This is a genomic window from Enterococcus rotai (assembly GCF_001465345.1).
Lineage (GTDB): Bacteria > Bacillota > Bacilli > Lactobacillales > Enterococcaceae > Enterococcus_L > Enterococcus_L rotai.
Genome location: NZ_CP013655.1, coordinates 3,235,106 through 3,287,079, shown reverse-complemented (window position 1 = coordinate 3,287,079; position 51,974 = coordinate 3,235,106). Strand labels below are relative to the sequence as shown.

The 51,974-nt window shown below is 37.2% G+C and carries 53 protein-coding genes, 1 other RNA gene, 1 riboswitch and 1 other annotated feature; of the genes, 41 read left to right on the top strand and 13 right to left on the bottom strand.

What is annotated here, in order from left to right; genetic code table 11:
• Positions 1 to 232: 232 nt before the first annotated feature.
• The 8 genes from argF (at position 233) to ATZ35_RS14650 (ending at position 6,491) form a co-directional block, all read left to right on the top strand.
• On the top strand, positions 233 to 1,255 hold the full coding sequence (gene argF, locus ATZ35_RS14685; protein WP_208927888.1) for an ornithine carbamoyltransferase: 1,023 nt from the start codon (positions 233 to 235) through the stop codon (positions 1,253 to 1,255).
• 37 nt (positions 1,256 to 1,292) lie between these two features.
• Positions 1,293 to 2,231 carry a carbamate kinase gene (gene arcC, locus ATZ35_RS14680; protein ID WP_208927887.1) on the top strand — a complete coding sequence of 313 codons (939 nt, stop codon included), beginning with the start codon at positions 1,293 to 1,295 and terminating at the stop codon, positions 2,229 to 2,231.
• A gap of 66 nt (positions 2,232 to 2,297) precedes the next feature.
• On the top strand, positions 2,298 to 2,990 hold the full coding sequence (locus ATZ35_RS14675; RefSeq protein ID WP_208927886.1) for a Crp/Fnr family transcriptional regulator: 693 nt from the start codon (positions 2,298 to 2,300) through the stop codon (positions 2,988 to 2,990).
• A gap of 83 nt (positions 2,991 to 3,073) precedes the next feature.
• Positions 3,074 to 4,531: a YfcC family protein gene (locus ATZ35_RS14670; RefSeq protein ID WP_208930507.1), complete on the top strand. Its 1,458-nt coding sequence runs from the start codon at positions 3,074 to 3,076 to the stop codon at positions 4,529 to 4,531.
• Between the two features lie 22 nt (positions 4,532 to 4,553).
• Positions 4,554 to 5,018, top strand: a complete 465-nt coding sequence (argR, locus tag ATZ35_RS14665; RefSeq protein WP_208927885.1) for an arginine repressor — start codon at positions 4,554 to 4,556, stop codon at positions 5,016 to 5,018.
• A 328-nt stretch (positions 5,019 to 5,346) separates the two neighbouring features.
• Complete coding sequence (locus ATZ35_RS14660; RefSeq protein ID WP_208927884.1) at positions 5,347 to 5,553, top strand: hypothetical protein; 207 nt, start codon at positions 5,347 to 5,349, stop codon at positions 5,551 to 5,553.
• Positions 5,550 to 6,011, top strand: a complete 462-nt coding sequence (locus ATZ35_RS14655) for an LURP-one-related family protein (protein ID WP_208927883.1) — start codon at positions 5,550 to 5,552, stop codon at positions 6,009 to 6,011. The genes ATZ35_RS14660 and ATZ35_RS14655 overlap by 4 nt, the downstream gene beginning before the upstream one ends.
• 279 nt (positions 6,012 to 6,290) lie before the next feature.
• Complete coding sequence (locus ATZ35_RS14650; RefSeq protein WP_010772775.1) at positions 6,291 to 6,491, top strand: cold-shock protein; 201 nt, start codon at positions 6,291 to 6,293, stop codon at positions 6,489 to 6,491.
• A 610-nt stretch (positions 6,492 to 7,101) separates the two neighbouring features.
• Here the strand turns inward: ATZ35_RS14650 and ATZ35_RS14645 are convergent.
• Entirely contained in the window at positions 7,102 to 8,466 is a 1,365-nt protein-coding gene (locus ATZ35_RS14645) for a TrkH family potassium uptake protein (protein ID WP_208927882.1), read from the bottom strand.
• 262 nt (positions 8,467 to 8,728) lie between these two features.
• Here ATZ35_RS14645 and treP point away from each other — a divergent pair, with 262 nt between their 5' ends.
• Both treP and ATZ35_RS14635 read left to right on the top strand, forming a co-directional pair.
• The gene (gene treP, locus ATZ35_RS14640; protein WP_208927881.1) at positions 8,729 to 10,195 is read left to right on the top strand and encodes a PTS system trehalose-specific EIIBC component; all 1,467 of its coding nucleotides are present in this window, start codon (positions 8,729 to 8,731) and stop codon (positions 10,193 to 10,195) included.
• A gap of 721 nt (positions 10,196 to 10,916) precedes the next feature.
• Positions 10,917 to 11,921 carry a nucleoid-associated protein gene (locus ATZ35_RS14635; protein WP_208927880.1) on the top strand — a complete coding sequence of 335 codons (1,005 nt, stop codon included), beginning with the start codon at positions 10,917 to 10,919 and terminating at the stop codon, positions 11,919 to 11,921.
• Positions 11,922 to 11,963: 42 nt separating this feature from the next.
• Here the strand turns inward: ATZ35_RS14635 and ATZ35_RS14630 are convergent, their stop codons facing one another.
• Entirely contained in the window at positions 11,964 to 12,320 is a 357-nt protein-coding gene (locus ATZ35_RS14630; protein ID WP_208927879.1) for a YxeA family protein, read from the bottom strand.
• Positions 12,321 to 12,500: 180 nt separating this feature from the next.
• Here ATZ35_RS14630 and ATZ35_RS14625 point away from each other — a divergent pair, with 180 nt between their 5' ends.
• Both ATZ35_RS14625 and ATZ35_RS14620 read left to right on the top strand, forming a co-directional pair.
• The gene (locus ATZ35_RS14625) at positions 12,501 to 13,205 is read left to right on the top strand and encodes a zinc metallopeptidase (protein ID WP_086279211.1); all 705 of its coding nucleotides are present in this window, start codon (positions 12,501 to 12,503) and stop codon (positions 13,203 to 13,205) included.
• Between the two features lie 86 nt (positions 13,206 to 13,291).
• Complete coding sequence (locus ATZ35_RS14620) at positions 13,292 to 13,627, top strand: hypothetical protein (RefSeq protein ID WP_208927878.1); 336 nt, start codon at positions 13,292 to 13,294, stop codon at positions 13,625 to 13,627.
• An 83-nt stretch (positions 13,628 to 13,710) separates the two neighbouring features.
• Here the strand turns inward: ATZ35_RS14620 and ATZ35_RS14615 are convergent, their stop codons facing one another.
• Entirely contained in the window at positions 13,711 to 14,574 is an 864-nt protein-coding gene (locus ATZ35_RS14615) for a helix-turn-helix domain-containing protein (RefSeq protein ID WP_208927877.1), read from the bottom strand.
• A gap of 69 nt (positions 14,575 to 14,643) precedes the next feature.
• Here ATZ35_RS14615 and tadA point away from each other — a divergent pair, with 69 nt between their 5' ends.
• From tadA to ATZ35_RS14595, 4 genes are all read left to right on the top strand, one after another.
• The gene (gene tadA / locus ATZ35_RS14610; RefSeq protein ID WP_208927876.1) at positions 14,644 to 15,156 is read left to right on the top strand and encodes a tRNA adenosine(34) deaminase TadA; all 513 of its coding nucleotides are present in this window, start codon (positions 14,644 to 14,646) and stop codon (positions 15,154 to 15,156) included.
• Between the two features lie 40 nt (positions 15,157 to 15,196).
• Positions 15,197 to 15,281: signal recognition particle sRNA small type (gene ffs / locus ATZ35_RS14605), an RNA gene on the top strand.
• Positions 15,282 to 15,451: 170 nt separating this feature from the next.
• Positions 15,452 to 15,721, top strand: a complete 270-nt coding sequence (locus tag ATZ35_RS14600; protein ID WP_025868712.1) for a hypothetical protein — start codon at positions 15,452 to 15,454, stop codon at positions 15,719 to 15,721.
• A 71-nt stretch (positions 15,722 to 15,792) separates the two neighbouring features.
• Positions 15,793 to 16,077 carry a putative quinol monooxygenase gene (locus ATZ35_RS14595; protein ID WP_208927875.1) on the top strand — a complete coding sequence of 95 codons (285 nt, stop codon included), beginning with the start codon at positions 15,793 to 15,795 and terminating at the stop codon, positions 16,075 to 16,077.
• A gap of 98 nt (positions 16,078 to 16,175) precedes the next feature.
• On the opposite strand, the gene ATZ35_RS14590 is transcribed toward ATZ35_RS14595, so the two are convergent.
• From ATZ35_RS14590 to ATZ35_RS14575, 4 genes are all read right to left on the bottom strand, one after another.
• Positions 16,176 to 16,721, bottom strand: coding sequence for a DUF5067 domain-containing protein (locus ATZ35_RS14590; protein WP_208927874.1), 546 nt, complete (start codon positions 16,719 to 16,721; stop codon positions 16,176 to 16,178).
• A gap of 288 nt (positions 16,722 to 17,009) precedes the next feature.
• The gene (locus ATZ35_RS14585; protein ID WP_208927873.1) at positions 17,010 to 17,813 is read right to left on the bottom strand and encodes a TPM domain-containing protein; all 804 of its coding nucleotides are present in this window, start codon (positions 17,811 to 17,813) and stop codon (positions 17,010 to 17,012) included.
• Positions 17,810 to 18,982 carry a TFIIB-type zinc ribbon-containing protein gene (locus ATZ35_RS14580; protein ID WP_208927872.1) on the bottom strand — a complete coding sequence of 391 codons (1,173 nt, stop codon included), beginning with the start codon at positions 18,980 to 18,982 and terminating at the stop codon, positions 17,810 to 17,812. Before ATZ35_RS14580 ends, ATZ35_RS14585 begins: the two co-directional genes overlap by 4 nt.
• Before the next feature lie 105 nt (positions 18,983 to 19,087).
• Positions 19,088 to 20,320 (bottom strand): SPFH domain-containing protein, encoded by a 1,233-nt coding sequence (locus ATZ35_RS14575; RefSeq protein WP_208927871.1) that lies wholly within the window; start codon positions 20,318 to 20,320, stop codon positions 19,088 to 19,090.
• 457 nt (positions 20,321 to 20,777) lie between these two features.
• Here ATZ35_RS14575 and pbp4 point away from each other — a divergent pair, with 457 nt between their 5' ends.
• From pbp4 to argS, 6 genes are all read left to right on the top strand, one after another.
• Complete coding sequence (gene pbp4 / locus ATZ35_RS14570) at positions 20,778 to 22,829, top strand: penicillin-binding protein PBP4(5) (protein WP_208930506.1); 2,052 nt, start codon at positions 20,778 to 20,780, stop codon at positions 22,827 to 22,829.
• A 129-nt stretch (positions 22,830 to 22,958) separates the two neighbouring features.
• Positions 22,959 to 23,678: a tRNA (adenosine(37)-N6)-threonylcarbamoyltransferase complex dimerization subunit type 1 TsaB gene (gene tsaB, locus ATZ35_RS14565; protein ID WP_208927870.1), complete on the top strand. Its 720-nt coding sequence runs from the start codon at positions 22,959 to 22,961 to the stop codon at positions 23,676 to 23,678.
• On the top strand, positions 23,662 to 24,210 hold the full coding sequence (rimI, locus tag ATZ35_RS14560) for a ribosomal protein S18-alanine N-acetyltransferase (protein WP_208927869.1): 549 nt from the start codon (positions 23,662 to 23,664) through the stop codon (positions 24,208 to 24,210). The genes tsaB and rimI (ATZ35_RS14560) overlap by 17 nt, the downstream gene beginning before the upstream one ends.
• A 4-nt stretch (positions 24,211 to 24,214) precedes the next feature.
• Positions 24,215 to 24,679, top strand: coding sequence for a ribosomal protein S18-alanine N-acetyltransferase (gene rimI, locus ATZ35_RS14555; protein ID WP_208927868.1), 465 nt, complete (start codon positions 24,215 to 24,217; stop codon positions 24,677 to 24,679).
• Entirely contained in the window at positions 24,676 to 25,710 is a 1,035-nt protein-coding gene (gene tsaD, locus ATZ35_RS14550; protein WP_208927867.1) for a tRNA (adenosine(37)-N6)-threonylcarbamoyltransferase complex transferase subunit TsaD, read from the top strand. Before rimI (ATZ35_RS14555) ends, tsaD begins: the two co-directional genes overlap by 4 nt.
• A gap of 66 nt (positions 25,711 to 25,776) precedes the next feature.
• Positions 25,777 to 25,981: a binding site (T-box leader), on the top strand.
• A gap of 389 nt (positions 25,982 to 26,370) precedes the next feature.
• A complete protein-coding gene (gene argS, locus ATZ35_RS14545; protein ID WP_208927866.1) occupies positions 26,371 to 28,062 on the top strand; it encodes an arginine--tRNA ligase in 1,692 nt (563 codons plus the stop codon).
• Between the two features lie 114 nt (positions 28,063 to 28,176).
• On the opposite strand, the gene ATZ35_RS14540 is transcribed toward argS, so the two are convergent.
• Positions 28,177 to 29,130 (bottom strand): Gfo/Idh/MocA family protein, encoded by a 954-nt coding sequence (locus tag ATZ35_RS14540; protein WP_208927865.1) that lies wholly within the window; start codon positions 29,128 to 29,130, stop codon positions 28,177 to 28,179.
• 591 nt (positions 29,131 to 29,721) lie between these two features.
• On the opposite strand from ATZ35_RS14540, the gene ATZ35_RS14535 reads away from it, so the two are divergent.
• The 9 genes from ATZ35_RS14535 (at position 29,722) to purB (ending at position 37,170) form a co-directional block, all read left to right on the top strand.
• A complete protein-coding gene (locus tag ATZ35_RS14535; RefSeq protein WP_208927864.1) occupies positions 29,722 to 30,243 on the top strand; it encodes a hypothetical protein in 522 nt (173 codons plus the stop codon).
• Between the two features lie 20 nt (positions 30,244 to 30,263).
• Entirely contained in the window at positions 30,264 to 30,464 is a 201-nt protein-coding gene (locus ATZ35_RS14530) for a hypothetical protein (RefSeq protein WP_086279228.1), read from the top strand.
• Positions 30,465 to 30,557: 93 nt separating this feature from the next.
• Positions 30,558 to 31,181 carry a glycoside hydrolase family 73 protein gene (locus ATZ35_RS14525; RefSeq protein WP_086279229.1) on the top strand — a complete coding sequence of 208 codons (624 nt, stop codon included), beginning with the start codon at positions 30,558 to 30,560 and terminating at the stop codon, positions 31,179 to 31,181.
• Positions 31,182 to 31,207: 26 nt separating this feature from the next.
• Positions 31,208 to 31,891, top strand: a complete 684-nt coding sequence (locus ATZ35_RS14520; RefSeq protein WP_086279230.1) for a beta/alpha barrel domain-containing protein — start codon at positions 31,208 to 31,210, stop codon at positions 31,889 to 31,891.
• A 112-nt stretch (positions 31,892 to 32,003) separates the two neighbouring features.
• A riboswitch (purine riboswitch) is annotated at positions 32,004 to 32,101 on the top strand.
• Between the two features lie 82 nt (positions 32,102 to 32,183).
• Entirely contained in the window at positions 32,184 to 32,765 is a 582-nt protein-coding gene (locus ATZ35_RS14515; protein ID WP_208927863.1) for a xanthine phosphoribosyltransferase, read from the top strand.
• Positions 32,766 to 32,767: 2 nt separating this feature from the next.
• Positions 32,768 to 34,084 carry a nucleobase:cation symporter-2 family protein gene (locus ATZ35_RS14510; protein WP_279614911.1) on the top strand — a complete coding sequence of 439 codons (1,317 nt, stop codon included), beginning with the start codon at positions 32,768 to 32,770 and terminating at the stop codon, positions 34,082 to 34,084.
• A gap of 169 nt (positions 34,085 to 34,253) precedes the next feature.
• Positions 34,254 to 34,742 carry a 5-(carboxyamino)imidazole ribonucleotide mutase gene (gene purE, locus ATZ35_RS14505; RefSeq protein WP_208927862.1) on the top strand — a complete coding sequence of 163 codons (489 nt, stop codon included), beginning with the start codon at positions 34,254 to 34,256 and terminating at the stop codon, positions 34,740 to 34,742.
• Positions 34,726 to 35,856: a 5-(carboxyamino)imidazole ribonucleotide synthase gene (gene purK, locus ATZ35_RS14500; RefSeq protein ID WP_208927861.1), complete on the top strand. Its 1,131-nt coding sequence runs from the start codon at positions 34,726 to 34,728 to the stop codon at positions 35,854 to 35,856. The genes purE and purK overlap by 17 nt, the downstream gene beginning before the upstream one ends.
• An 18-nt stretch (positions 35,857 to 35,874) precedes the next feature.
• Complete coding sequence (gene purB, locus ATZ35_RS14495) at positions 35,875 to 37,170, top strand: adenylosuccinate lyase (RefSeq protein WP_208927860.1); 1,296 nt, start codon at positions 35,875 to 35,877, stop codon at positions 37,168 to 37,170.
• A 54-nt stretch (positions 37,171 to 37,224) separates the two neighbouring features.
• Here purB and ATZ35_RS14490 read toward each other — a convergent pair whose 3' ends face one another.
• Together ATZ35_RS14490 and ATZ35_RS14485 are read right to left on the bottom strand one after the other, a co-directional pair.
• Positions 37,225 to 37,548 (bottom strand): inorganic pyrophosphatase, encoded by a 324-nt coding sequence (locus ATZ35_RS14490; RefSeq protein ID WP_208927859.1) that lies wholly within the window; start codon positions 37,546 to 37,548, stop codon positions 37,225 to 37,227.
• A gap of 130 nt (positions 37,549 to 37,678) precedes the next feature.
• Complete coding sequence (locus tag ATZ35_RS14485; RefSeq protein ID WP_208927858.1) at positions 37,679 to 38,065, bottom strand: hypothetical protein; 387 nt, start codon at positions 38,063 to 38,065, stop codon at positions 37,679 to 37,681.
• Positions 38,066 to 38,363: 298 nt separating this feature from the next.
• Here ATZ35_RS14485 and purC point away from each other — a divergent pair, with 298 nt between their 5' ends.
• From purC to ATZ35_RS14435, 10 genes are all read left to right on the top strand, one after another.
• Positions 38,364 to 39,080: a phosphoribosylaminoimidazolesuccinocarboxamide synthase gene (purC, locus tag ATZ35_RS14480; RefSeq protein WP_279614910.1), complete on the top strand. Its 717-nt coding sequence runs from the start codon at positions 38,364 to 38,366 to the stop codon at positions 39,078 to 39,080.
• Between the two features lie 22 nt (positions 39,081 to 39,102).
• Complete coding sequence (gene purS / locus ATZ35_RS14475; RefSeq protein WP_208927857.1) at positions 39,103 to 39,351, top strand: phosphoribosylformylglycinamidine synthase subunit PurS; 249 nt, start codon at positions 39,103 to 39,105, stop codon at positions 39,349 to 39,351.
• Position 39,352: 1 nt separating this feature from the next.
• Entirely contained in the window at positions 39,353 to 40,036 is a 684-nt protein-coding gene (gene purQ, locus ATZ35_RS14470) for a phosphoribosylformylglycinamidine synthase subunit PurQ (protein WP_208927856.1), read from the top strand.
• Positions 40,033 to 42,255 (top strand): phosphoribosylformylglycinamidine synthase subunit PurL, encoded by a 2,223-nt coding sequence (gene purL / locus ATZ35_RS14465; protein WP_208927855.1) that lies wholly within the window; start codon positions 40,033 to 40,035, stop codon positions 42,253 to 42,255. Before purQ ends, purL begins: the two co-directional genes overlap by 4 nt.
• Complete coding sequence (gene purF / locus ATZ35_RS14460) at positions 42,240 to 43,688, top strand: amidophosphoribosyltransferase (RefSeq protein ID WP_208927854.1); 1,449 nt, start codon at positions 42,240 to 42,242, stop codon at positions 43,686 to 43,688. The genes purL and purF overlap by 16 nt, the downstream gene beginning before the upstream one ends.
• A 32-nt stretch (positions 43,689 to 43,720) precedes the next feature.
• Positions 43,721 to 44,761: a phosphoribosylformylglycinamidine cyclo-ligase gene (gene purM, locus ATZ35_RS14455; RefSeq protein WP_208927853.1), complete on the top strand. Its 1,041-nt coding sequence runs from the start codon at positions 43,721 to 43,723 to the stop codon at positions 44,759 to 44,761.
• A 2-nt stretch (positions 44,762 to 44,763) separates the two neighbouring features.
• Positions 44,764 to 45,345, top strand: a complete 582-nt coding sequence (gene purN, locus ATZ35_RS14450; RefSeq protein WP_208927852.1) for a phosphoribosylglycinamide formyltransferase — start codon at positions 44,764 to 44,766, stop codon at positions 45,343 to 45,345.
• On the top strand, positions 45,345 to 46,886 hold the full coding sequence (gene purH / locus ATZ35_RS14445) for a bifunctional phosphoribosylaminoimidazolecarboxamide formyltransferase/IMP cyclohydrolase (RefSeq protein ID WP_208927851.1): 1,542 nt from the start codon (positions 45,345 to 45,347) through the stop codon (positions 46,884 to 46,886). Before purN ends, purH begins: the two co-directional genes overlap by 1 nt.
• 12 nt (positions 46,887 to 46,898) lie before the next feature.
• The gene (purD, locus tag ATZ35_RS14440; protein WP_208927850.1) at positions 46,899 to 48,173 is read left to right on the top strand and encodes a phosphoribosylamine--glycine ligase; all 1,275 of its coding nucleotides are present in this window, start codon (positions 46,899 to 46,901) and stop codon (positions 48,171 to 48,173) included.
• A 197-nt stretch (positions 48,174 to 48,370) separates the two neighbouring features.
• Positions 48,371 to 48,865 carry a type II toxin-antitoxin system Phd/YefM family antitoxin gene (locus tag ATZ35_RS14435; protein WP_208927849.1) on the top strand — a complete coding sequence of 165 codons (495 nt, stop codon included), beginning with the start codon at positions 48,371 to 48,373 and terminating at the stop codon, positions 48,863 to 48,865.
• A gap of 90 nt (positions 48,866 to 48,955) precedes the next feature.
• Here ATZ35_RS14435 and ATZ35_RS14430 read toward each other — a convergent pair whose 3' ends face one another.
• The 3 genes from ATZ35_RS14430 to ATZ35_RS14420 form a co-directional block, all read right to left on the bottom strand.
• The gene (locus ATZ35_RS14430) at positions 48,956 to 49,705 is read right to left on the bottom strand and encodes a TIGR03915 family putative DNA repair protein (protein WP_208927848.1); all 750 of its coding nucleotides are present in this window, start codon (positions 49,703 to 49,705) and stop codon (positions 48,956 to 48,958) included.
• The gene (locus tag ATZ35_RS14425; protein ID WP_208927847.1) at positions 49,695 to 51,008 is read right to left on the bottom strand and encodes a putative DNA modification/repair radical SAM protein; all 1,314 of its coding nucleotides are present in this window, start codon (positions 51,006 to 51,008) and stop codon (positions 49,695 to 49,697) included. The genes ATZ35_RS14430 and ATZ35_RS14425 overlap by 11 nt, the downstream gene beginning before the upstream one ends.
• Positions 51,009 to 51,153: 145 nt before the next feature.
• On the bottom strand, positions 51,154 to 51,963 hold the full coding sequence (locus ATZ35_RS14420; protein ID WP_208927846.1) for a Cof-type HAD-IIB family hydrolase: 810 nt from the start codon (positions 51,961 to 51,963) through the stop codon (positions 51,154 to 51,156).
• Positions 51,964 to 51,974: the final 11 nt, after the last annotated feature.

The window sequence follows — 51,974 nt, the reverse complement described above, 5'->3', positions numbered from 1 at the left end:
GNNNAGACAAAATCCGATTCTGGCNANAAAAACGCCNNCCTCTGATTTTTCTATTTTCCTGTCAAGGCTGATCAAGCTCTTTCAGCTTTTAAAACTATCTAGCTACGCGGGCTAACTCTTCGGGAAAAAGATAAAAATAGTTTGTGGTAAAGAGCACCACAATCGATTCTTTCTATTTTCCTGTCAGAGTTGAACGAGCCTACTACGCTTTTAAAATTAGGAGGAAACTATTATGACAGATTCAGTATTTCAAGGACGTAGTTTATTAGCAGAAAAAGATTTTACAAAAGAAGAGTTAAACTATTTGATCGATTTTTCTATTCATTTAAAAAAATTGAAAAAACAAGGTATTCCGCATCATTATCTTGAAGGGAAAAATATCGCCTTACTATTTGAAAAAACATCTACTAGAACTCGTTCAGCGTTTACAACAGCTTCAATAGATTTAGGCGCACATCCTGAATTTTTAGGGAAAAATGATATTCAATTAGGAAAGAAAGAATCAGTAGAAGATACAGCGAAAGTTTTAGGTAGTATGTTTGATGGGATTGAATTTAGAGGATTCAGTCAACAAGTTGTGGAAGATTTGGCAAAATATTCTGGTGTTCCAGTTTGGAATGGTTTGACAGATGAATGGCATCCTACTCAAATGATTGCCGATTATATGACCATTAAAGAAAATTTTGGGTCACTTGAAGATGTTACACTGGTTTATGTTGGAGATGGACGGAATAATATGGCCAATAGTTTATTAGTAACTGGGGCTATTTTAGGGGTTAACGTTAGAATCTGTGCGCCTGAATCCCTATTTCCAGAGGAGTCTGTCGTAGCCTATGCGAAAAAATTTGCAGCCGAATCAGGTAGTGAGATCATGATTACTGATGATGTGGCAAAAGGTGTCAAAGGGGCTAATGTTCTTTATACGGATGTCTGGGTTTCAATGGGCGAAGAAGATAAATTTGAAGAACGGGTTCGTTTATTAAAAGATTATCAAATCAATATGGAAATGGTTAATAAAACAGGTAACGCGCAAGGAAAACTAATCGTTCTTCACTGCTTGCCAGCTTTCCATGATGCGACGACGGAATACGGTCAAATGGTCAAGGAAAAATTTGGTATCAGCGAAATGGAAATTACCGATGAAGTGTTTAGAAGTCAATACGGCAGACAATTTGAAGAAGCTGAAAATAGGATGCATTCAATCAAAGCAATCATGGCAGCAACGCTGGGAAATCTTTTTATTCCTAAAGTTTAAGGAAGAAGAGACTGATTAAACAGGAAGAAGGGGTTTTATGAAAAAGCCGACAATTGTTATTGCATTAGGGGGCAATGCGATTTTATCGACAGATGCAAGTTCCACAGCACAACAAAAAGCGCTGCTTTATACAGCGAAACAGCTAGTAAAATTAATTCAAAAAGGCTATCAAATCGTGATTTCTCACGGAAACGGTCCTCAAGTGGGGAACTTATTGATTCAACAACAGGTAGCTGATTCAAAAGAAAACCCAGCAATGCCTTTAGATACCTGTGTTGCTATGACACAGGGAAGCATTGGGTATTGGTTAGAAAATGCCTTATTAAAAGAGTTGGAAGCAGCTGGCCTAAAAAAAGAAGTAGCAACCTTGATCACACAAGCTGTTGTTTCAGAAAATGATCCAGCATTCCAAAATTCAACTAAACCAATTGGTCCATTTTTAACGGAAGAGGCAGCACAAAAAATAATGAATGAAACCAATACGTTATATAAAGAAGATGCTGGTCGTGGTTGGCGCAAAGTGGTGCCTAGTCCAAAACCTTTATCCATCCAAGAACATCAAATCATCAAAACCTTGATTGCAAATGAGATCATTACGATTTGTGGTGGAGGCGGCGGAATTCCTGTTGTCGGCAAAGAATTAACGGGAGTGGAAGCCGTCATCGATAAAGATTTTTCTTCAGAAAAAATAGCCGAGCTAACCGATGCAGATTTATTTGTTATTCTAACTGGGGTTGAAAATGTTGCGATTAATTTTGGCAAAAAAGATGAGCAACAACTAAAAAAAGTAACGGTCAAAGAATTAGAAAACTATATCAAACAAGGACAATTTGAACCTGGAAGTATGCTTCCTAAAGTAGAAGCGGCTATTCAATATGTCAAAGCAAAACCGCTGAATAAAGCGGTGATCACATCGCTAGAAAAACTAAGTGAATTTGGCGAGCAAGAGGTGGGGACAGAAATCGTTTTTGAATAATTAAAACCACACTTCATTGAAGAGCATGAGTAGAAAAAATTATTGACTAAGTTGGAGTTGAAAAAAATGACAGTAATACAAGAGAATCAAGCACTTAAAGGATGCCAATATTTTGCCCTACTAAATGAAGAGGAAGCAGCCGTCATCCAAGAAAATTCATATTGTAGAGCCTACAAAAAAGGGCAAGTTCTTTTTGATGCTGGTGATGAGCGAAACCGTATGTTTATTTTGAAAAAGGGGTTTGTGAAATTTGAAAAAATCGATCAATCAGGTACACTTTTTTATTTAAACTTTGTGAAAGACAAAGCGGTTTTCCCATTGACTGGACTTTTTACAGATGAAAACTATCATTTCTCTGCTATTGCCATGACGGATATTGAAGTGTGTTATATCTCGAGGAAAATTTTTGAAAAAGTGATACAGGGGAATAATCAGCAGTTGCTGTTTTATTTTAATCAAATCTCTTTGACATTAAAAAAGCATGTCCTTAAAATCGAAAGCTGTGTGACTTCTAGTGCATCTCAGCGTGTTAAAAATACATTGGCGATTTTGATGCATGATTTAGGCGAAAAAAACTATTTTAATCAGGTTGTGATCCCCTATCCGATTTTAATGAATGATATTTCTCATAGCAGTGGCACAACCAGAGAAACAGCTAGCCTTGTAATAAAGAAATTGGTTAAAAAAAAGAAAATCCAGTATCTGCATAAAGAATTGATCTTTTTTGATCCAGCTTATTTTTCTTTGGATTATGACTAGTATTTCCCTGTATTTTTCCTCTTATGTTGAAAAGAATGGAAAAAACAGGAAAGGAAAAGTATGGTTCTCATACAGAAAAAAGAATGGAAAAAACAAAAAAGCAAAAACAGAAAAAATCCTTATCCTCCTTTAGTATTTTGTTTATTATAATCATTGCCTTGACCATTGTTTCTTGGTTTCTAGCGGGACAACGTTTTACACCAACCATTCCCTCTGGAGGAACAAAAGCTGTTGACCATGTGGTGGGGGCAAAAATCTCTGATCTAGTGATGTCACCGTTTAATGGTTTTAAAGATGCGATCGAGATTTGTGTCTTTATCTTAGTTTTAGGTGGGTTTCTAAATATTGTTACTAAAACAGGCGCTTTAGAAGCGGGCATCCAACATGTAGTTCGTAAATTGAAAGGCAATGAGTTGATCATTATTCCGATTTTGATGGTGTTATTTTCGATCGGTGGCTCTACTTACGGGATGGCCGAAGAAACTTTACCCTTTTATGCACTGATCACCGCTACGATGGTTGCTGCAGGCTTTGATACATTGGTAGCAGTGGGAACGGTTCTTTTAGGAGCAGGTTCTGGTGTGATTGGCTCAACGGTTAATCCATTTGCAACTGGGGTTGCAATGGATGCACTAAAAAGCATCAATATCCAGCCTAACACTGGCGTGATTTTAATAATAGGCTTGATCTTATGGTTTACAACCACCTTATTTTCTATTTTTTATATGATGAAATACGCTAAAAAAGTCAAAGCAGATAAAGGTTCTACCTTGCTTTCTTTACAAGAACAAAAAGATATGGAAACGTATTTTGGACAAGATGAAAATAAAGAGTTGCCGTTTACCCAGAAGCATAAGCTAATACTAAGTATTTTCTCTTTTGGTTTTCTTGTGATGGTGGTCTCGTTGATTCCATGGGAGTCATTTGGTGTTCATATCTTTAATGGCTGGACAGCTTTTCTGACTGGAACTAGTTTTGGTCATTGGTATTTCGGTGATCTTGCTATGTGGTTTTTCTTGATGAGTTTAGTTATTGCAGTTGTCTATGGGCTATCAGAAAAACAAACGATCACAACCTTTATTGATGGAGTCAAAGATATTTTGTCCGTTGTGTTGATTATTGTAGTGGCTAGAGGTGCATCGATCTTGATGGCGACAACCCACTTAGATTTATTTATCTTAGATAAATCTGCTTCTGCACTTCAAGGACTGTCTCCGATTTTATTTGTGATCGGTGCGTATATTTTGTATCTGCTGCTTTCATTTTTAATTCCATCAACTTCTGGATTAGCCTACGTTTCGATCCCAGTTATGGGAGGACTTGCGCATAATATCGGATTGAGTCCTGATGTGATGGTAATGATTTTTACCGCTGGTTGCGGATTGATCAATTTAATTACACCTACTTCAGGTGTGGTCATGGGCGGTTTGGAAATTTCTAAAATCGATTATTCGACATGGACTAAATTTATGCTAAAACCAATTATTATTATCAGTCTTATGAATTTATTGGTATTGATTGGTGCGATGTTGATGTTATAGAGAGCAAACTAGGAAGTGAAAAATGAATAAAGAGGAACGGCAAAAAATTATTAGACAACTGATCAGCCAAAATACGATTGAAACCCAAGAGGAGTTACTGGCTTTACTTAGCCGAAATGGTGTAAATGCCACGCAGTCGACGATCTCTAGAGATGCTAGGGAATTATCAATTGTAAAAACCTATCAAGAAGATGGCAAAATCAAATATACAATTGTCGATCAAGCCTCAGAAAAAGATAGTGAGAAGAAACTACGTGAAGCATTGCAAGGTTCATTAAAAAGGATCGAGCAAGTAGCGTTTATTGTATTGATTCATACTGAGAATGGCTTGGCAGATGTCATTACGAATTATATTGATGAAGTAAAATACGAAGAGATTGCGGGAACGATTGCTGGAAGTGATACGATCATCGTTATAACGCACTCAGATAAAATGGCCCAAAGCTTTGTGAATAAAATTGAACTTCTTTTTAAGAGTAGAGAGTAATAGAATCAACTTTTTTCTCAATAGTTACTCAGATTTAGAGTGCGGAGCAAGGCGAAATCTCGTTTGCCCGCACTCATTTTTATTATGATTTAGTGATTCAGTGTAGATGTTCAGATATACCTAAGAAATAGGTCTACCTAAAGGTTTAGTATCTGAAGAATTTTCTGTCTCACTGTCAGTGACGGGGCTATTATCAGTTGGGGTAACATCAGATGTTGTGGTTGCTGTCCCTAAAATAAAAGCCGTCAAGATCATCCCAGTAACGGATAAAAGAGTTGTGAAGCGTTTTGGCTTTTTGATTTTTTGATAAAGTAAAATAGCTTCTAATTTGAGTAGTGGTAATGAACAATTAGATTCTAAAGTGCTTAATAGAGGAGCTCTTGAAGCAGGCGAAGAAATGCTCTATTATGAAGTCTTTAAATTAGTAGACACAACTACACCTGTCAATTTATCCGTCTATGATGATGAATACAATCGATTAAATTGTGTAGAGATTTCAGTGAAAAGGGAAGAAAAAAAAGGAGATTCGATATGAAATATATTATTAAACAAAAATTGGTCGCTTTGAAGCCGACATACGAAGTTTTGGATGCAGCAGGTAATGCACTATATAAAGTAAAAGGAAGTTTTTTAGGGAGAGAAAAATTTGAAATTACGGACCTAGAAGATCAAACCTTAGCTAAATGTGAGACGAATATGAACTTTTTAAGTATCATTGGCTCATTTTTACGATATAATTTAAAAAAATATCATATTTCAGTACAGGAGCAAAAGGCCATTTCAATGTCACGTTCATTGAATATCTTTAGTTATCAAATGAATGTCGATTCACCAATATTGAGATCGATGATACACAAGATCAGCACGCTTTTTTACTCACAACTATTGCTTTGGATCGTATTTATTATACGAAAAAATAAGTTTTATAAAATATGTTTGCATGAATCGACTTTATATAGTAGACTGATTAAGTCTGAAAAATCAATACCTTAACAAATAACTATCCTTATCCCACTTCATTCGAAGTGGGATTTTAAGTTGATCCTAAGGTGATGAGCGAAACAAGTCCTTAAACATAAAATGAGTATTCTCTCATAAATGGATAAAAATGTATACATTCATTCCATTCCGTTGTATAATAACAAATGTAGTATAATTGTAATTTAAATTAATAGGTCATTTCATTCGTAAGGGTGTTTTAATTCCTCTTTTTTTTATCACAAAGGTATTGCAAAAATTAATCGTGCTAAAAGCACTAGGAGGAACACATTTATGAATACAGGTACAGTGAAATGGTTTAACGCAGACAAAGGTTTTGGTTTTATTACTCAAGATAACGGAACTGATTTATTTGCTCATTTTTCAGCAATCCAAGGTGACGGATTTAAATCTTTAGACGAAGGCCAAAGCGTATCATTTGATATCGAAGAAGGTCAACGTGGACCACAAGCAACAAACATCGTTAAAAACTAATTGAAGACTTTCAGAACGATCCAATCATATTGGATCGTTTTTTTTTTATTGTGATTATTTCATATTGATTAGAATTTAATAAAATAATAAAAATAAATTGATATTTAAAAATAATATTTTTTTTAAGTTGTTTATGTGATAAATCTACTTAATTTAAATTTCCCGAGGGTTATTAGTTGAAATTTTAGTTAATTGAAGTTATTATACATTCATACCAACAACAACCCTTTTTATTTTTTCATTTTACTCTTTTAGAGTAAAACTCCTTTTCCCACTTTCAATAGAAAGTGGGATTTTTATTATTCTAGAAGATTATTTAAATGATATTTCATTTGTATTGTAAATAAAGGAAACGTTTTAATCGTTTTTTTTGAAATAATAGTGATTATCCGAGGGTTATTAGTTGATAATAATTAAAAAAAATAGTATTATACATTCATACCAACAACAACCCTTTTTATTTTTTCATTTTACTCTTTAGAGTAAAACTCCTTTTCCCACCTTCAATAGAGGGTGGGATTTTTTATTTAGATAACAAATAGGATAAATAAAAAGAGTTTGGGGTTTAACCTTTTGAGTTAAACCCCAAACTCTTTTTCCATATCTTCATTTACCCAATCATAACACTTTCATCTGGATATTTAAATTTAGCTTGCTGCTTTTGGCCTTTTGTCAGCAATGAAAAACCAACCGTATAAATTCCTACTCGACCAATATACATCAATAACATAATGATGATTTTTCCAGCGATAGATAAGTTAGGTGTTAAACCCATAGTCAGTCCTACCGTGCCAAAAGCTGAAAATACTTCAAAAGCAACGTATTCTATTCCAGAAGATTCTGGTATATTTTCTGTGATTGTTAAAAGCATGATCGACAGAACGCATAAAGTCAGGGTGATGAAAAATAGGGTCAATGCACGAAATACTGTGCTATTTCTGATTGTTCGACCTTGAAATTCTGCGCGTGTTCGGCCTTTGAAAATCGAAACGATTTGAATAACTAAAACTGCAAACGTAGTTGTTTTTAGACCACCAGCGGTAGAGCCAGAGGTTCCACCAATATACATTAGAAAAATAGTTGTAATCAAGCCGGCATTGGTCATCTGCATATAATCGATTGAATAATACCCTGCGGTTCTTGGTGTCACAGACATGAAAAAGGTATTCGCTAGTCGCTCAAAAAAACTTGTTCCTGTCGTCAGGTTACTTGCGTTGTGCTCTGTAAGGAAAAAGATAATAAAAGCGCCAACCAATAAAGAAGCCGTTGTAATTAGGGCAATCTTTGTGTGCAAGGAAAATTTCCGTTTTTCTTTAAACCGTAGTAAATCTTGCCAAACGATAAAACCTAGGCCGCCAGAAATAATTAAAGCCCCAATAACGAGTAAAACGTAAGGCTTTGTTTGATAAGGTGTTAAACTATCTCCTAATAAATCAAATCCCGCATTACAAAAACTGGAAATAGAGTGAAATAGTCCAAAGAAGAGTCCTTTTCTCCACCCAAATTCAGGGACAAATTCAATTGAAAGCAATATGGCACCAGCTAATTGAATGATTGCCGCTAATTTAACCACATACATCATTAGACGAAACGCTCCAGACATGTCATCTAGATTAAGTGCTTCTCGTAATAATATCCGCGTACTCAATGTTATTTTCCGTCGTAAGAAAAAATACAAAATCACGGGCATCGTCATGAATCCTAAGCCGCCAATTTCAATCAGGATCATAATAACCAATTGACCATAAGCATTCCAATGTAACGCGGTATTAAGTGTGGTCAAGCCAGTGACACAAACGGCAGAAACAGCAGTGAATAGTGCATCAATAAATGGTGTGGCATTACCACTACGTGAGAAAATTGGTAGTGATAGAAGCGTTCCTCCAACAAAAATCAGTACAATAAATCCTAATGCCAATACTTGAACAGCTGACAAGCGTTTTTTTAATTTGCTAGCAAGTTTATTTTTTTTCATTTTTTCCTCAATCAAAATAACTGCTTTTGAGCAGTCGTTTTATTTTTATTTGATACATCCAAGTTTACCATTTTGCTAACTATTTTCCAATAATTTGAAAATGAGAGGAGTATTTTTGTTTATCCAACTTGTCACCTAGATGCTATTTGTGAATAAAAAAATGATTATTTAAAAAGAAAACGCTTGTAAAAAATGAAATAATAAAGTATTATACAAATACAGATAAATTGTATATACAAGTTACGCGAGAGGAGCAAAGGAAATGGGTAAGTTTCAAGAAGATGCAAAAAAACTGTTAAAAGATGTAGGGGGCAAGGAAAATATTGCTGCGGTTTCACACTGTGCAACGCGGATGCGTTTTGTGCTTAATGATCCTAGTAAGGCGGATACGACAGCGATTGAAAAAATTCCATCTGTAAAAGGTACTTTCACAAATGCTGGACAGTTTCAAGTTATTATTGGTAACGAAGTCCCACAGTTTTATAATGAGTTTTCTGCTATTTCAGGACTTGAAGGCGTTTCCAAAGAACAAGGGAAAGCGGCAGCTAAGCAAAATCTTAATCCAGTTCAACGAGCGATTTCTGTTTTAGCTGAAATTTTTACACCGTTGATCCCAGCTTTGGTGATTGGTGGTTTGATTCTTGGATTTCGAAATGTATTGGAAGGGATTCCATTTGGTTTTTTAGATGGTCAGAAGATTGTTGAAGTTTCACAATTTTGGAGTGGAGTGAATTCATTTTTATGGTTGATTGGTGAAGCAATTTTCCAATTCTTACCAGTGGGTATTACTTGGAGTATTACCAAAAAAATGGGAACAACTCAAATTTTGGGGATTGTTTTGGGAATTACATTGGTGTCACCGCAATTATTAAATGCTTATTCTGTGGCAAGTACAGCCGCCGCTGATATTCCATTTTGGGATTTTGGGTTTGCTCAAGTAAATATGATAGGGTATCAAGCACAAGTTATCCCAGCGATGTTAGCTGGATTTTTACTAGCATATTTAGAAATATTTTTCAGAAAAGTTATTCCGCAAGCCGTTTCAATGATTTTCGTCCCACTTTTTGCCTTGGTTCCAACTGTCATTGCAGCACATGTGATTTTAGGCCCAATTGGTTGGACGATTGGCAGTTGGATTTCAGATATCGTTAATGCAGGTTTAACCTCTTCGCTAAATTGGTTGTTTGGCGCAGTCTTTGGTTTCATGTACGCCCCGCTGGTCATTACAGGGTTGCATCATATGACGAATGCAATCGACTTACAGCTGATTGCTGATTTTCAATCAACAAATTTGTGGCCAATGATCGCATTATCGAATATTGCTCAAGGTTCTGCTGTATTGGCTGTTGTCTTTATGCATAGAGGAAATAAGGAAGAAGAACAAGTTTCGATTCCTGCAATGATTTCATGTTATTTAGGTGTTACTGAGCCCGCAATGTTCGGGATTAATTTGAAGTATATTTATCCATTTGTGGCTGGGATGATCGGGTCTGCTTGCGCCGGACTGTTTTCTACACTATTTGATGTTAAAGCAATTAGCATCGGTGTTGGCGGCTTGCCAGGGATCTTATCGATCGTTCCACAATATTACGTACCATTTTTAGGAGCCATGCTGATAGCTGTGGTTGTTCCATTCATTTTAACTTACATTTTTAGAACGAAAGGTATTTTCAACAAACTGGATCCTGTTGACGAAGCGACTGGGAAATTATTTGTTGAAGAAAACTAAATGAATAGTTTCAGATAAAAATGTTCTATGATTTGCTAAAGCAAGGCAAGAAATTGTTGTCTTGCTTTTTTTGTGTCTATTTTAATATCTTTTTGAGTTTAGATGAATGATTAGTGTTTCCTATTTTTTTGTCAGAGCAGGACAGGCACATTCCGCTTTTCTTGATCCAGCTACACAAGTTAGATCCTTCGGTGATAACGAAAAAGAATTCACAGGGCAAACCACCCTGTTAAAATTATTTATCTTATATCACTCAGGATCTGAGCAAACGTGTTCCGCTTTTCTATTGATCTAGCTACATGAGCTAGCACTTCGGAAAAAAGATGAATCTTATTCGTGATAAAAAGCATCACAAAGAAGATTCCCTATTTTTCTGTCAGTGCTGAACAAGCTCATTCTGCTTTTCTTGATCCAGCTACACACGTTAGATCCTTCGGTGATAACGAAAAAGAATTCACAGAGCAAAGCACCCTGTTAAAATTATTTTTCTTATATCACTCAGGAACTGAGCAAACGTGTTCCACTTTTCTACTGATCTAGCTGCACAAATCAGCCTTTGAGGAAAATAGATAATCCTCACATGGAACAAGAAGCGTTCCATATTCAGATTCCTAATTTTCTCCAAGGCTAAGCGATTTGTTCCGCTTTTCTAATAAAAATAGTTGGCTTTTTTGGTTCTTTCGGGTAGACTAAATAGGGCTTAAGAAAAGGGAGAATGACTATGGATATTTATTTAAAAAGTGCTATTTTACACATTATTGATCGTGAAACGGGAACTCCGGTGTTTTCAGCAAAGGAATTAGATTTAACAACTGAATATATTCGGGTTTATTTAACAAGTAAACTAACAAAACTTTCAACAGCCCAAACGAAAACTGGGATCTTGGCAGAGGAGAGCGGGTTTGTTGATAAAATGCGAGGGATTCCGAATGACTTTGTTCAAAAAAGTCAGCAATTAGCTCAGCATTGGTATGATGTTTATTCTGGTAGTGAGGATGCACCAAGTGCGGATGTCCTGTTCATCTTATATGAGTTAGATACTGTGATGCACTTAGCAATGATCAAACTAAATTATAAAGAAAGCTACACTCATTATGTGGATTACGAAGATGAAGCGGTCTACAATAAATTAATTATCAATCGAGCGATTTTACCTTCAAAATCGCAAAAACCAGATGAGGGGATGACCGTTAATCTTGATACTTTAGCCTATGAGCTACTAGAGAAACGTTATGAATTTTCTGGTGAAAAAGTTTGGTACTTCTCGGAAAAAGTTATTGAATCGCAACCGGCACCTTCTATAGAAGAAAATATGAAGGAAATCAAAAAAGCAGTAAAACGAATTGGAAAAAAATTCAACGAAGATGAGTTTGAATTGATCGCTTCTGTAAAAGAAGCTGTTTATGAAAGTATTGAAGAAACAGGAACGATCGACAATGAGCAAGTAGCAGAGTTAGTTTTCAAAGAGAATATTTCTGCACGGATGGCGTATCAAGATGAAGTCAATGAATCAAAATTTGTCGACAAAACACCACCTGTTCGTGAAGCAAGAGAAATTTCAGAGAAAAAATTTGGGAAACAAAAATTGAAAATGAGCAACGGGATCGAACTAATTGTTCCAATTGAAGTGTATCGAAATGGAGATTTAATTGAATTTGTTAATAATCCAGATGGTACAGTGTCGATCGTTTTGAAAAATATTGAAAAAATCAGTAACCAATTGTAATAAAAAAGCCTTTCATCAAAATCGATGAAGGGCTTTTTAAGTTTAGTTATTCAGTTGTTTAAGGGCTTTTTCAGGTACGGTTGATTCAGATACTTCTTCCCAGCTGAGGACACCTTTTCTAGGATTGACTTTTAATTTTAAATACGCATTGATTCGTAAGGGTTGATCTCTGATCTCTCTCATGGTTTGAACGCTTTTTTCCCCTTTTTTATCAAATGCGGTTTGCGTATAATCGTACTGCGTATATTTTTCACCAGTATCAAATTTCCCTGATTTTATTTCTGTTGGAGTCCCAACACGAGTATAGTAATCTTTTCCACCAAAATAATAATTATAACCAAACCAGACACCAGCAGTTAAAACAATGAATGGCAGGATAAATAATAGTAATTTTTTCATTATAGTCACCTCTTCCTTAGTATGCCCTTTTTTAGAGGATGATGCCATTGAATTGTCTTAAATTAATGTGACAGTTTTGTTAGAGATTGAATCTTAGAGTTCATAATTTCGTCAAGTTATAGTTACACTTTTTTTAGAATCTCATGATACAATATAGAAAAGAACAAAGGGGGAATAAAAATGATGCCTTTTTACGCAATATTTGATCCAACATATATTTTGGTGATTGTGGGATTGTTGATTTCAATGGCTGCATCAGCTTATGTAAATAGTACGTTTAAAAAATATGATAAAGTCCAAAGTAGAAATAATATAACCGGGACTAAAGCAGCTCAGTTTATTTTAGAAAAGGAACAAATCAATAATGTTGGTGTTCAACAAATAGCGGGAGACCTAACCGATAATTATAATTCCAACACTAAGCTATTGAGTTTATCTGAAGCAACGGCACAATCGACGTCTGTTGCAGCGATCGGGGTTGCCGCTCATGAATGTGGACATGCGGTGCAGGATCATACTGGCTATAGTCCGCTAAAAATTCGTGCGGCGATCGTACCTGTTGCGAATTTTGGTTCTGCTTTGTCATTTCCAATTATCTTAGTGGGCGTGTTGTTTAGCTGGAATCAAACATTGATCAATATCGGAATACTGGCTTTTTCATTGGCTTTGCTTTTCCAGTTGGTTACACTACCAGTAGAATTCAATGCCTCACGTAGAGCCTTAAAAATTCTGTCAGATGGGAATATTTTGACAGAAGAAGAAGTACCGATGGCTAGAAAAGTGTTATTTGCGGCTGCCTTGACTTATGTCGCTGCAGCATTAGCGACATTTTTACAATTACTTCGTTTGATTATTTTATTTGGCGGAAACAATCGCCGTGATTAAAAAAAACAGCTAGTATTTTGTTTTATTACCTCAATTTTTAAGAGTGTGTTATCATAAGAATAGATAGTAAGAAGGAGCTGAAAAGAATGAAAACATCAACAAAAATAAGTATTGGTTTAAGTATTGCTGCAGTAGCAGGCGTGTCAGTAGCAGTGATTGCTTCTGAGAAAATCGTCAAAAAAGTATATCATGTAACAAATCGTTGTAAAGCGAAAAAATTTGTGAATGATAAATTTGGCGGCAATGAAAAATTGCTAGGAATTGTAGATGATTTATCTGATGACGAACTTGACTCTATGATGAATGTTTTAGGTAAAGTCAAAGACGGCAGAAAAAAAATCTCTTCTTACGGAGAATCTCTGAAAGACAATACAGAGAATTTAAAAGATCGTTTAGTTAGTTTCGTTGAAGAAATGATGTAAAAGAAAAACGTGATTTAGGTTATGATAACGTTAAAAAAGCGTACAATGCATATAAAGCATTGTGCGCTTTTGGTTTAAATAGCTTATTTTTCTTGTTTTGTAATTAATAAATAACAGAACACAAGATCATCCATTTTCTTTAAAGACAGACCCGTTTGCTCGTAAAACTTTTCTAACCGATAATGAAGCGTATTGCGATGCATATATAAATCTTTGGCGGTGGAGCTGATATTTCCTTGATTGCGCCAAAGTGAAAGGATAAGCTGTTGAATTTCATTAGTCAAAACCAACTGCTTGTTAAATGTTTGGATAATGTCACTTTGTTTCATTGCTTCTTGGGTAAAATAGTGTAAAGCCACATCTGGTAAAGCAAAAGTCGTTTTTCCACGAAGATATTCTGCTTCTTTTTTAAAGATCTTTTGCTCTTCTTCAAATAGTGTAGGAAATGGTTCATGAACTGAGAAAAAATTGCCTATAAAGGCGGTCGTCGAAGAATCAAAATCAGCATCTAAGGTTAAAAAGATACTTTGGAGTTCTTCTAAAGTGTAATGATTTTTAGCATACTTCTCAATTAAAGCGCCATCATTCTGGCTAGTAAAAAAGAAGTCTACAAGATTAGGAAAGATTTCGGTAATACTATTTTCCCATTCTGCTTGTAAAAAAGCTTTGGGCTTTTTGAGCTGGATGTGGATAATTCGGAAATTTCCTTCAAGGTCAAGAGAGCCTTGATTGAAAAGATAGTCATACCAAGGATGTTTTTTTTGATCCACAAAGGAATCTTTCGCAGGAAATAGTTTTTCTAATAGGCGAATTTCTGTTTCTTGCAATGAATCTTTAGGGAGTACAAAATATTGTCCATCTACAGGAAATGAAATGTTTTCGTTAGTTGCATTTGTTTGTTGAATTTTTCCGAAAGGATATAGTTCAATTAATTCTTCAATAGTCATAGACACACCTCACTAGTTTATTGTACCATGAACAAGACAAAAGTATAAAGGATGAAAGGTGGAAATTGCTTGAATGAAAAAACGACCACTTTGACAATAGAAGAAAAAGAAATATTTATGTTGGAGGCAATCAAAGAAGCTAAGAAAGCGGAAGCAATCAAAGAAGTTCCTATTGGAGCAATCGTTGTTTTAGATGGACAAATCATCGGTCGTGGGCATAATCTTAGAGAAGAAAGCCAAGATGCTACTGCTCATGCTGAAATGTATGCTATCAAGCAAGCTTGTGCCGCAATCGAAAACTGGCGTTTAGAGAGAGCTCAGTTATTTGTCACGCTAGAACCTTGTCCAATGTGCAGTGGTGCTATGATCCTTTCTAGAGTGGCTGAAGTTTACTATGGGGCTAACGATCCCAAAGGTGGGACTGCTGGAACCTTAATGAATTTATTATCCGATGAGCGATTCAATCATGTTGCTTATGTAGAATCTGGGATTTTAGAGCAAGAATGTGGAGACTTACTCTCAAGTTTTTTTAGTAAACTGCGGGAAGAAAAGAAACTTTTAAAAAATCAAAAGAAAGACTAGCCAAGAATCAAAAAATGCGGTATACTAAATCTTGCCGAAAGGCTAGGACAATGGTGGGCTTACGAAGCGTGTCAGATCCGGAAGGAAGCAGCACTAAGTAGGTGCCGCCATGTGTCTGAATTGAAATAGTTTTAACCAATCAAGGCTGCTAGGCCTTTTTTATTTTGCTTAAAATAATAAACGCTAGTGTTAAAAGAAGCTTTAAATCAAGTATAACAAACCAGAAAAAAACAGCCTATTTCAATTTTATAAACAAGAGAGTGGACATTGAAAATATTTCGTGTATCATAAAGTTATGGATACTCACATAGGATTACTAACCCATATCAAGGTGTTTAAAGAAAAGCCATATGCTATTACGGGAATGCTAATTTGGGAAAATGATGTTTGTATTAATTGTGTAATCAGAAACAAACCATTTGCCAAGTATGTACTGTCGTTACCGATGCACCAATATGAAATTGAGGTAAAAGGAAACTATAATAGTAGAGGGCAATTTGATGTAAAACATATGCGCATCGTTAATATAGATAGCTATATTGCTTTGATAGGAACACCCGAATAACAGATCACTAGCTTATAGTGATCTGTTGTTTTATCTAAAAATCATTATTAAATAAGAAGGTGGGAACTCGAATGTTAAAATTAATTGCGGAAGATTATATCAAAGTAGAATATATTTCAAAAGTGACCCCGTTATATCAAGAATTAATAGAGAAAACGAAACAAGAACCTCAATGTATTGCTTATGATTTATTCATTGATCAAACTGATCCCGGTCATTTTATTTTCATTGAAGAATGGCCCGATGAAGCTGCTTTGAACACTCATATTGAATCTGAGCATTTCAAAAGATTAGTACCACAAATCAATCAATTCATTCGAGAAGAAAATACATTTTTGCGCATGAAACCATTTTAAAGTGATAGTTGAGTTTTGCTTTTTGGACATGAAAAGGGTGTAGGACAAAAGTAAAAACCACTTTTATCCTACACCTAAATTTGAGTAAACGGCGAAGTCTATTTTAAGTTGATTGTCTTTTCGCCAAGTTCTTTTCCAGCCATTCCTTGATTTGCTTTCAAAATAACAGGAGTTTCCGTGTCATCTAAATCATATGAGATAATGGCTTTAGCTGTACCGCCAGGTTTGATATCGTCTAATTGATGTTCTGTATACTCCGCAAATTTTTCATCTTGAGGTGTCATGCCGACATTTAATTTATTGATGGTGTCTGATCCTTCTTGAGTCAAGCCCATACAAGCAATCCAAACGGTAGAAGCTGAAATAGGCTCCTTACTATCATTGGTTACTTCATAGGTAATGGCTAATTGTGGTTTTTCTCTAAATAAGTTTTCGTCTGCAGGCAATACTTCCGTACCAAGAATTTTTAGTGTAGCCATTTCGATTTTTAATGTATCATCTTTAAAATAAACATCTTCAGCTTTTGTTTGAGAAGCTGAGGTGCTTTCAGTTTTTTTGTTATCCGCAGAATTATTAGCTCCATTACATGCAGCTAATGTTAATCCGCATACCGTTAAAACGCCTAAACTTAGTATTTTTTTCATTTATTATTTCCTCGCTTTATAAAATAATCGTTATCAAAGACCCAATCTCAATGGAAGTTACCTTATTTTGTTCGGGTTACTTGTCTATATACTACCTTGTATCTTGCTAAATAACAACATAACATTTGCGGTTTCGCATTATTTAATATAAGCCTGTTCTATTGTCTACGATGTTTAGAAGAGGAAGGGGAGTAAATGAATAATTTAAATACGTAGGTATTTTGCTACGTTCACCAGAAAAAAATCCCCATTCAAAGAGTGTATTAAAGCTCTTTGAATGGGGATTTTTTAAAAACTACGACCGCCGCCGCCAAATGTTCCGCCACCAGTTGAATGAGTGCTGCTTCCACCGCCGCCAGAGCCGCCATTAGAATTATTTCTAGGAATCCGACGAGTCGTAACGAAGGAATTGATCAACGTATCATTTCTGCGAGTCAAATCAAGACTGGATTTTTCTCTAAATGGGTATTTATAGGTACCAAATTTTAATTGATATTTTGAAATACTGACAGTAAAGAAAATTCCGCTTAAGACGATAGCTGCAACGAAGGCAATGATAATTTCAGTTGTGGTCAAGGCTTTATAACGAGTAATTTTCCCAGTTTCAGTATCCACGCGATAATGCCCTCCTGGAACACCTTGATCAAAATAATGACTCGTATTTTCTAGAAAGCTTTGAGCTGCTTGAAAATAATTTCCGCTTTTCATGCTTGGTTCTATATCATCTAGTGTGTTCTCAATCCTTTTGTCATCCAAGTAATCGATCATATTTCCTGATGTAGAAATAATGAACTTTCGTTGGTTCATATCAATGTAAAAAGTGACACCGTTTTGATTTTTACCAATCCGATCAAGCATGTAATAATCCGCAAATCTCGTTGAGTCAAGATCATTGTCAGTGTTTGTCACAATAAAAATACGTGATTTTGTCTTAGCTTCGATTGGTCTAATTGCTTCGTTCAATTGTAAGACTTCTTCAGCTGTTAAAAGTGAGGCCTGATCATCAATTGAGTCATCTGCTGCTTGGGCATTCATAGCAAAGCTGAATAGTAGAAAAATAGCGGCAAGCAGACTAAAACAATATTTTCTCATATAAACCAACCTCCAATTAGAAATAGAGCTAAAATTGAAGCGAAAACACCAAAAGTAAAGAGGCCTAACCGTCTATAGCTCACAGGTAAAATACCACTAACTTTACCGGTTTGACCATTCATAGCATAATAATAGACTTTTTTCGACTGTTCATTACTACGATAAGTTACTACCCAAATCGGCAACAGCATATAGTGATTTTCTTCATTGTCTAGTGAAATATCTGTCCGTAATTTCGTTAAAGTGGTATAGCCGGAAGCCGTATCTCTTAGTAGGGATTCGGAGTAATCTTTTAATTCACTTTGGATTGCTTTTTGAATCGCATCGTATTCAATATCTCGTTTCTCCGCCTGAAATCCAGCTAAATATTGACTTTTAAACGCAACCGCTTTATCTAATAAAAAAGGTTGGACGGCTTCGACCATTTTTTGTTGGACGTTTTTTGAGAGAGCGTTCTTGATCAATTCTTTAAATGAAATCTTTCCCTGACGTTCAACATCGAATTGTTTAGTTTCTGTGTATTCAATGTTCCCAACACGCCAAATACGAATCGTTGTCCCCATACCATTTAACTGACCATTGACCTTGGCATCGACAACCCAATAGGGGAAATAAACGCCAGTCATTTTATCGATTTGTTCTTTATTGAAAAAGTCTTTTGGGATAAACCATTTTTTCTTAGTCCAGGCTAAAAAATTTTCTACGGCTTCCTCTTTTTCAATTGCGAAAGGAAGGAGTTTTTCAGGTAGAAATTTGCCGCTTAATCTTCCTGATAAGACAACTGGGTTGTGACAATAGTAACAATAAGTAGCAGCAGTTGTTGCTTCTGTCACAATCTGTGCACCACAACTGGGACAATCAAATAATTCCATTGCACCTTCTAGCGTATCTTCATCCATGTCTTGGGTACCAGTCGCTTCTTTGAATGCAGCTTTTTCTTCAGGAGTCATGTCTTCTGCTTGAGATTCTGCCGAAAACGTTAGTTCTGTTTCAGGCGCTTGAGCAGCATCAGCTTCTAAATGGGCATCTCGCTGTGCATTTTCGTAGGCAGTGACTTCATCTTCTGTATAGACACTTAAACAATATTCACAATGGAATTTTTGATCTTTTGGATCAAATAGTAGTGGTCCGCCACAGTTTGGGCATTTGTGTGTAAATGTATCCGTCATGATTGATCCTTTCTTTGACGTGCTGAAATAACAGAATTGCTTACCGACACGTCAGATTTAGATAGAAAAAGGGCAGGTTAAATTCGCCTAGCCCTTAACTTTTTCTTATAGCGGAATTCCTTGGAATGGTTTGCCGCAGTGTGGGCAGAATTTCGGAATCCCATTTGATAAATCAACGATTTCACTACATTCGTTGCATTTCATTTCTAATTTTGGTTTTTCGTTCGTTGGTTTTGGTGTACCACAGTTAGAACAGAATTTACCGCTGTTTTCAGTTCCACATTGCGGACAAGTCCAAGTATCTTCGGAGCCCTGAGCATTTTGTTGATTTTGTTTTTCTTGCATTTGTTGCTGGTTGGTTTGAGACGCTTGAGCAAAATAATTACCACTCGTATTCATACCCATACCAACACCCATAAAGCCATTCATCGCACCGCCTTCATTACTACCAGCAGCTTCCATCCCGCGAGCCATAGCGCCTTGTACATAGCCTTCGCGCACTCCAGCATCACTAAGCATAGCACCTTGGTTGCGCATATTGATCAGTTTTGTAGAATCATCTGTATAAGAAATGCTGGCAACTGCAACAGAAACGATTTCCATTCCGCGAAGTTCACGCCATTCATCATCCAGTACTTGTCCCATATACTTACTTAGTTCTAAACTTTTAGAAGGTACGTAAGAAATACGTTCACCATCTGCAGACATTTTATTGATTGCTGATTGTAAGGCAGTCAAAAATTCTGCTAGATATTGTTCATTGATATCATTGATATCAACTTGGCTCTTATTTCTAGGAATCGCGTTTGAAAAGAATAACAACGGATCCGTGATTTTGATCGAGTAATTACCGTGTGCACGTAAAAATAGTTCCGCGTTATAAAAGTTATCAAAGTAATTAATTGGTGAAGAAGTTCCAAACTTGATTCCTTTGATTTCTTGCAAGTTAATATAAAAAACTTGTTGTTTTTGCGGTGTAACGCCACCAAATTTAAAACGATCAAATGTTTCTGAAATTGCTTCTTTTAAAGAACCATTGAATGCTGATGGGGCTGAATCATTTTTAACCGTGTAATAGCCTTCTTCAGCAGTATAATCAATGATTTTACCGCCATCGACTAAAATCATCATCATATTCGGATAAACATGAATCACAGAACCATCAGTTAATACATCCTCAGTTCCTTTACGATTTGCACCACGTTTATCATTCTTACGGACAAAAACACCTTTTGTCATAACGGTCGTGTCACTCATATTATCAGGCTCGATAACTTCAATCCATTGGTCAGCTAAACCGCCGCCAATCGTACTTGTTGCCGCTTTAATAATTCCCATCAGAAATTCCTCCTTATTTTAAAAGCTGAATGGGCTCATTTAGTTTTGGCAGAAAAATAGGAAATGATGACCGAGGCGTTTTTTTGCCTCATTCATTATTTATCTTTTTTCCGAAAAGCTAGCCCATGAAGCTAGATAACACTAAAAGCTGAATGGGCTCGTTTAGTTTTGAAAGAAAAATAGGAAATGATGACTGAGGCGTTTTTTTGCCTCATTCATTATTTATCTTTTTCCCGAAAAGCTAGCCCATGAAGCTACATAAAAAAGTATTTAATAAAAATAGTATACCATAAGTATCCGCAAGATAAATACCACTAGGGACTGATTTCAAACTGAAAATAGTCGTTAGAAATACAGTGAAATAAATGGATAATTTAAATTTTGGCAAAAGCTTCATTTTTCTATCCTAGATTTTGCCAGATAAGGTATAATGAGTATAAAGAACCGAATCAAGAACATGGGGGATTGGGAAGTGGAAAGAAGAAATCAGAAAAAATCAAACAAGCCAGTGCTATTAGCTATTGGTGGTGTTGTTGCGGTAGGTGTTTTAGCAGGCGGTTATTTTGCCTATAGCACTTGGCAGAAAACACAAGAACTAAACAACGCAGAAAAATCTGCTAAGACATTTTTAAGTTATCTTTCAAAGCAAGAATTTGACAAGTTTCCAGAACTCTTAAATGAGGGATCCATCAAGGGAAGTGGCTATGATAATGCCAAATTAGTAGAAAAATACCAAACAATTTTTTCTGGGATTCAAGCAGAAGGAATTAAAAGTAAAGAGGTTAAAGTAACGAAAGATAAAACGGACCAATTTACGTTTACTTATAAATTAGATATGACGACACCTTTGGGTAATTTGAAGGATCTAACCTATAAAACAACGATTAAAAAAACAAGTGATGGTTATGAAATAAACTGGGCCCCTAATCTTATTTTCCCGGAAATGACTGGCAAAGATAAAGTGACGATGGGGATTGATCCGGCGAACAGAGGGGAAATCGTTGATCGAAACGGTGAAGGGTTAGCGGTCAATCAAGCGTTTGATCAAGTGGGGATCGTTCCAGGTAAACTTGGAGAAGGTCAAGAGAAAACCAATAATATCAAAGCCTTTAGTGAGCAATTTAAAGTATCGATAGAGGACATCGAACAAAAACTTAAACAAGAATGGGTCAAACCAGACTCTTTCGTTCCATTGGCAATTTCGTTTGATCCAGTAACTACTTTACCACAAGGAGCAGCCTCTCAAGATGCAATGGTTCGTTACTATCCACTAAAAGAAGCAGCAGCGCAATTAGTCGGCTATGTCGGTACTATCACAGCAGAAGATATTGAAAAAGACCCGTCATTGAGTAGTACGGGTGTCATTGGGAAAGTCGGATTGGAACAAGCTTATGACAAACAGTTACGAGGTCAAGACGGCGGCAATATCACGATTATTGATGACAAAGGTGAATTCAGAAGCGTCCTGCAAAAAGTAGCTAAAAAAGATGGAGATAAAATCCAGATAGCAATTGATAAAAATGTTCAGTCGCAAGCCTACACTATTTTTAACAATCGTCCTGGTAGTGCTGTGGTCATGGATCCACAACAAGGTGATTTACTTGCTGCGACCAGTTCACCATCGTTTGATCCAAATAAAATGGCCAATGGCATTTCTCAAGTCGATTATGATGCCTATGCGAATAATGAAAACTTACCATTTACGGCTCGTTTTGCAACAGGTTACGCACCAGGATCAACATTTAAAACAATTACTGGTGGGATTGGTCTAGATGCGGGCACCTTGAAACCAGATGAAGAAATTGAAATCAATGGGTTGAAATGGCAAAAAGATGCTTCATGGGGTGATTATTTTGTGACCCGAGTGAAAGAAGCAAGCCCTGTAAACTTGCGAACAGCATTAGTAAATTCTGATAATATTTATTTTGCCCAACAAACGTTACGTATGGGAGAAGAGACGTTTAGAAAAGGACTCGATAAATTTATTTTCGGGGAAAAATTAGATGTAGCAATTCCAATGAACCCGGCACAAATCTCAAATGAAGATAAATTTAATTCAGAGATTCTACTAGCCGATACAGGGTATGGGCAAGGTCAGCTATTGGTGACGCCGATTCAACAAGCGGCTATGTATACCGTTTTCCAAAATGAAGGTAAACTTGTCTATCCGAAAATCGAATTGAGTAAAGAAACCAAGACGAAAGATAATGTCATCAGTTCAAATGCTGCAAATACGATTGTGACGGATTTGCTTGGTAGTGTAGAAGATGAAACAGGTTACGTCCACAATATGTACAATCCTGACTTTTCTCTAGCAGCTAAAACGGGAACAGCTGAAATCAAAGACAAACAAGATACTGTTGGGAAAGAAAATAGTTTCCTCTTGGCAATGGATCGAAGTCATAATAAATTTTCCGCAATGATCATGGTGGAAGACTCTAGAAAAAATGATACCGCAACAAACATTAGTAAAACCTTGATCGATTATTTAGAAGCAAATATCAAGTGATGAAAAAGAGTAGGGCAAAGCGCAACAGCGTTTTTGCCCTGATTTATTGTTGTAGCAACAGCTTTTTTTACGAAGGAATAAAAATATGCTACAATAAACCAACTACATGATGAAAGAAAGGGATTTTTTGTGCGAATTTTAGCAATTGATACCTCGAATCAGACATTGACAGTTGCTGTTTGTGAAGAGAAGAAAATAATAGGACAATATACAATTACTGTGAAAAGAAACCATAGTTTAACCTTAATGCCTGCAATTACAAGATTGATGGAAGATGTTGGCTTAAAACCTAGTGCTATTGACCGAATTGTGGTCGCCCAAGGTCCAGGTTCTTATACAGGCTTAAGAATCGGTGTGACAACAGCAAAGACGTTAGCGTACACATTGAAAAAAGAGCTAGTCGGAATATCAAGTTTGAAAGCTTTAGCAGCCAATTGTGTCCAGAGTAAAGCTCTGATTATCCCCGTTTTTGATGCTCGAAGAAACAATGTTTATACTGGTGCCTATCAATTCGTTAATGGCGTCTTAAAGACGATTATTCCAGATCAGCATATTGGAATAGACATGTGGTTGGATCGATTAAAAGAATTTGATCATGTTTACTTTGTTGGAGAAGATGCCGAAAACTTTCGGATACAAATTGAATCTGTTTTACCTGAAGCTGAAATTTGTACTATTTCGCAATGGCAAATCCCTAATGCGGCTGCTCTTGCTGAACTTGGTAGAGTAGCAGAACCAGTAAAAGAGATTCATCACTTTTTGCCTAATTATTTAAAAAGAGTGGAAGCAGAAGAAAATTGGTTAAAAGAACATACAGCAGAGGTAGAAAATTATGTTGAAAAAATTTAATCTATTTCATAGCCTGTTAGGCATTTTTTTTAAGAATCGTCCCTATGACAAAAGAACTGTAGAAATTTCAAATGAATCCTATTCTGTGCGGGCAATTGTCCTTGATGATATCAAAGATTTGCTTTCAATTGAACGAGAAGTGTATGCTGGTGAGTTGCCTTGGACTAAAACAGCTTTTTTGATGGAACTTCAAGCGGCTGAACCTCATTTATATTTACTCATTCAAAAAGACGAAAAAACGATTGGATTTATTGGTTGTCGTATTTTTGGCAAAGATGCGCATATTACAAACGTAGCAGTTTTAACTCAAAATCAAGGAAAAGGAATCGGTAGTTTCTTGATTAGAGAAGTTATTCAGTTTGCAAGGGCCAATAATTGTGAGACGATTTCTTTAGAAGTTAGAATCAGTAATAAAAATGCCCAACGAGTTTATCGCCAACTTGGCTTTGCCTCAAGTACGATTAAACCAGCTTATTACACTGAAAATAAAGAAGATGCGTTGGAAATGATCTTGCATTTAAAAGAAGTGTGAAACGATGTACTATTCAAAAAAAACACTACCAGCAGGAAAAATTGCTGAAAAAATTTGGTCAATTAGTGAAGCTGGGTATGAGCATGGCTCGCCTTGGTCAATCGAACAATTTAGCCTAGATTTAGCGCAGCAAACAAGCGATTACCTGGTGTTGAGTGAGGCAGGGCAGTGGATTGGTTTTATCAGTTATCAACTTGTTTTAGATGAAGTGGAAATCACACATGTTGTCATTCACAAAAATTTTCAGCATCTTGGGCATGGTGCTCGTTTGATCGCCCAGTTGATCCAACAATTGAACCAACAAGGTGTTGCCCAAATTTTTTTAGAAGTGCGTGTATCAAATACAAATGCTCGAAAATTATATGAAAAAAATGGCTTTAAAATAATTAATCGCCGCAAAAATTATTATACTCATCCTAAAGAGGATGGAATTGTTATGTGTTTAAACATTAAGGAAGTGAAACAATGACTTTTTTTTACAAAAAAAGAAAATTAATTTTAGCTATTGAGAGTAGTTGTGATGAAACAAGTGTTGCGGTCGTTGAAGACGGCAGAAAAATACTAGCGAATATCGTCGCTTCACAAGTGAAAAGTCATCAACGTTTCGGCGGTGTGGTACCAGAAGTTGCTAGTCGACATCATGTTGAAGAAATTACGATGTGCATTGAAGAGGCCTTGATCGAGGCTGAGGTGGAACCAGATGACTTGAGTGGTGTAGGAGTCACTTATGGACCAGGCTTAGTAGGGGCTTTATTGATCGGAATCTCAGCTGCAAAGACATTTGCTTGGGCGCATGATTTACCGTTGATTCCAGTGAATCATATGGCTGGGCATATTTATGCAGCGAATTTCGTAGAACCACTACAATTTCCATTGATGGCTTTATTAGTAAGCGGTGGCCACACAGAATTAGTTTATATGAAAGAAACAGGTTCTTTTGAAATTATCGGTGAAACAAGAGATGACGCAGCTGGTGAAGCATATGATAAAGTTGGCAGAGTTTTAGGACTAAGTTATCCTAGCGGAAAAGAAATCGACGAGATGGCTCATATGGGGCAAGATACGTATCATTTTCCTCGTGCGATGATCAAAGAAGACAATTATGATTTTAGCTTCAGCGGGTTGAAAAGTTCCTTTATCAACACAGTTCATAATGCGGAACAAAGAGAGGAACAATTGAGCACAAAAGATTTAGCTGCAAGTTTTCAAGCAAGTGTGATCGATGTTTTAACGGAAAAAACAATTCGGGCTTGTAAGGAATATCCAATCAAACAATTAGTAATGGCAGGCGGCGTTGCTGCGAACCAAGGGCTCCGCGAACGCTTGACCAAAGAAGTGGCTAAAGAACTTCCAGGCGTGACCTTCATTGTTCCACCACTTAGATTATGCGGAGATAATGCTGCAATGATCGGGGCCGCAGCATTTGTTGAAGCAGAAAAAGGACATTTAGCAGATTATCATCTAAATGCAGACCCTAGTTTAACGTTTATGACGATTTAAATCTAAAAATCAACAGACAAGACTAGGCATAAAGAAAAATATTTGCTATAATGAACCCAGTTTAATAATGATTCGTTGAAAAAGAGAGTACTTCATTACATGTTATCAAAGCGATTTCGGGATGGTGAAAGCCGAAAATAAACAAATGAAGGAAGCGCACTTTTGAGGATCTGCCTAGGCAGACGGTAATCTTCCGTTAATAGATTAAGTGGGTCCGTCTTAGAAAAGTTCGGACAATTAGAGTGGTACCGCGGGAAATCTCGTCTCTGGTGTTTTTTAACACTAGGGACTTTTTGTTGTGAATCACTACGCTATGCTTCGATCTCATCAATTTCTAAGAGCTAAAGCTCTAAGAATTGAAGGACTACGACTGGCTCGGCCAGAGTAGATGATGAACAATACTTGGCGAACGAAGTGAGAGAAGTTACCGTACTAGTGAATCACGAAGAATAAAATGATTCGATGATGCACAATACAAGGTGTCTGAAAGACAAGTTGCTTCCTTAAAGCTCTAAGAATTGAAGGACTACGATTGGCTCCGCCAGAGTAGATGATGAACAATACAAGGCGCGTGAAGTGAGAGAAGTCACCATCAAATTAGACAATAAAATGAACCATACAAAAAAGCTTCTTTAGCTTTTTAAAATTAGGAGGATATCTATGAATAACAAAGAAATCGTAGCAAAAGCCATTTATGATGTAGTAAAAGAAGATCTATCTTTAGAAGCTGTTACACAATTATTGGAAAATCCTAAATCAGTTGATCATGGAGATGTTGCTTTTCCGGCTTTTTCACTTGCTAAAGTCTATCGCAAAGCCCCTCAACAAATTGCCGCCGATTTAGCAGAAAAAATTGCTGGAACAGACTTTGAAAAAATTGAAGTGGTAGGACCTTATTTAAACTTTTTCATGAATAAAAAAATGGTCAGTCAAGCGGTCATCGGTCAAATTGCGAAAGATAAAGGGCATTATGGCGATAGCTCAATCGGTGAAAAAGGGAATGTCCCAATTGATATGTCCTCACCCAATATTGCTAAACCAATTTCTATGGGACACTTACGTTCGACTGTAATTGGAAATTCTATTGCCTTTATTCTTGAAAAAATTGGTTATACACCAATCCGTATCAATCATTTAGGGGATTGGGGAACCCAATTCGGAAAATTAATTGTTGGCTATAAAAAATGGGGTTCAGAAGAAGCGGTTAAAACGGCACCCATCACTGAATTATTACGCTTATACGTACAATTCCATGAAGAAGCTGAAACACAACCAGAGTTAGAAGAAGAAGCTCGCGCTTGGTTTAAAAAACTAGAAGAAGGCGACGAAGAAGCAACCGAATTATGGCAATGGTTCCGTACAGAATCACTAAAAGAATTCGATAAAATTTATTCAATGTTGGAAGTTTCTTTTGATTCATATAATGGGGAAGCTTTCTATAATGATAAGATGGATGAAATCGTCACAATGCTGGAAGAAAAACATTTATTACAAGAAAATGAAGGAGCGGAAATCGTTGATTTGTCTGCCTATGATTTAAATCCTGCTTTGATCAAAAAATCTGATGGCGCTACACTATATATCACACGTGATTTGGCAGCAGCTGTTTACCGTAAACGTAACTATGACTTTGCTAAATCGATTTATGTCGTTGGAAATGAACAAAGTAATCACTTCAAGCAATTAAAAGCTGTCTTAAAAGAGCTTGGATTTGACTGGTCTCAAGATATGCATCATATTCCATTTGGCTTGATCACACAAGGTGGTAAAAAACTATCGACTCGTAAAGGGAAAATTGTTTTATTAGAAGAAGTGCTAAACGAAGCAGTTGAACTTGCGAACAAACAAATTATGGAGAAAAATCCTGATTTGCCAAATCGTGACGAAGTGGCTAGACAGGTTGGAATTGGTTCTGTTATTTTCCATGACCTAAAAAATGATCGTCTAAATAATTTTGACTTTGTTTTAGAAGAGGTTGTCCGCTTCGAAGGAGAAACCGGTCCTTATGTCCAATATACGCATGCTCGTGCTATGAGTATTCTTAGGAAAGCTGATTTTACGATCGACGAAACTAAGGCATATGCTTTAGATGACAAAGATAGTTGGGAAGTTGTTAAGTTGTTGCAAAAATTCCCAGATGTTGTGATGCAAGCAGCTGAAAAATATGAACCTTCAGTGATTGCCAAACATGCCATTCAAGTTGCTCAAGCGTTTAACAAATATTATGCTCATGTCAAAATTTTAACAGACGATGAACAAAAAGAATCACGTTTAGCATTAGTTTATGCTATGGCGACAATCATTAAAGAAGATTTACGTTTACTTGGCCTGCATGCGCCAAATGAAATGTAATCAGGAATAGATAAAGACAAACTTTCACAGGAGTGTGTCTTTATCTATTGTAAAATAAAAAAGAACGCCCTTTAACTTTCCTCACTTAATAGGAGGAAGTTAAAGGACGTTTCTTTATTTATTCCAAGCTTGTTGCATTTGATCAAGTAGATCGATCACATCTTTTGTTAAAAAGAGCGAACGATTTGATTGTTCTCCATCAATCATTTTGATCATATTTGTGATTTCGTAGTTTAAGGCCTGATTGCTGTCACCAGATACGATAGTTTCGACTGTACCGTCATTAAAAAAGATCTTGGCCTCGTCTGCTCGTGGATACTCATTGATCACGATGTAAGCATCTTCGAACGCGACAATTCCTTGCTTAGGCATTTTAGCTTGGAAACTTAATGAGACTGTAGCCATTTCCTGTGCTTCATTTTGAAGAATCGTTGCTGATTGCTCATCGACGCCGGTTGAGAATGGCTGCATAATAGATGAAACTACCTTAGGTTGAGCAGTAAAGAACCAACGAGCAAAAGAAACGGCATACGTACCAATATCCAAAAGCGCACCACCAGCTAAATCAGGGTTAAAGAACCGATTCGTTGGATCAGGCTCTTTATAGCTGCCAAAGGGAGCTTGGATCATTTTTAACTTACCAAAGCGCTTAGAATCAATTTGGCTTCTTAGCTCTTGATATAAAGGCATGTTGAAAATGGTCATAGCTTCAGCTAAAATCAACCCATTTTCTTCAGCTAATTTCATCGCCTCTGCTAACTCTGCACTATTCATCGTGATTGCTTTTTCACAAAGAACATGTTTACCTGCAGACAATGCTTTTAAAATATGATCGATATGTTGCCGATTAGGAACAGCGATATAGACAATATCGATCGATCCATCAGCTAATAACTCTTCAAACGAGCCATACGCTGTAGGAATCCCGTGTTCTTTAGCAAATGTTTCAGCCTTTGCCAATGTTCTAGAAGCAACTGCCGCTATCTTGCTATTTTCCTGTTGAAAATGATCAACAAAACTCGTTGCGATTTCTCCAAGGCCAATAATGCCCCAATTGTAAAAATTCATAAATATCCCCCTTAATATAAAAGCGTAGAGGCCTCGTTTAGCTCTGACAGGAAAATAGGAAAAATGAAGGGTGGTGCATTTTGCCACAATTCATTTTTATCTTTTTCCCGAAGAGCTAGGCCACGCAGCTAGAAAACAATAAAAGCGTAGCGGGCTCGTTCAGCCTTGACAGAAAAATAGGGAAAATTGACTGTGACGCTTTTTGTCACATTCCATTTTTATCTTTTTTCCTAAAGGCTAGCCTGCGCAGTTAGATAACAATAAAAGCTGAACGAGCTCTTGAAGCAAGATAACACATGCTAAGAACGTTCCTTTCCGTCACCCTGTACCAATCAGTATTAACTCACAAAAATTCGTTCGTTGTATTTCTTGGCACGCTTCAAAGCAGAAGCATAGACTGTCTAGTCGGCTACGTACAAATCCATTATACCTTAGAAGGTCAAAATGATGGTAGATTTTGGACAGAAGCCTGTTATTGTCTTATTATTTATGGGAAACGACTGAATGTTTCTTAAAAATACAGAAATAAGTGATTCAAAGAGATGCATTTTTTTGATATTTTCAGTAAAATAGGAGAAGGAGGCGAAAGTCATGCACCAAATGTATATTGATATTCTTATCGATGCAATTATAGAACAGTTTGAAACAGAAGAAAACTTTTATACGGACTATCTCCAAACCTCAAAAGAAAATTGGGATAATTGGAAAAAAGGTCGCATCAATTTAACGAGCGAAGAAATGCAAAAAGTAAAAAACTTATTTTCTGATTACGAATGGATGTTGACACAAAAAATATTACGTCAAACAATTTTATTTCCAGAAAAGAGAAATATCGCTGTTTCAGAATACAAACGCTTGAAAACGCTGATCGCCAAAAAATGGTTGCAATCAGGGGTAGGTATGGCTGAATTGATTCCATCAAAAACGAACCGTGAAGAAAATAATCAGGCATTTATTGATTTGAAAGTAACAGTTTCATACGGCGAATGGGGGTTTGACGATATTGTTACGTTTCGATTGCCTGCCACATTGCAAGGTCAATTAGAAGGATCAAAAGTCGAATTACTTGATTGGGTAAATGAAAACTTGATGGGTACTTACGTTGGTGAATAAGTAAGTAAGGGAGTTTTTTTGTGAAACAAATTTTAGGAATTTTATCCGTCATCATTGTGCTAGGTGCTGTTATCTTTGTGTTTTTTGGTCATGCAACACCAAAAGAAAAACCACAAAATAGTAGTGAAGCGCCGACTGAATCGAGTGTATTAGCATCGACAACTACATCTGAAATACCAACGAAAGCATCGACAACTACGACTACAACAGCTGTTGATTGATTGTCTGGAAAAAAACTGATATAATCAGTCAGCCATTGTCCTAATCTAATCAATATTAGTATAGGAACGAATACAAAACAAAGTAGGGAATGTATGAATAGTCAAAGGTATAAGAAGAAAAAAATAAGAAAAACGAATTTACCAGCGCTTTTTGCAGGTTTGTTGATCGTTGGAGTCGCGTTTATCTTTTCAATTAATGTATTGTCGGACAACTCACACATAGAAGAAGAGACTGCACAAAAGCAAGGACAAGTATCAAAAGAACAGTTTATCGACAGAATCAGTCCGCATGCGAAAGAATTGCAAGCTTCTTACGGCGTTTTGCCGAGTATTATCATTGGACAAGGAATTTTAGAGTCAAATTGGGGTCAAAGTACCCTAGCTTCTAAGTATAATAATTTATTTGGGATCAAGGCTTATGGTGATCAGAAAAAGATTAATCTTGAAACAAGAGAGTATATCAATGAAGAGTGGATCGTGATTCAAGGTGATTTTAGAGTATATGATACTTGGGAAGAATCAATGGATGATCATACGCGCTTATTTGTTAATGGTGTAACATGGAATCCCCGTTTATATGAACATGTTCTTTTAGCTAAAAACTATAAACAAGCGGCACAAGCATTGCAAGATGCTGGTTATGCAACGGATCCAACCTATGCAGATAAGGTGATTCATGTGATCGAAAGTTATGATCTAAATCAATATGATCATTAATCACGAAGTAAAAAGGAGTAGATTAAGTGGATGAAAAGTGGGTACCAGAAATCGTAACGCCTCTAAAGCAAGATATTGTGCAAGTGCCAAAAGTCATTGCTAAAGCAAGCGGCATCCGAATTTTTGGGAAAAAAATCAAATCAATTATCTTTACAACAGATATTGCCATAATACGGAATACGGATGCGAATGCTGTAATTGCAGTATATCCATTTACCCCGCACCCTGCCATTACTAAAAGTATTATTGAGGCTGCAGATATTCCTGTTTTCTCAGGTGTAGGTGGTGGATTGACTCAAGGACAACGTTCTGCGTACATGAGTTTATTTGCAGAAGCGCAAGGGTCGATTGGTGTAGTATTGAATGGCCCAACACCTGTTGAAACCGTTGAAATGGTTTGTGAAGTGGTTGACATTCCAGTAGTCAGTACAGTGACATCTATACATACACCAATTGACGAAAAAATTGAAGCTGGCGTAACAATGATCAACATTAGTGCTGGTAAAGATACAGCTAAGACTGTGAAATTTTTCCGTAATAAATATCCAGAATTACCGATCATTGCTACAGGCGGTCCAACTGATGAGTCTATCACTGAGACAATCGAAGCCGGGGCAAATGCTATTACGTATACGCCGCCAAGCAACGGCGAACTGTTTAGTCATAAGATGGATAAATATAGAAATTTAGAAAAAAAGAATGATAATTAAAACGAGTATTGATAAAAAGTAGTATCGTAATGATACAGATTCTGATAAGGCTCTGTAAAATTTCAATGAAAATATCTTATTTTTCATTGAAATTTTCAGAGTTTTGTACTATTGTATACTAATACAAGAAGCTTATATATGGTCATGATATGGATGGCTGTCTCTACCCAACACCGTAAACGTTGGTCTATAAGTGAAAAAGAGTCTCAGACCCTTTTTTGCTTATGCAGAAAAGGTCTTTTTGTGTTTATACGAAATGTTGCATAAAAAATTGGTGAAGGAGTCGGATGGAATGGAAGAATTAGTACAACGAATTAAAGAAGATGGGCGAGTTTTAGGGGAAGGCGTCTTAAAAGTAGATAGTTTTGTTACCCACCAAGTAGATCCTGATTTGATGGAAGCGATCGGTTACCGTTTTGCTGAAGTATTTGCACAGGCAGGGATTACAAAAGTTGTTACAATCGAAGCATCGGGGATTGCTCCAGCGCTTTTTGCAGCTAAAAAATTAGCAGTACCGATGATTTTTGCCCGCAAAGCAAAAAGTTTAACAATGGATGAAGAATTGTTGACGTCTTCTGTTTATTCGTTTACTAAGCAAGTAACAAGTCAAATTTCTATTTCAAGAAAATTTCTATCAAGTGATGATAAAGTGTTGATCATTGATGATTTTTTAGCCAACGGTCAAGCAGCAAAAGGTTTGGTGGAACTGTGCCAACAAGCGGGTGCTGAGGTTGATGGGATTGGTATCGTTATTGAAAAGTCTTTCCAAGACGGACGAGAGTTATTAGAACAAATGGGCTTACGTGTAGTGTCATTAGCTCGTATCGCATCATTGAAAAATGGAGAAGTCGAATTTCTTGAGGGGGATGCGTAAACTTGGAAAGTAACGGGAACCCAATAAAAGAACAAATCGTTCAAAATGAAACTGACAATGGTAAAGCAGCAGTTTTAGGTTTGCAGCATCTGCTGGCGATGTACGCAGGTGCTGTGGCGGTACCTTTGCTGATTGGAACAGGTTTGAATTTTAACTCAGAACAAATGACGTACTTGATTTCGATTGATATTTTTATGTGTGGGATCGCTACATTGCTCCAACTGACTGTTAATAAATTTTTTGGGATTGGGTTGCCAGTAGTACTTGGCTGCGCAATACAAGCGGTAGCGCCGTTGATTATGATTGGTAGTGATAAAGGTGTGGGTGCAATTTATGGCTCGATCATCGCTTCTGGGATTTTTGTTGTTTTAGTATCGGGAATTTTTTCGAAAATCAAAAAGCTATTTCCGCCATTAGTAACTGGAACGGTCATTACTGTAATTGGCTTAACGCTAATCCCAGTGGCTGTTGAAAAGATGGGTGGTGGATCAGCTGCAGCTCCTGATTTTGGAAATACTACAAGTCTGCTACTAGCTTTTGTAACAATTGGGTTGATCATTGTGATTCAAGTATGGGGCAGAGGATTTATCAAGTCGATTGCTGTTTTAGTCGGATTAGTTGGTGGTACGCTTCTTGCTGCTATTTTAGGACAGGTTGATTTAGCGCCGGTAGGTCAAGCAACGTGGTTTCATTTTCCACAACCATTTTATTTTGGAACCCCAACATTTGATGTTTCTTCAATCTTATTGATGATCATTATTTCGATCGTTAGTATGGTTGAATCAACTGGCGTTTATTTTGCTCTGGGAGATATCACAGGTAAGCATATAGGAGAAGAAGAGCTGAAAAAGGGCTATCGAGCAGAAGGTTTAGCTGTTATTCTAGGAGGGATTTTTAACACATTTCCTTATACGGGTTTTTCTCAAAATGTTGGACTCGTTCAGCTTTCAGGTATTAAAACGCGCCGACCAATTTATTATTCTGCATTTTTCTTAATTGCTTTAGGGCTGTTGCCAAAAGTTGGAGCAGTTGCTCAAATCATTCCAGAGTCAGTATTAGGCGGCGGTATGCTTGTGATGTTTGGGATGGTTGCCGTTCAAGGAATGCGAATGTTATCCAAAGTTGACTATAATAATGATAAAAATTTATTGATCATTGCTATTTCAATTGGCTTTGGTCTTGGTTTTAATATGATTCCTACACTATTTCAACAAATGCCAGAAACGGTAAGGATGTTTACGGGAAATGGTATCGTAATGAGTAGTTTGACAGCAATCATTTTGAATTTATTATTCAATGGATTAAAAACGGAGGAATAGATTGATTCTTCTAGATACTTGAAAAACCGGACAATTTTCCGGTTTTTCTTTTTTTGATCGTTCAATACGAACATTATTATTAAAAAAATCTATAATATTCGATTTTACTTTGACACTTGAGATTTCCGTTGCTAAAATGAAAAGGAAAAGAGAAAGAAAGGGGAATGTTATGTCTGTCATAGTTTCAGTAGTTATGGGAAGTACATCTGATTGGCCAACGATGAAACATGCCTGTGATTGTTTAGATGAGTTTGATATTTCTTATGAAAAAAAAGTGGTCTCAGCACATCGAACACCTGATTATATGTTTGAATTCGCTGAGCAAGCACGTAATCGTGGTATTAAAGTTATTATTGCTGGAGCAGGAGGAGCAGCCCATTTACCCGGCATGATCGCAGCAAAAACAACATTGCCTGTGATCGGCGTCCCAGTTCAGTCAAAAGCACTCAACGGAATGGATTCGTTACTTTCCATTGTACAAATGCCTGGTGGTGTCCCGGTAGCAACTACTGCGATAGGAAAAGCAGGTGCTATCAATAGCGGACTGCTTGCAGTTCGGATGCTTTCCCTGTATGATATAGAGTTAGCAGGGAAATTAGAAGACAAACGTAAATTTCTCGAAGAGACTGTGATGGAAAGTAGTGATGAACTTGAATAAACCTTTATTACCGGGACAAATGATCGGTATTATTGGTGGCGGACAATTAGGCAGAATGATGGCTCTAAGTGCACGAGAAATGGGTTTCCGTGTAGGCGTGTTAGATCCAACTGTTGATTGCCCTGCTGCTCAAGTCGCTGATTGGCATTTATTAGCTGATTACGATGATATAGAAGCGTTAGAGGAATTGGCAAAACGTGCCCAGGTCTTAACCTATGAGTTTGAGAACGTAGATGTTGGAGCATTGATGCACGTTCAAGATTTAGTGAGCATTCCTCAAGGAACAGACCTTTTAGCGATCACACAAGATCGCTTATTGGAAAAATCTTTCTTAGAAGCAAATAATATTGTGATTGCGCCGTTTGCTACGATTGTTAGTCCGACAGATATCCAAGATGCAATTGATGGAATCGGTTATCCTTGTGTCCTAAAGACGACTCGTGGTGGATATGATGGCAAAGGCCAGTTTGTTTTATACAGCACGTCAGATTTAGCTCCTTCAATGAATATTCTTAGAGAAGGTACCTGTGTGTTAGAGGCTTGGATTCCCTATGAAAAAGAAATATCAGTTTTAGTAAGTGGAAATGGTCAAGGGGATATTACTGTTTTTCCGGTTGTAGAAAATATTCACCGACATAATATTTTGCATGAAACGATTGCGCCTGCGCGAGTTAATGAAGATGTCGTTGAAGAGGCTCAGAGAATTGCTCGTGTGATTGCGGAAGCTGTTGATTTGGCCGGAACTTTAGCAGTTGAGATGTTTTTAACAAGTGATGGTGGTATTTATGTAAACGAGTTAGCACCAAGACCTCACAACTCTGGTCACTACTCGATCGAAGCTTGTTCATTGAGTCAATTTGATGCTCATATTCGCGGTATTTGCGGTTGGCCGTTGCCGGAAGTCGAGCTTTTATCAGAAGCTGTAATGGTCAATATTTTAGGAAATGAAATCTATGAAACAATGGACGTGATTTCTGAAAAACCAGATTGGCATTTTCACTATTACGGTAAAGCAGAAGCGAAAAAAGGTCGAAAAATGGGGCATATCACCATTTTGACAGAAGATGTTTTTGAGACCTTAGAAGATATTTATCAAACCAATATTTGGGATTAAAAAGGAGCAAACAAACGAATGATCGATCGTTATACACGACCTGAAATGGGTGCAATTTGGACAGATGAAAACCGCTACAATGCTTGGCTGGAAGTTGAAATCTTGGCCGATGAAGCATGGGCTGAATTAGGAGATATCCCGAAAGAAGATGTAAAAAAAATTCGTGAGAATGCATCGTTTGATGTTGCGCGTATTTTAGAAATCGAAGCGGAAACAAGACATGACGTAGTTGCCTTTACTCGTGCCGTTTCCGAAACATTAGGGGAAGAACGTAAATGGGTTCATTATGGTTTGACAAGTACTGATGTAGTGGACACTGCATATGGTTATTTGTTAAAACAAGCAAACGATATTTTAAGAGAAGACTTAAAGAAATTCACTGAAATCATTGGTGAAAAAGCAAAAGAGCATAAACAGACTGTTATGATGGGCCGGACTCATGGTGTACATGCTGAACCGACAACGTTTGGCTTGAAACTTGCCTTATGGTATTCAGAAATGAAACGAAATGTTGACCGTTTTGAACATGCAGCTAAAGGTGTAGAAGCTGGTAAAATCAGTGGAGCAGTAGGGACATTTGCGAATATTTCACCTTTTGTGGAAGAATATGTTTGTGACCATTTAGGGCTTCGAGCGCAAGAAATTTCTACACAAGTTTTACCTCGTGATTTACATGCTGAGTATTTGTCATCGATGGCGCTAATTGCAACAAGCATTGAAAAATTTGCGACTGAAATTCGTGGTTTGCAAAAATCAGAGACGAGAGAAGTCGAAGAGTTTTTTGCGAAAGGCCAAAAAGGATCTTCAGCGATGCCGCATAAACGAAATCCAATTGGTTCTGAAAATATGACTGGTCTAGCTCGGGTTATTCGTGGTCATATGGTAACTGCCTATGAGAATGTTACTTTATGGCATGAACGTGATATTTCTCACTCGTCAGCAGAGCGTATCATTATTCCAGATACAACGATTTTGCTGGATTATATGCTGAATCGATTTTCTAATATCGTGAAGAATCTAACCGTATTTCCTGAAAATATGAAACGAAATATGGATGCAACATATGGTTTGATTTATAGCCAACGTGTCTTATTGAAGTTGATTGATCATGGCATGGCTCGTGAAGCAGCGTATGATTTAGTACAACCAAAAACGGCTTATGCCTGGGATCACCAAACGGCCTTTAGGCCATTACTAGAGGCAGATGATAAAATCACTGCGATTTTGTCTAAAGAAGAATTAGATGATGCCTTTGATTATAACTATCATTTGAAAAATGTTGATATTATTTTTGAACGGGTCGGCTTAGCGTAATAGACAAAAATAGCAGCGAGCTCACATCTTTGTGACTTCGCTGCTATTTTTTAATCAAAGCATTTCTACATAGCTGTCAAAATATTGTTCGATAAAATAGGTTTGTTTAAGGATCTCTTTTTCGGTAATCGATGATTTCTCAGGAATTACGATCCATTTTGTTTCATTATCATCATTTCTATGAATAACTGCTGTTACAATTCCAGTAAAGTACATCAGTTTCTCAGAAGGGATGTTCAAAATATAGGCATCCTGTTCTTCATCGTCGCCCCCAATTACGCCAGCAATAAAGCCGTAGTTGACTGGATAGGTATTGCCAAATGAATCTTTATAACCAACTGGTCGATCAATCGTTACATTGACTTTTAATTTTTCCATAGCTTGTTCCTTTCTTTTGTTGACATGAGGTTGTTTCTGATAATAATGTTTATTTGGATTTGAAGAGCCTGGTATATCACGCATTGAGTGATGTACCAGGCTAATTTTTTAGTTTGATTATAGTAGTCTATTAAACTGTAATTTCTTGAAACGTTCGCATAGGTGCGGAAACTGGGGTTTTTAGTTTAGAAAGTAAACGCTCAATAAAAAGATAGTTATACTCTTGCGAATTGAAATAGACATGTATGCAGTATTTATTTTTGAAAAAATACTGCTCATGTATTTGATGAATGATTAGTTCGTTATTGAAGCTATTCATATAACGGAACGTTCGTTTACGTCGTTCTGAATGACGATGAACCGCTCGTTTTAAGTTTTTAAATGTGTAATAAGTACTATGTTGATTTAATTTGTGAACTACCTCCAATGCCAGTAAATCATTATACAATTTTGTTCTTTCTTCAGGTGCTAATCCTGTCAAAAAATCCTGCGCCAAACTGTCATAATCGCTAGTCATTCTTGTGTTCCCTCCTAAAAAATCATCACTAATAATAAAAAAATAAAAGTGAATTTTCTGTATCTATACTTTCGATTAGCATACCACTTTTCTAGTTATCTGTAAATGCTTACAAGCTTTTCTTAACATTTTAAATAGATAGAAATTTGAAACACGAACATTATTTGGGTTTCTTATCATAATTATTAATAAATCATTGACGGCTTCTAAGTGTCTTGTTAAACTGTAAACAAAGATATAGACGAACTAAAATCGGTTATTCTATTATTAATGTACGGAAAAGGATGTGTCATGATCAGTGGACGATAAGGCAATGCTATACGAAGGAAAAGCTAAAAAACTCTTTAAAACAGATGATTCCAGTGTGATAAGAGTAGAATATTTGGATCAAGCAACTGCTTTGAATGGTGCTCGGAAAGATAGTGTAGCTGGAAAAGGAAGTTTAAATAATCAGATAACATCTCTCATTTTTGAGGCACTTAAACAAAAAGGAATTCAAAATCATTTTATTAAGAAATTATCAAAACACGAACAATTTATAGAGACCCTTGAGATGATACCGTTGGAAGTGGTGATTCGAAATGTTTCTGCAGGTAGCTTTGCTAATCGTTTAGGAATGAAAGAAGGGGAGCCGCTAGCTTTTCCAGTTTTGGAATTTTACTACAAAGATGACTTACTAGATGATCCAATCATTAATGACGATCATGTGAAGATTTTACAAATAGGAACTGAACAGGAAATTCTCACAATCAAACAAGAAGCACATAAAATAAATCTTGCCTTGATTGATTTGTTTGGGAAAATCGATATTCAATTGATCGACTTCAAACTAGAATTTGGTAAACGAGCAGATGGCACAATTTTACTTGCCGATGAAATCACTCCTGATACTTGTCGTTTATGGGATAAAGAAACAAATGATCATTTAGATAAAGATGTTTACCGCAGGAATTTAGGTGAGATTGTTCCAGTTTATCAAGAAGTTTTAGATCGTTTAGAAAAAGCATTTCACTAAAAATAAGGGAGAGTTCTGCTGTATGTATAATGTTAAAGTTTACGTTACCTATAAAGATTCTGTTTTAGATCCACAAGGTGAAGCTGTCAAAGGAGCAGTCCATCGTCTTGGGTTTGAAGAAATTTCTGAGATTCGGATCGGAAAATATTTTGATATTAAGGTTCATCAAACAGCACAGCCAATCGAAACTGTAATTGAAGCAATCTGCGACAAACTACTTGCTAATGTAAATATGGAAACCTATCGCTATGAAATCATGGAGGAAGTATAAGATGAAGTTTGCGGTAATTGTTTTTCCGGGGTCGAATTGTGATATGGATTTACTATGTGCTGTCAAAGATATCTTGGGCGAAGAGGCTGAATATGTTCGGCATGATGCAGATAGTTTAGCAGGGTTCGATGGTGTTTTGATTCCTGGCGGTTTTTCATATGGAGACTATCTAAGATGCGGTGCGATTGCGCGATTTTCAACAATCATTAGTGAAGTGATTCGCCTAGCCGATGAAGGCAAACCAGTTTTTGGAACATGCAATGGCTTCCAAATTTTAACAGAAGCTGGACTTTTGCCAGGTACCTTACTTCGGAATGAGTCCCTACATTTTATTTGTAAAACGGTTCAACTACAAGTCGTTAATAATCAAACGAACTTTACTTCTGAATATCAACTAGATGAGGTGATTCAATTGCCCGTGGCTCATGGGGAAGGAAACTATTATTGTGATGAAGCGACTCTTGAAACATTAAAAGAAAATCAGCAGATCGTTTTTACCTATGCCTATGACAATCCTAATGGTAGCTTAGAAAATATTGCCGGAATCGTTAATGAGAAGGGCAATGTTTTAGGCATGATGCCTCATCCAGAACGCGCAGTCGAAAGCCTATTAGGCTCAGAGGATGGGTTACGTTTTTTCAAATCAATCGTTAAAAACTATGGAAAGGCTAGGGCAAATGCATGATGAAAGCCAAAGAACCTACAGCGCAAGCCATTAAAAGTGAGCGTATCTATTCAGACTGGGGATTGACGGACGAAGAGTATCGAATGATTGAAGAAGATATTCTAGGTCGCATGCCCAATTATACGGAAACTGGATTATTTTCAGTGATGTGGAGTGAACACTGTTCCTATAAAAATTCAAAGCCGGTTTTAAGAAAATTTCCAACTGAGGGGCCACAAGTTTTACAGGGACCTGGTGAAGGTGCGGGGATCGTTGATATAGGGGATGGTCAGGCAGTCGTATTTAAAGCAGAAAGTCATAATCATCCGTCTGCTATTGAGCCTTATGAAGGAGCCGCAACAGGCGTTGGTGGAATTATCAGAGATATTTTTAGTATGGGGGCTCGGCCGATTGCACTATTAGATTCATTGCGCTTTGGCGAATTGACAAATGAACGGACAAAATACTTGTTGGAAGAAGTGGTTGCTGGTATTAGTGGTTATGGGAATTGTATCGGTATTCCAACAGTTGGTGGAGAAGTCGCCTTTGATCCATGTTACGAAGGGAATCCGCTAGTCAATGCGATGTGTGTCGGTTTGATTGATCATAAGGATATCCAAAAAGGTCAAGCTAAGGGAGTAGGCAATGCGATCATGTATGTCGGAGCGAAAACAGGACGCGATGGCATTCACGGGGCAACGTTTGCTTCTGAAGAATTTGTTGAAGGGGAAGAGCAACAACGTTCAGCAGTTCAAGTTGGTGATCCTTTTATGGAAAAACTTTTACTGGAAGCCTGTTTGGAATTGATATTGGAACATGCAGATATTTTAGTCGGAATTCAAGATATGGGCGCGGCTGGTCTGGTTTCTTCTAGTGCAGAAATGGCTTCAAAAGCGGGTTCGGGTTTGATTTTAGATTTGGATAATGTGCCGCAAAGGGAAACAGGAATGACACCATATGAAATGATGTTGTCAGAATCACAAGAGCGGATGTTGATTTGTGTTGAGAAAGGACATGAAGCCGAAGTAATCGAACTTTTTCAAAAGTACGAATTAGACGCTGTAACGATTGGTAAAGTAACGGATGATGGCTTGTATCGTTTAAATCATCGTGGCATAGAAGTAGCTAATCTACCCGTTGACGCTTTAGCTGAAGATGCTCCAGTTTATAATAAGGAACGTGTAGAACCAGCAAGGATCAAAACTTTTGCATCTTTAGCAGATTTCCAACCCGAAATAAACGATGGAGCACAAACGTTATTACAACTACTGCAGCAACCTACAATTGCTTCTAAAAAAATGATCTACGAGACGTATGATTCACAGGTTAGAACGAATACCGTCGTTTTGCCAGGAAGTGATGCAGCGGTATTACGGGTTCGTGGTACGCAAAAAGCGTTAGCTATGACAACCGATTGCAATGCACGGTATCTTTATCTAAATCCGGAAATTGGTGGGCAGATCGCAGTAGCAGAAGCTGCTAGAAATATTGTCGCAAGTGGCGGGCAACCTCTAGCAATCACAGATTGCCTAAATTATGGTTCACCGGATAAACCAGAAGGCTTTTGGGAGCTTTGGACTTCAGCCGATGGGATTGCAAAGGCTTGTGAGGTTTTAGCAACACCCGTGATTTCTGGAAATGTTTCTTTATACAATGAAACAAATGGTAAGGCGATTTATCCAACACCTGTCATTGGAATGGTAGGTCTGATTGAAGATTTAGCACACATTACGACGCAAGAATTTAAAGCAGTTGATGATTTAATTTATGTTTTAGGTGAAACAAAAGCCGATTTTAACGGCAGTGAGCTACAAAAAATGACATTAGGTTTAATAGAAGGAAAAATAATGGATTTTGACTTGTTTCAAGAAAAAGAAATCCAGCAATTAGTGTTAGCTGCCATTAAAGCAGGATTGATCGAAAGTGCCCACGATTGTTCGGAAGGTGGATTAGGTGTAGCTTTAGCAGAGGCTGCTTTTAAACAGGGTTTCGGGCTTGAAGTTAAGTTAAAGATGCCTTTGTCATTTCTATTTTCAGAATCTCAATCAAGATTTGTCCTATCGATCAAACCAGAAAAACAAGCTGCGTTTGAAGCTACGATGGACGGAAAAGCCCACCTTGTTGGGAAAGTAACAGATAATGGAGTACTTAAAATTGAAACGCAGGATCAATCAATCGAAGTCTTGACGCAAACAGCCAAAGAGTTGTGGGAGGAAGCAATTCCATGTCTTATGAAGTAAAAAGCTTAAATGAGGAATGTGGTATTTTTGGTATTTGGGGACACCCAGATGCAGCTCGAGTGACCTATTTTGGTTTGCATAGCTTACAGCATCGAGGGCAAGAAGGAGCTGGTATTGTCTCTAATCAAGATGGTAGGCTAAATGGCTATCGAGGACTAGGGTTGTTATCAGAAGTGTTTAAAGATGATCGATCTTTAGCCTCTTTAAGTGGTCATGCCGCAATCGGCCATGTTCGCTATGCTACAGCTGGTAATGGCAGTGTCGATAATATCCAACCATTTTTATTCAAATTTTATGATGGTGCTTGTGGCTTAGCTCATAACGGTAATTTAACCAATGCAAAAAGCTTGAGAAAAGAGTTAGAGCAAAATGGTGCGATCTTTCATTCAAATTCTGATACGGAAATCTTGATGCATTTGATTCGACGTAGTAAACAACCAACATTTATCGATCAGCTAAAAGAAAGTTTACAGACTGTTAAAGGTGGATTTGCTTATCTTTTGATGACTGAAACTGCGATGATAGCGGCTCTTGATCCAAATGCATTTCGACCATTGTCTATTGGTCAAATGAAAAATGGTGCTTATGTCGTCACAAGTGAAACCTGCGCTCTAGAAGTGATCGGTGCTACTTTTGTTCGAGATGTAGGACCGGGAGAATTGATCATTATTGATGATTCTGGGTACAAAATAGAACAGTATACGCAAGAAACGCAATATTCGATTTGCTCAATGGAATACATTTACTTTGCAAGACCTGATTCAAATATTGCAGGAGTAAATGTCCATACTGCACGTAAAAATATGGGGAAACGTTTAGCGCAAGAAGCGCCAGTTGAAGCAGATATGGTAGTAGGAGTCCCGAATTCTTCGCTTTCTGCTGCAAGTGGTTATGCGGAAGCAAGTGGTATTCCTTATGAAATGGGCTTAGTGAAAAATCAATATATCGCGCGAACCTTCATCCAACCTACTCAAGAATTGCGAGAACAAGGGGTCAGAATGAAGCTGTCAGCAGTTCGTGGTGTTGTCGAAGGAAAACGAGTGATCATGGTAGATGATTCAATCGTGCGGGGCACAACTAGTCGTCGGATTGTTCAATTACTTAAAGATGCTGGGGCAAAAGAAGTTCATGTCCGCATTGCGTCACCTCCATTAAGATTTCCTTGTTTTTATGGGATCGATATTCAAACAAGGAAAGAATTGATTGCGGCCAACCATTCTGTTTCTGAAATAGAACAGCTGATCAAAGCTGATTCGTTAGGCTTTTTAAGTGAGCAAGGACTGATTGATTCAATTGGGTTGAATTATGATGCACCTTATTCTGGACTTTGTATGGCTTATTTTAATGGCGATTATCCAACGCCGTTATATGATTATGAAATGAACTATCAAGCATCATTAAAAGAGAAAAACAGTTTTGCCACATTAAATTGAAGAGTAGAAAATGATTGTAGGAGGAACCATAAATGGGAAATGCCTATACAAAAGCAGGCGTTGATGTTGAAGCAGGCTATGAAGTCGTGGAAAGAATCAAGAAACATGTGAAACGAACCGAACGAATCGGTGTGATGGGGGCGTTAGGTGGTTTTGGTGGTTGTTTTGATTTAAGTGCGGTGGAAGTGAAGGAGCCTGTCTTGGTCTCGGGGACAGATGGTGTGGGAACCAAATTAATGGTGGCGATTCAAGAAAACAAACATGATACGATTGGGATCGATTGTGTGGCGATGTGCGTGAATGATATTGTTGCACAAGGTGCTGAGCCGCTTTATTTTTTAGATTATATTGCGACTGGAAAAAATCGACCAGAAAGATTAGAACAAGTGGTAGCAGGTGTCGCCGAAGGATGCCTTCAAGCGGGTGCTGCTTTGATTGGCGGTGAAACTGCTGAAATGCCTGGCATGTATGGTGAAAATGATTATGACCTAGCAGGATTTGCTGTAGGCATCGCTGAAAAACGGCAATTGATTACAGGTGAAAACATTCGAGAAGGAGACGTTCTTCTTGGCTTATCTTCAAGCGGGATTCATTCAAACGGGTATTCACTCGTGCGGGAAATTTTCTTTAAAACCCATCAATTTACTGGAGAAAGTCTAATTCCGGAGTTAAATGAAAAGCCTTTGGGTTCGGTACTTTTAACGCCAACAAAAATTTATGTTAAGTCAATACTGCCACTAATAAAACAGGAATTAGTGAATGGTATTGCTCATATTACTGGTGGTGGTTTTGTTGAAAATATCCCTAGAATGCTTCCAGAAAATCTATCAGCTGAGTTACAGCTTGGCAGCTGGCCCGTGCTACCCATTTTTACAACGTTGGAAAAATATGGTCAGATCCCAACAATGGAGATGTATGAAATTTTCAATATGGGAATTGGGATGGTTTTAGCTGTTTCGCCTGAAAAAGTTAGTGTTGTTCAAACGATTTTAAATGAACTAGATGAGTCAAGTCATATTATTGGAAAAATCACTAAAAAAGCGAAACAAGCTGTTGTTTTTAAAGAGGTGTAAAGATGAAGTTAGCGATATTTGCCTCAGGTAATGGGAGTAATTTTCAAGCAATCGCTGAAGCTGTAGCAGCTGGAGAAATCGAGGCAGAAATCACTTTATTATTTTGTGACAAAAAAGATGCTTATGTTGTTCAGCGAGCAAGAGCCATGTCGATTCCAGTGATTTCATTTGCACCGAAAGATTTTGAGTCAAAAGCCATGTATGAAGCAGAGATTCTTCATTTACTTGAGGAAGAACAAATAGATTTGGTCGTTTTAGCAGGCTATATGAGAATCATTGGACCGACTTTGTTAGAAGTTTTTTCAAAGCGAATGATCAATATTCATCCATCGTTATTACCTGAATTCCCTGGTTTACACGGAATCAGAGATGCCTTTCTTGCAGAAGTGCCAGAAACGGGTGTAACAATTCATTATGTCGATGACGGTGTTGATACTGGTCCAATTATAGCGCAAGAAAAAGTCAGGATCACTTCTTTTGACACCCTTGATTCTTTAGAAAAAAAAATCCATACTATAGAGCATAAGCTATTTCCCAGTGTTTTGGCCCAACTTATTAAAACCCAGCAAGGAGAGAGTCATTGATGATAAAGAAAAGAGCGTTGATCAGTGTTTCAGATAAAGCAGGTGTCATTGCATTTGCTAAAGGATTGGTGGAACAAGGTGTTGAGATTATTTCGACAGGTGGGACCAAAGCGGTGCTTGAGCAAGCCGGGGTTTCAACAATCGGTATTGAAGAAATAACAGATTTCCCCGAGATGATGGATGGGCGTGTAAAAACATTACATCCAAAGATTCATGGTGGTTTATTAGGTCGCCGTGATCTGAGTCATCACATGGAAGCGATGGAAGCGCATGGCATTCAGCCAATCGATTTTGTTTGTGTAAATCTTTATCCATTTAAAGAAACAATTTTGAAAGAAGATGTAACACGAGAAGAAGCGATTGAAAATATTGATATTGGTGGACCAAGCATGTTAAGAAGTGCTGCAAAAAATCATCAATTTGTGACGGTGGTCGTAGATCCAAAAGATTATGAACAAGTCTTACTAGAGCTTTCTGAAAATGGCGAAACAACCCTCGCGACAAGACAAAAGCTGGCAGCAAAAGTGTTTCGTCACACAGCAGCCTATGATGCGTTAATTGCCAATTATTTGACGGAGGCTGTTGGTGAAAAAGAAACTGAAACATTGACCCTTACGTATGAGTTAAAGCAGGAATTGCGTTATGGCGAAAATAGTCACCAACAAGCGGCTTTTTATCAAAATGCACTACCCGTTTCGTTTTCAATTGCCAGTGCTAAACAACTTCACGGTAAAGAATTATCTTATAATAATATTAAAGATGCTGATGCAGCTATTCGCATCTCTAGAGAATTTGATCAACCAGCTGTCGTAGCAGTCAAACATATGAACCCTTGCGGTGTTGGCGTTGGAGAAACAATCAACGAAGCGTATCAATCTGCTTATGAAGCAGATCCAGTTTCGATTTTTGGTGGTATCATTGTGTTGAATCGTGAAGTAGATGTACAAACGGCTGAAAAAATGCATAAATTATTTCTAGAAATTATTATTGCGCCGAGTTTTTCAGACGAAGCCTTTAGTGTTTTAAGTAGCAAAAAGAACCTTCGCTTAATGACATTAGATTTTTCAGCAAAAGATCAAGCTATCGAAAACGAATTTGTTTCAGTTTTAGGTGGATTGCTAGTTCAAAATCAAGATATCGTTCAAGAACAAGCAAAAAACTGGAAAGTAGTAACTAAACGTCAACCAACTAGTGAAGAATTAAAAGCACTAGAATTCGCTTGGAAAACAGTCAAGCATGTAAAAAGCAATGCCATTGTTGTTGCAAATAGTCAGCAAACATTAGGGATCGGAGCAGGACAAATGAATCGCGTTGGGTCGGTTCAAATTGCGATCGATCAAGCTGGGACTAAAGTTGATCAGGCAGTGTTAGCGAGTGATGCTTTTTTCCCAATGAGCGATAGTGTTGAGTATGCAGGTAAGCATGGGATAAAAGCAATTATTCAACCAGGTGGCAGTATAAAGGATCAAGAATCGATCGAGATGGCAGATAAATATGGTATTACGATGGTCTTTACTGATAGTAGACACTTTAGACATTAAAAGGAGAATTCAATGGGATTAACGATTTTAGTCATTGGAAGTGGCGGCAGAGAACACACAATTGCGCAAAAGCTGATTCAAAGTCCGAAAGTTACAACCGTATTTTGTGCTATGGGCAATGCTGGAATGAAAAAAGATGGCATTCAAATAGTAGATATTGCAGAAGATGATCACGCGAGCTTAATTCAATTTGCAAAAGAAAATAATGTAGACTGGACATTTGTCGGTCCTGAAATACCATTACTAAATGGTATCGTGGATGATTTTTCAGCTAGTGGTTTAAAGGCATTTGGTCCACTTAAAGCCGCAGCTTTTATCGAAGGTTCTAAAGATTTTGCCAAAACAATCATGAATAAATACAATATACCAACAGCAGCCCATCGAACGTTCTTTGATTTTGCGAAAGCTCAAGCCTACGTCCTTGAACAAGGAGCACCAATTGTTATTAAAGCGGATGGTTTAGCAGCTGGCAAAGGCGTTGTAGTAGCTGAGACAGTCGAAGTAGCCATTGAAGCTTTAAAAGAGATGCTGGAAGAAAATAAGTTTGGTTCAAGTGGTGCCAAAGTTGTCATTGAAGAGTTTTTAGCTGGAGAAGAATTTTCTTTATTGGCTTTTGTTCGAAATCAAGAAGTTTATCCGATGGTGATTGCTCAAGATCATAAACGAGCCTATGAAAATGATCTTGGTCCGAACACGGGCGGGATGGGCGCTTATAGCCCTGTACCACAAATTTCTGATGAGTTAGTTGCAGAAGCAATTGCAACGATTCTAAAACCGACAGCCCAAGGGATGGTAGCTGAAGGCAGAGCATTTACAGGGATTTTATATGCTGGCTTGATTGCTACCCAGACGGGACCAAAGGTGATTGAATTTAACGCTCGTTTTGGTGATCCAGAAACCCAGGTTGTCCTACAACGTTTAGAAAGCGATTTTGCCCAAGTCATCGATGATTTAGTAAATGGTAAGCAACCAAATATTAAATGGAAACAAACAGGATACAGTTTAGGTGTAGTAGTCGCAGCAAATGGCTATCCTAATCAGTATGAAAAAAATCATCTGATTCCTGATTTTTCCACTATTGAAACGGAACAAGTTTATTATGCAGGAGTAAAAGAAGAAGGCGGTCAGCTCATTTCAAATGGCGGACGAATTTACCTTGTTGAAGCTAGCGGAGAAACCTTGAAGCAAGCACAAGAGGCAGTATACAAGGTTTTGGATACAGTTGATACTACGGGGACCTTTTATCGGGATGACATTGGATTCAAAGGGATCAATCCAGCAGGTTAAGGTGGCAATTGGAAGATACTGACTTTTTTACACTGTATATTCGGTTTTTAAGTGACATTATTAAAACTCTTTGAGCTTTAGTAACGTTACTTCTTTTTTGTTACCTAAAATTCACCTAACTAAAAGAGCAACAATCGCAAAATGCCCTTCACACTAAAATTCTGTATGATATAATCATCTGGAAGGGAAGTTGAACAATGAAAAATAAAGTGAAAAAAGACATAGCATTTTCAGTTACAGATGTGAAGCAATCTCCTATGACGATTTTTGAAACAGCAAAAGAAACGAATTCCGGCGTGTATATTTATAATAGAAAAAAAGTTGCTGGTGTCATGTTGAGTGTTGAACAATACGAAGCATTGATCAAGAAAAAAAAAGCTGAACAAGGTCAAGAGGTAAAAATCTCAGAATTAAATCAAGAGATCCGTCAAAAAATTGCTTTTGGGTCCCTAATATCTTCTAAAAATCTAGATGATCAATTAGTTTCACTAGGCTTTATTACTCGGAAAATCGAAGTAGACGACTATAGTGAAATGATGAATGAATTGAATGAAACTGGAAAAATCGAGTATCAGTTACAGAAAAAAGAAGACCGGACCAATATTTTTGCTGAGGTGATTGGAGAACAAAGTAATCAATCCCATTTATCAGATAAAATAATTGTGAAAAAAATTCATCTTAGAATGAATTAAATGGCTGATCAATCTTATTAGATGAGGTGGGCTTTGAATATGACTCGCAGAGTTATGTCCAAAGCCCACCTCATTTTTTTTAATACTAGATTAATTGAAATCAACCATATGATGACGATAGCGTTTAGGTAAATGTGACAACTGAGCTCGTTCGTTTTTTCGTTCTTGAATGGTAATGGCTTGTAGGAACGAACGCCAATAATCTTGGATTTCTTGTTCACTCTCTTTTGTATGAAAAGTTGGAGGCTCACTGTTTTCAATGAAACTAATTTCTCCATGTTCAATAATACCAAGTAAACGATGTGTTTCGTCATAGATCATAATCATTTCTTGCGGATATCGTTTGGCAAAATGGGGACATAGGTAAGGCAATGAAAAATGTTTTGGCGCAATCGTGCTATAAAGTAGCTCTCCTATGTATTCAAAACGAATAAATCCTGTGAACAAGTGAACTTCACCAAAAAGAGACTTTAAGGCATTTTGTAAGGCTAAAATAGATGGATGTCCAAGATGATTTAACAGCAAGTCTTTTGATTCTAAAGCAATTTGAATCGCATCAAGTAAAAATCGTTCTTTTTCTTTTAAGGAACAATAAAACCCATCAATAATAAACTGACTATTTTCTTGTCTCAAGCGAGTAAGTAGCCGTTTGTACATTTTATGAGCCAAAGCTGTATCGGTTGAGATCCAATGACTGAGAAACAAACTTTCAACAGCAGTATCCGGGGTTAAAATAATTTCTGGGAACTGTCTTTTTTTAAAAGCATGATAGACAATTGTTAAAAATCCATGAAAACTGCCGTCATACTCCCAAACTTCAGTTGTTTCTTCAATTTGCATAACGAGCTTCCTTTCGTTTCGTTGTTTCAAACCGTTCTACGTCAAATAAAGTGAGTTGTTCTTGCCTTGACTGGCTATTGACCTGTTTTAATGTTTCGTATTGGCGAGATGAAATTAGGGAAGCGATGACCCATTCAGGATCATGAATAAGCCCAGCCTGGCGAGCACCGTTACAGCTGACGAAATATTGTGCTCGTTTAATCACGACACCTAATTTTTTTAAATCAGAGAGATGCAATTGATAATATTTCCGCGCTTTTAGAATATTAAGAGCACTTTTAGGACCGATTCCAGGAATCCGTAGCAATTGGTCATATGAGGCTGTTTGGACATCAATCGGAAATTGCTCATAATGCTGAACGGCCCAATTGGCTTTGGGATCAAGATATAAATTAAAATTTGGTTTATCTTCAGACAAGATTTCATCTGCAGAAAATCGGTAGAAACGCAGGAGCCAGTCCGCTTGATACAGACGGTGCTCTCGTAATAAAGGTGGGTCAGTTGTGATTGCTGGTAATAAGGAATCTTGATTTACCGGAATGTACGCTGAGTAATAGACTCTTTTTAATTCGTATTTTTGATAAAGAGTTTCCGCAATTTTGACAATAGCATGATCACTTTCTGGTGATGCCCCAATAATCATCTGAGTGGATTGACCTGCGGGGACAAAGCTTGCTTGTTTTCTTAAAGCTGGAACTTGAGCTAATTCATGTTTTTTCTGTGTGATTTGTTTCATTGGCTTGTATAAGGCAAATGGCTCCTTATCCGGTGCTAACAGTTTCAAACTTTCTCTTGAGGGTAGCTCTACATTAATGCTCATTCGATCGGCCAAATACCCTAATTCTTCAATTAGCTTTTCATCTGCTCCAGGAATTGCTTTGACATGGATGTAACCTTTAAAGCCTTTTTCGTAACGCAAAATCTTTAACGTTTTGATTAATAATTCACTTGTGTAATCAACATTTTTAATGATAGCCGAACTTAAGAAAAGCCCTTCAATATAGTTACGCATATAAAAATCCATGGTTAAGTCTGCAACCTCTTGTGGCGTAAAGGTTGCTCTGGGAATCGTATTGGATTTTCTATTGATACAGTAATGACAGTCAAAAATACATGCGTTTGTGAAAAGTAGTTTCAAAAGTGAAACACAACGTCCGTCACTTGTGAAAGAATGGCAAATACCGGCGGCTGAAGTGCTACCTACAGTTCCGTTTCGTGTATTATCAGTAACACCACTACTTGAGCATGAAACATCATATTTTGCAGATTCAGCAAGAATCTCTATTTTTTTAGCTAGCTCCATTTTAACCCTCTTTTCTAATTCGCAATCGAACGTATGTTCTTATTTTAGCAAGAGAGTTAAATTTTGTCAAAGATGTAAAAAATAGGCTGTCAACCAAAAGTGATTTTCACTTTTGGTTGACAGCCTAAATGCAAATAAATAGCTACTATTTTTTTATATCTAAATATCGTTCTAAATAATCGGCTAAGCCATCTTCATCATTGGTTTTCTCAGTGATATCATTGGCTACGGACTTGATTTGATCAGTGGCATTTTTCATTGCAACGCCCCAACCAACATAATCCAACATCTCTTCATCATTATGTTCATCACCAAATGCGATAATGTCTGAACGCTTCACGTCTAGGTATTTAGCAACTTGTTCCACGCCTTTTGCTTTTTGGATACCTTTAGAAACGATCTCTAAAATAGGTGTTGGTCCGCCCCAAGTTCGGACATCAACATAATCACCATATTGCTTCATCAAAGAATCTGAGACAAGTGCAGCCTGATCTTTTGATGTCCGAACCATCATAGAAGTCGGATCGGTAATTAAATTTTTAGCAGTCAATAGGTTGTTTTCGGTTGCTTCTGATGCAAAAAAAGCTGAATCGAAGTAATCTAAACTATCAATATAAAACGTTTCTTTATTTTCTGCAGCAACAAAATCAAGATTTAACGCTTTCTTTTGAGCTAAAATATCAAATACTAAATCTCGCTGGATCCCAGTTTCCAATTCATCTGCCCATTGTTTTTCAGGCATATGAACGAGAGCGCCATTGAAATTGACCATTGGTGTAGCTAGGCCTAATTGGCGGTAAAATTGACCGCTCATTCGATAAGGACGACCAGTGACTATGCTGACATAATGACCATGCGCCATCGCATTTTTTAAAGCTTTTTCAGTTGTTGCACTAATTAAAGATTGTGCATTTAACGTTGTACCATCTAAGTCGATTGCAATTAATTTTTTCAAAATCGTTCCTC

What these genes read in the sequence shown, in the direction of transcription:
- argF (WP_208927888.1), top strand. Translation starts at nt 233, where the DNA reads ATGACAGATTCAGTATTTCAAGGACGTAGTTTATTAGCAGAAAAAGAT.
- arcC (WP_208927887.1), top strand. Translation starts at nt 1,293, where the DNA reads ATGAAAAAGCCGACAATTGTTATTGCATTAGGGGGCAATGCGATTTTA.
- ATZ35_RS14675 (WP_208927886.1), top strand. Translation starts at nt 2,298, where the DNA reads ATGACAGTAATACAAGAGAATCAAGCACTTAAAGGATGCCAATATTTT.
- ATZ35_RS14670 (WP_208930507.1), top strand. Translation starts at nt 3,074, where the DNA reads ATGGAAAAAACAAAAAAGCAAAAACAGAAAAAATCCTTATCCTCCTTT.
- argR (WP_208927885.1), top strand. Translation starts at nt 4,554, where the DNA reads ATGAATAAAGAGGAACGGCAAAAAATTATTAGACAACTGATCAGCCAA.
- ATZ35_RS14655 (WP_208927883.1), top strand. Translation starts at nt 5,550, where the DNA reads ATGAAATATATTATTAAACAAAAATTGGTCGCTTTGAAGCCGACATAC.
- ATZ35_RS14650 (WP_010772775.1), top strand. Translation starts at nt 6,291, where the DNA reads ATGAATACAGGTACAGTGAAATGGTTTAACGCAGACAAAGGTTTTGGT.
- ATZ35_RS14645 (WP_208927882.1), bottom strand. Translation starts at nt 8,466, where the DNA reads ATGAAAAAAAATAAACTTGCTAGCAAATTAAAAAAACGCTTGTCAGCT.
- treP (WP_208927881.1), top strand. Translation starts at nt 8,729, where the DNA reads ATGGGTAAGTTTCAAGAAGATGCAAAAAAACTGTTAAAAGATGTAGGG.
- ATZ35_RS14635 (WP_208927880.1), top strand. Translation starts at nt 10,917, where the DNA reads ATGGATATTTATTTAAAAAGTGCTATTTTACACATTATTGATCGTGAA.
- ATZ35_RS14630 (WP_208927879.1), bottom strand. Translation starts at nt 12,320, where the DNA reads ATGAAAAAATTACTATTATTTATCCTGCCATTCATTGTTTTAACTGCT.
- ATZ35_RS14625 (WP_086279211.1), top strand. Translation starts at nt 12,501, where the DNA reads ATGATGCCTTTTTACGCAATATTTGATCCAACATATATTTTGGTGATT.
- ATZ35_RS14620 (WP_208927878.1), top strand. Translation starts at nt 13,292, where the DNA reads ATGAAAACATCAACAAAAATAAGTATTGGTTTAAGTATTGCTGCAGTA.
- ATZ35_RS14615 (WP_208927877.1), bottom strand. Translation starts at nt 14,574, where the DNA reads ATGACTATTGAAGAATTAATTGAACTATATCCTTTCGGAAAAATTCAA.
- ATZ35_RS14600 (WP_025868712.1), top strand. Translation starts at nt 15,452, where the DNA reads ATGGATACTCACATAGGATTACTAACCCATATCAAGGTGTTTAAAGAA.
- ATZ35_RS14595 (WP_208927875.1), top strand. Translation starts at nt 15,793, where the DNA reads ATGTTAAAATTAATTGCGGAAGATTATATCAAAGTAGAATATATTTCA.
- ATZ35_RS14590 (WP_208927874.1), bottom strand. Translation starts at nt 16,721, where the DNA reads ATGAAAAAAATACTAAGTTTAGGCGTTTTAACGGTATGCGGATTAACA.
- ATZ35_RS14585 (WP_208927873.1), bottom strand. Translation starts at nt 17,813, where the DNA reads ATGAGAAAATATTGTTTTAGTCTGCTTGCCGCTATTTTTCTACTATTC.
- ATZ35_RS14580 (WP_208927872.1), bottom strand. Translation starts at nt 18,982, where the DNA reads ATGACGGATACATTTACACACAAATGCCCAAACTGTGGCGGACCACTA.
- ATZ35_RS14575 (WP_208927871.1), bottom strand. Translation starts at nt 20,320, where the DNA reads ATGGGAATTATTAAAGCGGCAACAAGTACGATTGGCGGCGGTTTAGCT.
- pbp4 (WP_208930506.1), top strand. Translation starts at nt 20,778, where the DNA reads ATGGGGGATTGGGAAGTGGAAAGAAGAAATCAGAAAAAATCAAACAAG.
- rimI (WP_208927869.1), top strand. Translation starts at nt 23,662, where the DNA reads ATGTTGAAAAAATTTAATCTATTTCATAGCCTGTTAGGCATTTTTTTT.
- rimI (WP_208927868.1), top strand. Translation starts at nt 24,215, where the DNA reads ATGTACTATTCAAAAAAAACACTACCAGCAGGAAAAATTGCTGAAAAA.
- tsaD (WP_208927867.1), top strand. Translation starts at nt 24,676, where the DNA reads ATGACTTTTTTTTACAAAAAAAGAAAATTAATTTTAGCTATTGAGAGT.
- argS (WP_208927866.1), top strand. Translation starts at nt 26,371, where the DNA reads ATGAATAACAAAGAAATCGTAGCAAAAGCCATTTATGATGTAGTAAAA.
- ATZ35_RS14540 (WP_208927865.1), bottom strand. Translation starts at nt 29,130, where the DNA reads ATGAATTTTTACAATTGGGGCATTATTGGCCTTGGAGAAATCGCAACG.
- ATZ35_RS14535 (WP_208927864.1), top strand. Translation starts at nt 29,722, where the DNA reads ATGCACCAAATGTATATTGATATTCTTATCGATGCAATTATAGAACAG.
- ATZ35_RS14525 (WP_086279229.1), top strand. Translation starts at nt 30,558, where the DNA reads ATGAATAGTCAAAGGTATAAGAAGAAAAAAATAAGAAAAACGAATTTA.
- ATZ35_RS14515 (WP_208927863.1), top strand. Translation starts at nt 32,184, where the DNA reads ATGGAAGAATTAGTACAACGAATTAAAGAAGATGGGCGAGTTTTAGGG.
- purE (WP_208927862.1), top strand. Translation starts at nt 34,254, where the DNA reads ATGTCTGTCATAGTTTCAGTAGTTATGGGAAGTACATCTGATTGGCCA.
- purB (WP_208927860.1), top strand. Translation starts at nt 35,875, where the DNA reads ATGATCGATCGTTATACACGACCTGAAATGGGTGCAATTTGGACAGAT.
- ATZ35_RS14490 (WP_208927859.1), bottom strand. Translation starts at nt 37,548, where the DNA reads ATGGAAAAATTAAAAGTCAATGTAACGATTGATCGACCAGTTGGTTAT.
- ATZ35_RS14485 (WP_208927858.1), bottom strand. Translation starts at nt 38,065, where the DNA reads ATGACTAGCGATTATGACAGTTTGGCGCAGGATTTTTTGACAGGATTA.
- purS (WP_208927857.1), top strand. Translation starts at nt 39,103, where the DNA reads ATGTATAATGTTAAAGTTTACGTTACCTATAAAGATTCTGTTTTAGAT.
- purQ (WP_208927856.1), top strand. Translation starts at nt 39,353, where the DNA reads ATGAAGTTTGCGGTAATTGTTTTTCCGGGGTCGAATTGTGATATGGAT.
- purL (WP_208927855.1), top strand. Translation starts at nt 40,033, where the DNA reads ATGATGAAAGCCAAAGAACCTACAGCGCAAGCCATTAAAAGTGAGCGT.
- purF (WP_208927854.1), top strand. Translation starts at nt 42,240, where the DNA reads ATGTCTTATGAAGTAAAAAGCTTAAATGAGGAATGTGGTATTTTTGGT.
- purM (WP_208927853.1), top strand. Translation starts at nt 43,721, where the DNA reads ATGGGAAATGCCTATACAAAAGCAGGCGTTGATGTTGAAGCAGGCTAT.
- purN (WP_208927852.1), top strand. Translation starts at nt 44,764, where the DNA reads ATGAAGTTAGCGATATTTGCCTCAGGTAATGGGAGTAATTTTCAAGCA.
- purH (WP_208927851.1), top strand. Translation starts at nt 45,345, where the DNA reads ATGATAAAGAAAAGAGCGTTGATCAGTGTTTCAGATAAAGCAGGTGTC.
- purD (WP_208927850.1), top strand. Translation starts at nt 46,899, where the DNA reads ATGGGATTAACGATTTTAGTCATTGGAAGTGGCGGCAGAGAACACACA.
- ATZ35_RS14435 (WP_208927849.1), top strand. Translation starts at nt 48,371, where the DNA reads ATGAAAAATAAAGTGAAAAAAGACATAGCATTTTCAGTTACAGATGTG.
- ATZ35_RS14430 (WP_208927848.1), bottom strand. Translation starts at nt 49,705, where the DNA reads ATGCAAATTGAAGAAACAACTGAAGTTTGGGAGTATGACGGCAGTTTT.
- ATZ35_RS14425 (WP_208927847.1), bottom strand. Translation starts at nt 51,008, where the DNA reads ATGGAGCTAGCTAAAAAAATAGAGATTCTTGCTGAATCTGCAAAATAT.